This window comes from Kitasatospora sp. NPDC048296, assembly GCF_043201815.1.
Lineage (GTDB): Bacteria > Actinomycetota > Actinomycetes > Streptomycetales > Streptomycetaceae > Kitasatospora.
Genome location: NZ_JBICZB010000029.1, coordinates 1 through 56,268 on the forward strand (window position 1 = coordinate 1; position 56,268 = coordinate 56,268).

The 56,268-nt window shown below is 72.2% G+C and carries 50 protein-coding genes (1 of these 50 only partly in view); 16 read left to right on the forward strand and 34 right to left on the reverse strand.

Going from position 1 to position 56,268, the window contains the following annotated elements:
* Positions 1 to 117: 117 nt before the first annotated feature.
* The 7 genes from ACGF12_RS18925 to ACGF12_RS18955 all read right to left on the reverse strand — a co-directional run bounded on the left by ACGF12_RS18925 (position 118) and on the right by ACGF12_RS18955 (position 4,672).
* Entirely contained in the window at positions 118 to 444 is a 327-nt protein-coding gene (locus ACGF12_RS18925) for a transposase (RefSeq protein WP_393030910.1), read from the reverse strand.
* A gap of 20 nt (positions 445 to 464) precedes the next feature.
* A complete protein-coding gene (locus tag ACGF12_RS18930) occupies positions 465 to 794 on the reverse strand; it encodes a hypothetical protein (RefSeq protein WP_393030913.1) in 330 nt (109 codons plus the stop codon).
* Positions 795 to 911: 117 nt separating this feature from the next.
* The gene (locus tag ACGF12_RS18935; RefSeq protein WP_393030915.1) at positions 912 to 1,778 is read right to left on the reverse strand and encodes a hypothetical protein; all 867 of its coding nucleotides are present in this window, start codon (positions 1,776 to 1,778) and stop codon (positions 912 to 914) included.
* Entirely contained in the window at positions 1,762 to 2,658 is an 897-nt protein-coding gene (locus tag ACGF12_RS18940) for an aldo/keto reductase (RefSeq protein WP_393030918.1), read from the reverse strand. The genes ACGF12_RS18935 and ACGF12_RS18940 overlap by 17 nt, the downstream gene beginning before the upstream one ends.
* Entirely contained in the window at positions 2,655 to 3,842 is a 1,188-nt protein-coding gene (locus ACGF12_RS18945) for a cupin domain-containing protein (protein WP_393030921.1), read from the reverse strand. The genes ACGF12_RS18940 and ACGF12_RS18945 overlap by 4 nt, the downstream gene beginning before the upstream one ends.
* 13 nt (positions 3,843 to 3,855) lie before the next feature.
* On the reverse strand, positions 3,856 to 3,996 hold the full coding sequence (locus tag ACGF12_RS18950) for a hypothetical protein (RefSeq protein ID WP_393030924.1): 141 nt from the start codon (positions 3,994 to 3,996) through the stop codon (positions 3,856 to 3,858).
* Between the two features lie 181 nt (positions 3,997 to 4,177).
* Entirely contained in the window at positions 4,178 to 4,672 is a 495-nt protein-coding gene (locus ACGF12_RS18955; protein WP_393030927.1) for an ATP-binding protein, read from the reverse strand.
* Positions 4,673 to 4,875: 203 nt separating this feature from the next.
* On the opposite strand from ACGF12_RS18955, the gene ACGF12_RS18960 reads away from it, so the two are divergent.
* Together ACGF12_RS18960 and ACGF12_RS18965 are read left to right on the forward strand one after the other, a co-directional pair.
* On the forward strand, positions 4,876 to 6,189 hold the full coding sequence (locus tag ACGF12_RS18960; RefSeq protein ID WP_393030930.1) for a helix-turn-helix transcriptional regulator: 1,314 nt from the start codon (positions 4,876 to 4,878) through the stop codon (positions 6,187 to 6,189).
* Positions 6,186 to 7,004, forward strand: a complete 819-nt coding sequence (locus tag ACGF12_RS18965) for a class I SAM-dependent methyltransferase (RefSeq protein ID WP_393030933.1) — start codon at positions 6,186 to 6,188, stop codon at positions 7,002 to 7,004. The genes ACGF12_RS18960 and ACGF12_RS18965 overlap by 4 nt, the downstream gene beginning before the upstream one ends.
* A 33-nt stretch (positions 7,005 to 7,037) precedes the next feature.
* Here ACGF12_RS18965 and ACGF12_RS18970 read toward each other — a convergent pair whose 3' ends face one another.
* The 6 genes from ACGF12_RS18970 to ACGF12_RS18995 all read right to left on the reverse strand — a co-directional run bounded on the left by ACGF12_RS18970 (position 7,038) and on the right by ACGF12_RS18995 (position 12,601).
* Positions 7,038 to 7,880, reverse strand: a complete 843-nt coding sequence (locus ACGF12_RS18970; protein ID WP_393030936.1) for a DUF4365 domain-containing protein — start codon at positions 7,878 to 7,880, stop codon at positions 7,038 to 7,040.
* Between the two features lie 361 nt (positions 7,881 to 8,241).
* Complete coding sequence (locus ACGF12_RS18975) at positions 8,242 to 9,447, reverse strand: sensor histidine kinase (RefSeq protein ID WP_393030939.1); 1,206 nt, start codon at positions 9,445 to 9,447, stop codon at positions 8,242 to 8,244.
* Positions 9,444 to 10,247, reverse strand: a complete 804-nt coding sequence (locus ACGF12_RS18980) for a response regulator (protein WP_393030942.1) — start codon at positions 10,245 to 10,247, stop codon at positions 9,444 to 9,446. The genes ACGF12_RS18975 and ACGF12_RS18980 overlap by 4 nt, the downstream gene beginning before the upstream one ends.
* Entirely contained in the window at positions 10,244 to 11,104 is an 861-nt protein-coding gene (locus ACGF12_RS18985) for a hypothetical protein (RefSeq protein WP_393030945.1), read from the reverse strand. Before ACGF12_RS18985 ends, ACGF12_RS18980 begins: the two co-directional genes overlap by 4 nt.
* 182 nt (positions 11,105 to 11,286) lie before the next feature.
* Positions 11,287 to 12,087, reverse strand: coding sequence for a class F sortase (locus tag ACGF12_RS18990; RefSeq protein WP_393030948.1), 801 nt, complete (start codon positions 12,085 to 12,087; stop codon positions 11,287 to 11,289).
* Positions 12,074 to 12,601 carry a hypothetical protein gene (locus tag ACGF12_RS18995; protein ID WP_393030951.1) on the reverse strand — a complete coding sequence of 176 codons (528 nt, stop codon included), beginning with the start codon at positions 12,599 to 12,601 and terminating at the stop codon, positions 12,074 to 12,076. The genes ACGF12_RS18990 and ACGF12_RS18995 overlap by 14 nt, the downstream gene beginning before the upstream one ends.
* A gap of 531 nt (positions 12,602 to 13,132) precedes the next feature.
* Here ACGF12_RS18995 and ACGF12_RS19000 point away from each other — a divergent pair.
* On the forward strand, positions 13,133 to 14,749 hold the full coding sequence (locus ACGF12_RS19000; protein WP_393030954.1) for an ABC transporter ATP-binding protein: 1,617 nt from the start codon (positions 13,133 to 13,135) through the stop codon (positions 14,747 to 14,749).
* A 217-nt stretch (positions 14,750 to 14,966) separates the two neighbouring features.
* Here ACGF12_RS19000 and ACGF12_RS19005 read toward each other — a convergent pair whose 3' ends face one another.
* Complete coding sequence (locus ACGF12_RS19005; RefSeq protein WP_393030957.1) at positions 14,967 to 15,782, reverse strand: hypothetical protein; 816 nt, start codon at positions 15,780 to 15,782, stop codon at positions 14,967 to 14,969.
* 202 nt (positions 15,783 to 15,984) lie between these two features.
* Between ACGF12_RS19005 and ACGF12_RS19010 the strand changes: the two genes are divergently transcribed.
* The 5 genes from ACGF12_RS19010 (at position 15,985) to ACGF12_RS19030 (ending at position 21,251) form a co-directional block, all read left to right on the forward strand.
* Positions 15,985 to 17,253, forward strand: a complete 1,269-nt coding sequence (locus ACGF12_RS19010; RefSeq protein ID WP_393030960.1) for an MFS transporter — start codon at positions 15,985 to 15,987, stop codon at positions 17,251 to 17,253.
* 179 nt (positions 17,254 to 17,432) lie between these two features.
* Entirely contained in the window at positions 17,433 to 17,666 is a 234-nt protein-coding gene (locus tag ACGF12_RS19015) for a hypothetical protein (protein ID WP_393030963.1), read from the forward strand.
* Positions 17,667 to 17,780: 114 nt separating this feature from the next.
* On the forward strand, positions 17,781 to 18,326 hold the full coding sequence (locus ACGF12_RS19020) for a methylated-DNA--[protein]-cysteine S-methyltransferase (RefSeq protein ID WP_393030966.1): 546 nt from the start codon (positions 17,781 to 17,783) through the stop codon (positions 18,324 to 18,326).
* A gap of 274 nt (positions 18,327 to 18,600) precedes the next feature.
* Positions 18,601 to 20,022 (forward strand): family 2B encapsulin nanocompartment shell protein, encoded by a 1,422-nt coding sequence (locus tag ACGF12_RS19025; RefSeq protein ID WP_393030968.1) that lies wholly within the window; start codon positions 18,601 to 18,603, stop codon positions 20,020 to 20,022.
* A gap of 179 nt (positions 20,023 to 20,201) precedes the next feature.
* Positions 20,202 to 21,251, forward strand: a complete 1,050-nt coding sequence (locus ACGF12_RS19030) for a family 2 encapsulin nanocompartment cargo protein polyprenyl transferase (protein ID WP_393030971.1) — start codon at positions 20,202 to 20,204, stop codon at positions 21,249 to 21,251.
* Between the two features lie 48 nt (positions 21,252 to 21,299).
* Here ACGF12_RS19030 and ACGF12_RS19035 read toward each other — a convergent pair whose 3' ends face one another.
* A complete protein-coding gene (locus tag ACGF12_RS19035; protein ID WP_393030974.1) occupies positions 21,300 to 22,340 on the reverse strand; it encodes an NAD-dependent epimerase/dehydratase family protein in 1,041 nt (346 codons plus the stop codon).
* A 230-nt stretch (positions 22,341 to 22,570) separates the two neighbouring features.
* Here ACGF12_RS19035 and ACGF12_RS19040 point away from each other — a divergent pair, with 230 nt between their 5' ends.
* Both ACGF12_RS19040 and ACGF12_RS19045 read left to right on the forward strand, forming a co-directional pair.
* Positions 22,571 to 23,926 carry a DUF1254 domain-containing protein gene (locus ACGF12_RS19040; protein WP_393030977.1) on the forward strand — a complete coding sequence of 452 codons (1,356 nt, stop codon included), beginning with the start codon at positions 22,571 to 22,573 and terminating at the stop codon, positions 23,924 to 23,926.
* Between the two features lie 48 nt (positions 23,927 to 23,974).
* A complete protein-coding gene (locus ACGF12_RS19045) occupies positions 23,975 to 25,339 on the forward strand; it encodes a DUF1254 domain-containing protein (RefSeq protein WP_393030980.1) in 1,365 nt (454 codons plus the stop codon).
* Positions 25,340 to 25,613: 274 nt separating this feature from the next.
* On the opposite strand, the gene ACGF12_RS19050 is transcribed toward ACGF12_RS19045, so the two are convergent.
* Positions 25,614 to 27,512, reverse strand: coding sequence for a sigma-70 family RNA polymerase sigma factor (locus ACGF12_RS19050; protein WP_393030982.1), 1,899 nt, complete (start codon positions 27,510 to 27,512; stop codon positions 25,614 to 25,616).
* Positions 27,513 to 27,653: 141 nt separating this feature from the next.
* On the opposite strand from ACGF12_RS19050, the gene radA reads away from it, so the two are divergent.
* Both radA and disA read left to right on the forward strand, forming a co-directional pair.
* Positions 27,654 to 29,165 carry a DNA repair protein RadA gene (radA, locus tag ACGF12_RS19055; protein ID WP_393030985.1) on the forward strand — a complete coding sequence of 504 codons (1,512 nt, stop codon included), beginning with the start codon at positions 27,654 to 27,656 and terminating at the stop codon, positions 29,163 to 29,165.
* Between the two features lie 202 nt (positions 29,166 to 29,367).
* Positions 29,368 to 30,426: a DNA integrity scanning diadenylate cyclase DisA gene (gene disA / locus ACGF12_RS19060; protein WP_270151163.1), complete on the forward strand. Its 1,059-nt coding sequence runs from the start codon at positions 29,368 to 29,370 to the stop codon at positions 30,424 to 30,426.
* 130 nt (positions 30,427 to 30,556) lie between these two features.
* Here disA and ACGF12_RS19065 read toward each other — a convergent pair whose 3' ends face one another.
* Positions 30,557 to 31,435 (reverse strand): hypothetical protein, encoded by an 879-nt coding sequence (locus ACGF12_RS19065; protein WP_393030988.1) that lies wholly within the window; start codon positions 31,433 to 31,435, stop codon positions 30,557 to 30,559.
* A gap of 191 nt (positions 31,436 to 31,626) precedes the next feature.
* Here ACGF12_RS19065 and ACGF12_RS19070 point away from each other — a divergent pair, with 191 nt between their 5' ends.
* Positions 31,627 to 32,547, forward strand: coding sequence for an A/G-specific adenine glycosylase (locus tag ACGF12_RS19070; protein WP_393030990.1), 921 nt, complete (start codon positions 31,627 to 31,629; stop codon positions 32,545 to 32,547).
* A gap of 112 nt (positions 32,548 to 32,659) precedes the next feature.
* Here ACGF12_RS19070 and ACGF12_RS19075 read toward each other — a convergent pair whose 3' ends face one another.
* Positions 32,660 to 34,255, reverse strand: a complete 1,596-nt coding sequence (locus tag ACGF12_RS19075; RefSeq protein WP_393030992.1) for an MDR family MFS transporter — start codon at positions 34,253 to 34,255, stop codon at positions 32,660 to 32,662.
* 221 nt (positions 34,256 to 34,476) lie between these two features.
* Between ACGF12_RS19075 and ACGF12_RS19080 the strand changes: the two genes are divergently transcribed.
* Entirely contained in the window at positions 34,477 to 35,103 is a 627-nt protein-coding gene (locus tag ACGF12_RS19080; RefSeq protein WP_393030995.1) for a TetR/AcrR family transcriptional regulator, read from the forward strand.
* Between the two features lie 10 nt (positions 35,104 to 35,113).
* Here ACGF12_RS19080 and ACGF12_RS19085 read toward each other — a convergent pair whose 3' ends face one another.
* The 8 genes from ACGF12_RS19085 to ACGF12_RS19120 all read right to left on the reverse strand — a co-directional run bounded on the left by ACGF12_RS19085 (position 35,114) and on the right by ACGF12_RS19120 (position 46,324).
* Positions 35,114 to 35,926 (reverse strand): M23 family metallopeptidase, encoded by an 813-nt coding sequence (locus tag ACGF12_RS19085; RefSeq protein ID WP_393030997.1) that lies wholly within the window; start codon positions 35,924 to 35,926, stop codon positions 35,114 to 35,116.
* 375 nt (positions 35,927 to 36,301) lie between these two features.
* A complete protein-coding gene (locus tag ACGF12_RS19090; RefSeq protein WP_393031000.1) occupies positions 36,302 to 38,656 on the reverse strand; it encodes an immune inhibitor A domain-containing protein in 2,355 nt (784 codons plus the stop codon).
* 342 nt (positions 38,657 to 38,998) lie between these two features.
* A complete protein-coding gene (locus ACGF12_RS19095; protein ID WP_387618510.1) occupies positions 38,999 to 41,518 on the reverse strand; it encodes an ATP-dependent Clp protease ATP-binding subunit in 2,520 nt (839 codons plus the stop codon).
* Between the two features lie 654 nt (positions 41,519 to 42,172).
* Complete coding sequence (locus ACGF12_RS19100; protein WP_380608459.1) at positions 42,173 to 42,523, reverse strand: Lsr2 family protein; 351 nt, start codon at positions 42,521 to 42,523, stop codon at positions 42,173 to 42,175.
* A gap of 91 nt (positions 42,524 to 42,614) precedes the next feature.
* Positions 42,615 to 43,151: an amino-acid N-acetyltransferase gene (locus ACGF12_RS19105; protein ID WP_387618514.1), complete on the reverse strand. Its 537-nt coding sequence runs from the start codon at positions 43,149 to 43,151 to the stop codon at positions 42,615 to 42,617.
* A 9-nt stretch (positions 43,152 to 43,160) separates the two neighbouring features.
* A complete protein-coding gene (locus tag ACGF12_RS19110; protein ID WP_393031005.1) occupies positions 43,161 to 43,613 on the reverse strand; it encodes a BlaI/MecI/CopY family transcriptional regulator in 453 nt (150 codons plus the stop codon).
* Between the two features lie 321 nt (positions 43,614 to 43,934).
* Positions 43,935 to 45,491 (reverse strand): bifunctional lysylphosphatidylglycerol synthetase/lysine--tRNA ligase LysX, encoded by a 1,557-nt coding sequence (gene lysX, locus ACGF12_RS19115; RefSeq protein ID WP_393031007.1) that lies wholly within the window; start codon positions 45,489 to 45,491, stop codon positions 43,935 to 43,937.
* 92 nt (positions 45,492 to 45,583) lie between these two features.
* The gene (locus ACGF12_RS19120; protein WP_393031010.1) at positions 45,584 to 46,324 is read right to left on the reverse strand and encodes a hypothetical protein; all 741 of its coding nucleotides are present in this window, start codon (positions 46,322 to 46,324) and stop codon (positions 45,584 to 45,586) included.
* Positions 46,325 to 46,757: 433 nt separating this feature from the next.
* Between ACGF12_RS19120 and ACGF12_RS19125 the strand changes: the two genes are divergently transcribed.
* Positions 46,758 to 47,426, forward strand: a complete 669-nt coding sequence (locus tag ACGF12_RS19125) for a hypothetical protein (RefSeq protein WP_393031013.1) — start codon at positions 46,758 to 46,760, stop codon at positions 47,424 to 47,426.
* Between the two features lie 7 nt (positions 47,427 to 47,433).
* Here the strand turns inward: ACGF12_RS19125 and ACGF12_RS19130 are convergent, their stop codons facing one another.
* From ACGF12_RS19130 to ACGF12_RS19165, 8 genes are all read right to left on the reverse strand, one after another.
* Positions 47,434 to 48,222 carry a type III pantothenate kinase gene (locus ACGF12_RS19130; RefSeq protein ID WP_393031016.1) on the reverse strand — a complete coding sequence of 263 codons (789 nt, stop codon included), beginning with the start codon at positions 48,220 to 48,222 and terminating at the stop codon, positions 47,434 to 47,436.
* A 58-nt stretch (positions 48,223 to 48,280) separates the two neighbouring features.
* A complete protein-coding gene (gene nadC / locus ACGF12_RS19135; RefSeq protein ID WP_393031019.1) occupies positions 48,281 to 49,252 on the reverse strand; it encodes a carboxylating nicotinate-nucleotide diphosphorylase in 972 nt (323 codons plus the stop codon).
* A gap of 4 nt (positions 49,253 to 49,256) precedes the next feature.
* Positions 49,257 to 50,930: an L-aspartate oxidase gene (locus ACGF12_RS19140; protein WP_393031022.1), complete on the reverse strand. Its 1,674-nt coding sequence runs from the start codon at positions 50,928 to 50,930 to the stop codon at positions 49,257 to 49,259.
* A 15-nt stretch (positions 50,931 to 50,945) separates the two neighbouring features.
* Positions 50,946 to 51,392 (reverse strand): aspartate 1-decarboxylase, encoded by a 447-nt coding sequence (panD, locus tag ACGF12_RS19145; protein ID WP_387618528.1) that lies wholly within the window; start codon positions 51,390 to 51,392, stop codon positions 50,946 to 50,948.
* 56 nt (positions 51,393 to 51,448) lie between these two features.
* Positions 51,449 to 52,354, reverse strand: a complete 906-nt coding sequence (panC, locus tag ACGF12_RS19150; RefSeq protein WP_393031026.1) for a pantoate--beta-alanine ligase — start codon at positions 52,352 to 52,354, stop codon at positions 51,449 to 51,451.
* Positions 52,341 to 53,279: a Rossmann-like and DUF2520 domain-containing protein gene (locus ACGF12_RS19155; protein WP_393031028.1), complete on the reverse strand. Its 939-nt coding sequence runs from the start codon at positions 53,277 to 53,279 to the stop codon at positions 52,341 to 52,343. Before ACGF12_RS19155 ends, panC begins: the two co-directional genes overlap by 14 nt.
* A gap of 90 nt (positions 53,280 to 53,369) precedes the next feature.
* Positions 53,370 to 54,059: a response regulator gene (locus ACGF12_RS19160; RefSeq protein ID WP_393031031.1), complete on the reverse strand. Its 690-nt coding sequence runs from the start codon at positions 54,057 to 54,059 to the stop codon at positions 53,370 to 53,372.
* A gap of 25 nt (positions 54,060 to 54,084) precedes the next feature.
* Positions 54,085 to 55,275: a sensor histidine kinase gene (locus tag ACGF12_RS19165; protein ID WP_393031128.1), complete on the reverse strand. Its 1,191-nt coding sequence runs from the start codon at positions 55,273 to 55,275 to the stop codon at positions 54,085 to 54,087.
* Positions 55,276 to 55,440: 165 nt separating this feature from the next.
* On the opposite strand from ACGF12_RS19165, the gene ACGF12_RS19170 reads away from it, so the two are divergent.
* Positions 55,441 to 56,268, forward strand: partial view of an SAM-dependent methyltransferase gene (locus tag ACGF12_RS19170; RefSeq protein ID WP_393031034.1) — the 5' portion only. Its footprint extends 189 nt past the window's final position; 828 of the gene's 1,017 nt are visible here — the first part of the coding sequence; it begins with the start codon at positions 55,441 to 55,443; its stop codon lies off the right edge, out of view.

The following is a 56,268-nucleotide window of genomic DNA, read 5'->3' on the forward strand; positions in this document are numbered from 1 at the left end:
GCCGCTCGCACGGCTCCCGCTCGGCCCGCCGCCACCGGTAATAGGTGGAGGAGGCGATACCGAGTTCCCGGAGTACGCACTCGACCCCCAGGTGAGGATGCTCATCGATGAGCGCCGTCACCTGGTCCGGGTCGGGTCGAGTTGCGCCGCGAAAAACGCCGACGCCGTCCGCAGGACCTCGTTCGCCCGCTTGAGCTGGGCGTTCTCCCTGCGCAGGGCGACGAGTTCCTCCCGCTCCGCGGTGGTGAGCCGGTCGTCGCGCTCGCCGGCGTCCGCCTCGGCCTGGCGGATCCAGTTGCGCAGGGCCTCGGGGTGAACGCCGAGATCCTCGGCCATCCGTCGGATCACCGGCTTCGGGTCGGCGGCGCGGTACATCCGCACCGCGCGCTCACGCAATTCCTGCGGGTACTTCTTCGGGGCGGCCATGGCCTCGGGTCCTCTCATGAGACCCATCTGAACCGCTGTCACCATCCTCCGCATCCCGGGGGAACCTCATCCCAGTCCACCGTGGCCAGTTCGGCCCAGCTGATCCAGGACGGGCTGTGCCCATCGGGGTCCCATTCCTGATACGCCTGTCGGGTCCGGGACGACACGTCGGCGGGAATGCCTCGATCTCCGGCCAGCGGGCGGAAGCCAGCATGGTTCCGGACGCCGAACAGGCAGCCGAAGGCGTCGTAGCTTCGACCGCCGTACAGCAGGTCCAGGTCTATCGCCGCATGCCAGCGCGCCTTGTCTTCGTCGAGCGTTCCGTAAGTGGCCCGGCACTCGACGAACCCATGTATGTCGGCTCCCAAACGACCGGATTCTCCGGGCCGGACGGGCAGACTGCCAGGAGTTTTCACGGCGTACGACGAACGTGGCCGTTGCTGTGCCCCGGGCGGGGGGAGTTGTCGTGTTGGATACCCCAAGGGCTACTCGGCGCGGTTCCCCCGACCGGAGGGCCGGGCGTTGGTGAGCTCGGAGAGCCGCTCCCGCAGGGGCTCCTCCAGGTCGAGGTTGTCGCCCCGGGTGGTGGTCTGCAGGAGTTCGGTGATGACCACAAGTTCGGCGAACCTTCCTGCGGGCGTGTCGAGGATGTGCCCGAGCCGCCGCCGGATTTCGGCAGCGGTGTCGGGGACCAGGAGGCTGTAGGAGAACAGCAGGGCTGCGTCGTATCCGGCGGGCGCGGCGCCCCAGCCCTCCCAGTCGAGGACCGTGAGGGCCGGGCCGGTGAGGTTGGCCCAGTGCAGGTCACCGTGAGCCGTCGACCAGGCAGGCGCCGTCGTGTCGATCGGGATGCCCAGGTACTCGGGCATGGCGCGGTCGAGGTATTCCTGCCGGACCGCCACCCGGCCGCTGGGGACGGCGGCGATGCCATCGAGGGCGGTGCTGAGTTCGTCCCACCAGGCGTTGTCCAGGTCGGGCGCTTTCCGAAGAATCGGCTCGTGGGTGGTGATGGTGGAGGCGGTGATCTTGTCGTACAGCTCCGCCAGGTAACCGTGCTCGCCCTCGGTCCAGGTACGCCGCTCCCGCAGGCGCGGCCTGGGTACCGCAGGAGGCATGAGTCGTTCTGCCTCCTGCGGCCCCTCCCAGAGCTTTCCGCCGGCCTTGTCGGCCGGGGCGGACACCAGGCGGAGCCAGCCCTCGCCGGATGCGGTGGCGACCGGACGGCTGAGGGTACGTCCGCGCCAGCCCCACGCTTCGCGGGAGCCGGTAGGCGTCGCGTCGAGCGCCGTTGCTGCTGTGGCGTGCATCCCGCGCATCCGCCTGGCGGTGTCCGGCTCAGGTGCCGAGTACATCAACAACCCTTCGAAGTACGTCCGGAGACAGCGACGGTCGGCCGACGGCTTCGGCGGCCTGCCCCCAGTGTTCCGGGTTCCCCGTCGACAGGAGCACGCGCTTCACTCCGGGGGCTGAGGCAACGACGGCGAGGGCGGCCTCGGCAGGGGTCTTGCCAGGGCTGATCAGCTCGGACAGTTCCGGGGTCACCATGTCGGGGATCTCGCCACCGTGGAGCGGGGCGGAGGCGAACACCTCCAAGCCCGCAGCCAGGGCATCGGCCAACGGGCCGTGTCCGTCGAGAGCCTGGGCGACGGGCGCAAGGTGGACGAGGGAGATTGGGAGCTGGATGGCCCACAGATGGTGGTTCGGCCCGCCGGCCTTGGCCGCGAGTTCGCTCAGCGTGGGTACGGCGAAGAGGCCGCTGCTGAAGCCGCGCCAGGTCGCCACTCCATAGGCCCTGATGACCTGTTGGCTGCACGCCTCCTCCAGGGCCAGGAAGGCGTTGAAGAGTCGATCGGCGATCTTGCCGTCCGCGCAGTCGTGTTCGGGGTTGTGCACGAACACCAGATCGGGCACCCGGTCGAGCATGAGCCTGCTGCGCGCGAGCTGCCAGGCGATGTAGTCCGGGGCGAGGCAATGCCCGCGTTCGGCGTCCGCTGCGGACAGGGCACCAGCTCGCACACCGATGTGCCTGGCGCTGGCCGGGACGAAGCCCACCTTCGTGGAGACGCGCAGATCCGGGTGGGCGGCCAGAACCATGGCGAGCGAGGTCTCCGCCTGGCCCTGTTCGTAGTTGGGCGCGGTGTCCACCCAGTCGGTACCTCGGGAGGCGGCCATCAGCGCGGCCTCGGCCACATCGAGGCAGCGGTAGGTGCCGAGGCCCAGCCGGGCCGTCATCGCGCACCTCCGATCGCGGCGGCCTGGCCGTCGACCAGCTCCGTCACGACGCCGGCCGCCTGCCCGAGAGTGATGCCTGCGGCCTGCGCGAGATCGGCCAGCCGGTGAGGTTCCCCGTCGGCGAGGAGCGCGAGCATCGGCTCGGCCTTGGCGGTGAACGTCCACTCCTCGCCGCCAGCGGTCAGCCGGACGGTGGCGTCGGACACGGCCGTGAGCGAGGGCCGCGTGGTGACCAGGCGCACCTGGAGGTCGGCGTCCGGCGGAGCCGCCGTGATGTGGGGCAGCGACGGTGCGAGCCTGGCTCGCTCGGTGGCGTCACGCGCGGAGGAGAAGCGGGCGATCAGGTCGTCGCTTTCCAACTCGGCCGCGAGGAGCTTGCCGATCGTGTTGAGGAAGGCGTGCTGCTCCTCGACGGTCCCGAAGCGCGGGAGGTCCGCCCGGACCGCCTCGTGGGCGCGCAACGTCTCCGACAGCCAGGTGATCAGATCGGCGCCCGTCGTGCTCTGCAGCCCGCACGTGACGTGCAGCGAGTGCTGGCCCTCGGAGGCGGCGACGGCGTGCCACCAGCCCCGGGGCAGATAGAGCACATCGCCGGCGGTGAGAACCAGATCGGCGACGGGCTCCTCGGGCGGCGGTTCGGGCGTCTCGACGTCGCGGTGCATCGGCACCGTGCGGGTGGGGCCGTAGATGCGCCAGCGTTTCGCGCCGTCGAGCTGGACGACAACCACGTCGTGATCGTCCCAGTGGACACCGAAGCCTTCGATGCCGGTCCAGGAGCCGTACAGGTTGACCTGCACGCCGGTTCGCAGCCAGCGCTCAAGTTGGCCGGCCAGAGCACCGATTCCGGGGTGCAGCTCGTCAACGGCGTCCAGCACCAGCGTGGCGCCCTCAGCCAGACGCCGGTGCAACTCGGAGGGCTGGAGCTGGTGCCAGACGGTGCTCCGCCGGGTGACGATCGGCCGGGAATACGTGTGCGCGGGCAGCTGCTCCCCGTTGGTGGCGAGTCGGAAGCGAGGGGGTTCGAACCGGTGGTGGGTCAGGATGGCGTTGAGGTCATCCCAGCTCATGAGTCCGGCGAGTGACGCGGCTTCACCGCGTGCGACCTTGAAGCTGCGGCCGAGCGTCTGGGCGAGGAAGTCATCCCCGCCCAGACGCTCAACCACCGAGAAGTGCTCGGCGGTCATTGTGGTGCAGCCGTCAGTCGTTGGTGTCGGTTCGGCCGGTGGAGCCGCCGTCCGACGGCTGCTCGCCACGCGAGCGGGCCGCGGCGACCTTCGCGCGGGCGACCAGCAGGCCGTCGCCCTCCAGCTCGGTGTTGTTCGTCAGGTTCTCGGGCATGAAGCACTCCTTCGGAATGATGGGGCGGGCCGACTGCCCAGCCTCGTCGTGGGTGCAGCGATGGATCCGTTGCCGGGGCAAGCCGCCGGCGAGGAACCGCAGGTGTTTATGCCGCGTGGCTGTTGACCAACGCGGGCACCTGTATCCCCCCAAGCCCGCGTCGGGGCGGGAGGAAGTCTTGTCAGACGCTGGTCGGCACGACGTTCCGTGCCTTCGGGGCAGCGGCCCTCACCAGCGTGGTGAGTCGCTCGTCGCCCGAAACGGCAGCGGTGGTGCCGACCTCGAACCAGATCCGCTTGCCAGTGGGGTCCGGCTCGGTGCCCCAGTCCGTCGCGAGCGCTGCCACCAGGAACAGCCCTCGCCCGTCGGTGGCGTCGAGATCGATCCCGCCTGCAGCCGGCAGTTCGTGGCCGACATCCGTCACCTCGACGCGCAGCCGCTCACCGTCCCAGGACACGCACACGGCGCACGGGGCGTCCGTGTGGCACACGGCGTTGGTGATCAGCTCGCTGGACAGCAACTCGACATCGCGGAGCGCGTCCTCCGCCAGCGGCAAGCCCCAACCGCGCACGGCCCGTATCACCCGCCGCCGGGCGTCCGGCACGGCCTCGGCACTGGGCAGCACGCGAAAGCCGAACGGGGCGGGGGCAGTGGCTTGGCGGGTGGCGACGGACATGAGCGCGGACCTTTCACCGGGACGAGGTCGGCAGCGGGCCGATTCGCGCCGGGATTCACCCGGCAGGTATCTACAGAACCGCCTCCAACGCCGGTGAACCAGAGCAGAATTGAAGCGGCAATGAGGCATCCGTGCTGCAAACCTGGGCATGACCTGGCCTGTTATGGCTACAGGCGAACTGACGTACCTCTGGAGGACGCGGGATGGCATCCAGGAGGTCCCGGCTGATCCAGCGCAGGGAGGCTGTCGGCCACACCCAGGAATCCCTGGCTGAAGCCCTCGATGTGGACCGCACGACTGTGGGGCGATGGGAGAGCGGTAGGGGTGCCCCACAGCCGTGGATGCGGCCGAAGCTCGCCCGCGCCCTGGGACTCTCGGTCGATCAGTTGGCCGACCTGCTGGCAGCACCCCCTGCAGTCGCCGAAGCAGTTCCACCGCCCAGCCGCGTTGGCGACGCCTCGTCTCCTGCGCGTACCCGGCGCACGGACCACGACAACGATCTCGTGGTGGCCGTGACAGCCGACTCGGCAGAGTCCGCGCTCTTCCTTCGTTTCGCGAGTGCGTCCAACGTGGACGACACGCTGCTCGAACAGATCGACGCGGACATTGCGAGGCTGGCAGGGGACTACGTGAGCAAGCCGGTGTCCGAGCTCTTCCACGACATCGGAACCCTCCGGCGAGGAGTGTTCGACTTACTCCAAGGCCGCCAACACCCTTACCAGACAAGCCATCTCTACCTGCAGGCCGGACGCCTCTGCGGCCTGGCCACCCATGTCGCCCTCGACCTCGGTCAGTACACAGCTGCGGCTACGCATTCGCGAACGGCCTGGCGCTGCGCGGAGTCGGCCGGCCACAACGGTCTCCGGGCCTGGATCCGATCCGTCCAGTCCCTGATCGCCTACTGGCAGCAGGACCACCGCCAGGCCGCCGAGCTGGCCCGAGCCGGACTGCCGTACGCGGACAGCGGGACGATCGCCGCCCGTCTGCTCAGCCTCGAAGCACGGGCCACTGCCGCGCTCGGCGACAGCGCGAGCGCGCTACGAGCCGTGGCAGCGGCCGAGGCGGCGCGAGGCACTGTGGCCGCCATGGATCTCCCCGGCGTATTCACGTTCCCCGAGGCCAAGCAGTGGACCTATGCCGGCACCGCCCTCCTTGCCCTGGACAGCCAGGCTCACGTGAACCGCGCCATCGAGGCGTCCTCCAGGGCCATCGCCCTGTACGAGTCCGCACCACAGCAGGAACAGTCTTCCGGAGACCTGCTGGCCGCCTGTCTTGACCTCGCCAACGCCCATCTCGCCTATGGAGACCTTGACGGCGTGCAGGAGAAACTCTCGGTGGTGCTGGACGCCGGACCGGACCGGCGAACAGCGAGCATCTCCACCCGCCTCCGGGCGCTGAGCACTCGTCTCGCCCAGCCCGCCTACGCAGGCTCCCCGATCGTCCTGAGTCTCCGTGAGAATGTCAGAGAAGCCTGCTCTCGACCCGCACTCACGATCCCTCCGGAGCTGCCCCAGTGACGAGCAACACCGCACAGCAGGACGCCGCAGTCGCCGACAAAGCGATCCTCGCGAACAGCGCCTACGCCGATGGACGCCACCTGGCCGCCCGCCAGTCCATCTACCGGTGGCAGCAGCCGCAGAACGACCTGCCCGGGATCGTTGTTGAAGAGCTGGCCGGCACCAGCGGTACTGTCCTCGACGTCGGCTGTGGCAACGGCAAGTTCGTCAACCGCCTACACAAGGACCGCCCAGACTTGCAGGTCGTTGGAATGGACATCTCGGCGGGCATCCTCTCCGACGTCGAGAAGCCGGTGCTGGTGGCCGACGCCCAGGCACTGCCCTTCGCCGACGACAGCGCGGACGCAGTCCTCGCCCTGCACATGCTGTACCACGTCAGCGACATCGCGGCCACGATCAAGGAACTCGCCCGCGTCCTCCGCCCTGGAGGCGTGCTCATCGCCTCAACCAACAGCGACACCGACAAGCGGGAGCTGGACCAGCTCTGGGTCAGGGCCGCAGGAGACGTCCTCGGGATTCCCGAGGGGCCGGCACGGGTCTCCCTCAGCTCCCGCTTCTCCTTGGAGAAGGCCCCCAACTACCTCGGAAGGGCGTTCAAGAACATCCGGGTGCGGGAACTGCCCGGCACCATCGAGATCACCGACCCTGCGCCGATCGTTGCCCACCTAGCCTCCTACGAGGCGTGGGCCGACCAAAGCGGCGTCCCGTTCCACGAGACCGTTAGCCGGGCAGCCGAGGTCGCTGCCGCCACCATATTGGCCGAAGGCGCGTTCAGGATTAGGTGTCTCGGCGGAGTTCTCGTGTGTCGGCCGTAGGTTTCAAGGTTCTTCACGGCTTGTGCGGCCGAGCTAAAATCGTGCCCATTCCAGCGCTTTCTCGATTGCATCCCGGAGGGGTTTATCCCCGCTGACGGCGCTCCAATGGGCAATGAAAGGCGGTGGCGATATTGGCATGACTTTCGGAAGCTCTGCCGTGTCGGTGACAACTACTACCGGGGAAATTCTAAGCGGGTGACTGTACCGGTCCAGCAAGTCACTAAAGTGAGTGAAATTGGCATCGTGTATGACTATCTCAACGAGTGAGCTGCCCATGCGGAACGCCATACTTGTGACGGGCGTGTGATCCCTATCCGAGTGAGAGATTGCCGATCCGGGGAACATTCTGAGCAGGCGGTCGCAAAGGCGGTGCCGATACGCTTCAGTCCCAGCCGGTTCAAATTCACCCTCTGCTGCGGCACGCGCGAGAGGGCGCAGAGCGTGCGGGGAGTCGGCTCCAAGTTGCTGACTCGCGGGGACGAGGATCTTCCAGTTCTTACCCGTGGACACGGCCGTGCGCTCGTTGACATGCTGCCAATACGCGCACTTTGTCTCGGGGTTGAACAGAATGACGATGACTGGCAGGGAGTGGCCGAGCCAATACGACACATGGCTGGCGTCGCAGGCATGCCACCATCCGTCATCGGCGGGCTTGCTGAAGTAGCTAATCCCGGACTTGATTTGTGCCGCAAGTAACAAACCGGTCGCCTCCGCTGACTCAGCCGGTGACTGGCTCTCGACGACCTCCAGGTGTGCGTCGACTCCGAAATCACCGTCCTGCTGCTCCCTGAACAGCCAACCCAGCCTGTCGCTCACCAAATACTGGATCCAGGCAACACCGGTTCGCTCTACCTGCTGAGTCTGTCGAACTCGCATCGCCGCCTGCTCCTTACCGGTGGCTCCAGCAAATTTCGCGGGCTGTGAACGACCGCTCGCCTATCGTACGATCTGAGGCCGACAGCACACCGATCAAAGGCGAGTTGGGCAATGTGCGTGAGCAATGCGTGAGCGGACGGGGTGGCAGGAGCCGTCCGGTGCTGGACCACGAAACCGGCCGCGTGGCGCTGACCTGTAGGTTCAGCGCCACGCGGCATCAGACGTCACACGCCGTCATGATCCGGGTTCGTCTTGTAAAGCGGGGGTCGTCGGTTCGAACCCGACAGGGGGCTCCGCGCGTGTGAAGGGCCGGCTCGATTCCGATCGAGCCGGCCCTTCGTCGTCGGTGGGGGTGGGGCGGTCAGTCGGGCGGGAGGGTGAGGGTGGCGAGGGCGCCGCCGGCGGGGTGGTTGGTGAAGGTGAGGGTGGCGCCGATGACGCGGGCGTGGCCGGTGGCGATGGTGAGGCCGAGGCCGTGGCCGCGGCCGCGTTCCGGGGCGTTGGTGCGGAAGCGCTGGGGCCCGTGGTGGAGGAGGTCGTCGGGGTAGCCGGGGCCGTGGTCGCGGACGGTGATGCGGCGGCCGTCGACGTGGAGTTCGACCGGGCCGGCGCCGTGGCGGTGGGCGTTGAGGATCAGGTTGCCGAGGATGCGGTCCAGGCGGCGCAGGTCGGTGCGGACCTCGCGGTCGGCGGTGATCCCGACGGAGACGTCGAGGCCGGTGAGGTTGACGGTGCGGCGCACCGCGCGTTCCAGCGGGACGGCGGAGAGGTCGGGGGACTCGGCGTCGGCGTCCAGGCGGGAGACCTCCAGGAGGTCCTCGACCAGGCCGCGCAGGGCCTGGACCCGGTTCTGCACCAGCTGGGTGGGGCGGCCGGGCGGCAGCAGTTCGGCGGCGGTGACCAGGCCGGTGAGCGGGGTGCGCAGTTCGTGGGCGACGTCGGCGGTGAAGCGCTGCTCGTCCTCCAGTCGACGGTGCAGGGTGCGGGACATCAGGTCCACGGCGGCGGCGAGGTCGGCCACCTCGTCCCGGCCGTCGACGAGTTCGCCGATCCGGGTGTCCGTGCCGCCGGCCGCGATGCCCCGGGCGGCGGTGGCCGCGGTGCGCAGTCGGCGGCTGATCCGGTCCGCGACCAGTACGCCGGCCAGCACGGTGGTGAAGACCGCGGCGACGACGGTGATCAGGATGATCCGGTCGAGGTCGGCGATCGACTGGCGGTCCTGGGTGAAGTCGACCCGGGCGGAGAGCACCCCGCTCTGGACCGGGGCGGCCGCCCACATCGACTCGCCCTGGTCGCCGGTGGCGAGCAGCGAGCCCTGTCGGCCGCCGGCGGCGAGGGCGCGTAGCCGGGTGGGCAGGGCCGGATCGTCCAGGGTGACGCCGCGGCCGGCCACCTCGCCGCTGCGGCCGTAGTCGGCCAGGGCCGAGTCGAGCGCGGTGAGGGCGGAGGAGCGGGCCTGGTCGACGTGCTGACGGATCATCGCCTGGTGGACCAGCAGGCCGACGGCCACCGCGACCAGGACGGAGATGGCGGCGACGGCGGTGGCGATCTGGCGACGCAGGGTCATGCCGGGCGCCGCAGCTTGTAGCCGAACCCGCGGACGGTCTCGATCCGGCCGGAGCCGATCTTGGCGCGCAGCCGCTGCACGTGGACGTCCACCACCCGGGTGTCGGCGCCCCACTCGTAGTCCCAGACGCGTTCGAGCAGGGTGGAGCGCTCCAGGACGATGCCGGGCGCGGCGGTGAACTCCAGGAGCAGCCGCAGTTCGGTGGGGGTGAGCGGGACGAGCCGGCCGTCCACCCGCACCTCCATGCTGTCGGTGTCCACCTGCAGGCCGTCGAAGCTGCGGAGCGCGGTGGGGGTGACGGGGACCTCGACGGCGGGGGACCCGACGGCGGGGGCGTCGACCGGGACGGGGGAGCCGACCGGGACGGGGGAGCCGACCGGAGCGGGGGCGTCCTCGGCGGCGGCCGTCGGCGCCACCCGGATCCGGCGCAGCACCGTACGGATCCGGGCGACCAGGACGGCGCTCTCGAAGGGCTTGACCACGTAGTCGTCCGCGCCCGCCTCCAGCCCGGACACCACGTCCACCGGGTCGGTGCGCGCCGACATCATCAGGATCGGCAGCTGGCTCTCCTCGCGGATCCGGCGGCACAGGCCGACCCCGTCGAGCAGCGGGAGCATGACGTCCAGCAGCAGCAGGTCGGGGCGGACGGCGTGGAAGGCCTCCAGCCCCTCCAGGCCGTCGGCGGCGGTGGTGACCGGGAAGCCGTAGCGCTCCAGGGCCATCCGGGTTGCCTCCCGGATCACCTCGTCGTCCTCGACGAGCAGGATGTGCGGCTGGGCGGGGGTGGCTGCGGGGGTCATCGCTTCGCTTCCGGGAGCACGGCGGGGGCGGAGGGCTGGGGGGTCGGGCGGACGGGGCGTGCGGACGGGGCGACCGCGCCCGTGCCGGGGGCCGGTTGCGGCCCGGTGGAGGGGTGCTTCGGAACGGGCACGCGTTCGGAGCCGCCGCCGGCCCCGGTGGCGGGCGGCGGGTCGGTGCCCGGGTCGGTGGGCTGGAGCAGGCCGATGCCGTCCACCCGCTTCTCGAACAGGGCGAGCCTGACCCCGTTCCACTGGTAGTGGCTGGTGGTCCGGGTGGTGACGGTGGTCGGCTCGTACAGCCACAGGTCGGAGCCGATCGTCGCGGCGCTGAACTCCTGCTGGACCTGCACCCGCAGGATCGGCAGGACGCGGTCGCCGGCGAGGGTGTAGACGTGCAGCACGACCGGCCCGGGAGTGGTGACGGCGGCGATCAGCTCGGGCAGCCCGTCGCCGGTGAGGTCGCGGAACTCGGGGGCCCGCACCGCGCATTCGGCGCAGGAGTCGAGCGCGCGCCGCTCCTCCCCGCCCACCGCCGGGTCCTTGGCCAGGAGGGTGCGGACGTCGACCGCTGTGAGGTCGTGCCCGGGGACGGTCAGGTCGGGTACGGGCTGGGGCGGTGCCTGGGTGGCGGACCCGCTCGCGGTCGTGGCCGGCGGCGGTGCGGTGGCCAGTCCGGGCCAGAGCGGCCTGGCCGACGCCGACGGGGTGACGGCCGGGTGCGGGCCCTCGTCCCGGAGGCCGCCGGGGTCGGGTCGGCCGAAGGCCAGGGCGGCGAGGGCGGTCAGGACGGCCAGGGCGACGAGGGCGACCGCGGGGGCGGCGCCGGGGCGGCGGCGGAGCGGAGTCGTCGGTGCCACGGTCGGTGCTCGTCCTCCTGGTTCGCGGTGCGGTGCCGGGTCGTCGTCCCTCTGGCCGTCCTGCCCTCGTCGCGGTTCTGGTTGCGGTTCAGGTTCAGGTTCCGGTGGTAGGTCGCGCGGACGGTGATCGACGGTTCCGCCCCGGTACGGGGGACCGGGTCGGGCTGGTGCGGCCGACCGGGTCAGGCCGGGTCCGCGAGGACGATGATGTTGTCCGTCCAGTGACCGTCCGAGCCGATCCGCCCGCCGCAGGTGATCAGCCGGAGCGTGGGCGCGGGGGTGTCGCCGTAGACGGTCTCGGTGGGGAAGTGGTCCTTGGCGGCCTGGAGCAGGGTGCGGACCTTGAAGTCCACGGTGCCGCCGTCGGCGCGCCGGATGCGGATCAGTTCGCCCGGGCGCAGTTCCGGCAGCCGTTGGAAGACCGCCGGGCCGTGCTTGGTGTCGAGGTGCCCGATCAGGACGGCGGGGCCGGTCTCGCCGGGGGTGGGGCCGTTGCGGTACCAGCCGACCTCGTCGGCCCGGTCCGCCGACGGCACCTGGACCGTGCCGTCGGCGTTCAGGCCGAGGTCGGTCACCGGGGCGTCCACGCTGAGCGAGGGGATCAGCAGGCGGGTCGGCGGTGAGGCGGCGAGGGGCTGATCACCGGCGGTCGGCGCGCCGACGGGTGCGGTGGGCGCGGTGGGAGTGGTGGGCGCGGTGGCCGCCGGGTCGTGGCCGGAGGCCTCGATCCGCACCACCGGAGTGTCCCGGCCGGACAGCGCGATCGAGGTGCCGAGCGCCAGGCAGAGCAGGCCGGCCGTGCCGAAGACGGTCCGGCTCAGGAAGCTCGGGCCGGGCCGGGCCGCGCGACGCCGCCCGCGGCCCCCCGTCCTGCTGGTCCCCGCCGCCGGGGGCGCCCCGGCGCCGCTTCCCCGCCCGGCCGGGTGCGGAGGAAGGGCGCCGGGGTGCCCGGCGGACTCGGGACCGGTGTCAGCCGCGCGCACCGGAGCGGCGGCGCAGGAGGGCGAAGCCCAGGGCGCCGGCGCCGACGGCGGCCACGCCGCCGCCGCCCGCCAGCAGCAGGCCGTTGCCGTCGGTCGCGGCGGAGCCGTCCCCGGCCTGGGCGGCGCCCTTCGGCACCTCGCGGACCTGCGGCTGAGCGGGCCTGGCGGGGGCGGCGCCGACCGGGGCGGCGCCGGGGGAGCGCTGCGGGGCGGGCGCGGAGGTGACCTCGGCGCCCGGGGCCTTCGGGGCCGGCGTGGCGGGGCCGCCGCCCGCTGCGGCGCCCTGCGGGGCCGGCCGGGCGGGCTTGGCCGGGACGGCGCCGACCGGAGCCCCGCCCGTCGCCGCGCCCGCCGGTGCCCCGTCGGCGGGGGCGGCGACGGTGGGGGCCGGCTGCGGGGTCCCGTCGGCCCAGGCCTGCCCGCCGGTGACGGCGGCCATCAGCGCGGCCCCGGTGAGGGCGCAGACCGCCAGCATGCGACGGGCGGGCGAGCGGTCGATGCGGGTCCTGCTCATATGGTGGTTCTCCTTCGTCTCTCTCGCGAGCGCGGTGTCGCGCGGACGCCCCCGGCCGGTGCGGCCAGTGCGTCGCCAGTGACGGTAGGAGTGCCGTGTCGCGGTCCCCGCCCGGCCGCGTCACGGCCGTCCATCGGCTGGGTAACGGTCTCCGCGATACCCGGCACACGGGCTGATACACGCGCTGACACGCGCTGATACACGCGCTGGTAACCGCCCTGGACCCGCCCTGGAACACGGGGTGAAGCACGGGATGGAACACCCGGGAGGCACCTCGGAACTGACGTACCCGACTCGCCCTGAGCACCCCCGCCCGTCCGTATTTCCCGGTGGGGGAGCAACCGAGAGAAAGGTGGCGGTGATGAGCATCCTCGCCAACCTCCTGCCGGCGATGCGGGGTTCGCGCAACGAGCGCGGAAACGACCGCGGGAACGACAGGGAGGACAGGGACTTCCACGACAGGACCGGCCACGGCCGTCGTCGGCGCCGCAACACCAGGCATGGGCGGCACTGACGGCTGACGGACCGGTCATGACCCCGGGTCAGGACGAGCACGTGTGGTCGCTGCGGCGGCTGATGGCCGTGGACACGGGTGACGGCGACGGCCGGACCGATCCGGTCGTCGCCCCGGCCCCGGCCGTGTCGCTGCGGCGGATCTTCGTCCGGTTCTGGCCCTGCACCCGCGGGGGACGGCGCTGGCTGGCCCTGCTGCTGGGGTTCGTCCTGCTCGGCCCGGTGGTCGACGCGGCCGCGATCTGGCTCTTCAAGGTCGTCGTCGACGAGGTGCTGGTGCCGCGCAGGCTCGGGCTGTTCCTGCCGGTCGCGCTCGGGTACGCCGGGCTGACCCTGCTGGCAGGCGGCTTGGGCTTCGCCGACGAGACGACCTCGGCCTGGGTCGGCGAGCGCTTCCTCCTCGCCCTGCGCACGGACGTGTTCCGCCATCTGCAGGGCCTGCCGCTGGGTTTCTTCGAGCGGCGGCGGCTCGGCGACGTACTGTCGCGACTGACCGCGGATGTCGAGGAGGTCGAGACCTTCCTGCTCTCGGGCGTCCTCGACGCGGTCGCGTACGTCGCCGAACTGGCTGTCTTCCTGGGGGTGCTGTTCTACCTGCGCTGGGACCTCGCGCTGGCCGCGCTGGTGGTCGCGCCGCTGTTCTGGATCACCGCGCGGCGCCTCTCGACGCGGGTGAGGGCGGCGTCCCGGGAACGGCGCCGCCGCAGCGGCTCGGTCAGCGCCCTCGCCGAGGAGACCCTGGGCAACATCGCGCTGGTGCAGGCGTACAACCGGCAGGACTGGGAGCAGGAACGGTTCCGCCGGGAGAACCTCGCGCGGTTCCGGGTGACCATGGCGGCGACCCGGCTGCGCGCCCTGTTCGCGCCGATCGGGGATCTGCTGGAGCTGGTCGGCGCGCTGATCGTGCTCGGGCTGGGCGCCTGGGAGCTGGTCCGCGGCCGCCTCACCCTCGGCGAACTCCTCGTCTTCGTCGCCCTGTTGAGCCGCCTCTACAGCCCGATCCAGGGGGTCGGTCGGCTCAGCAACGGCGCCTGCTCGGCCGCGGCCGCCGCCGAGCGGATCATCGAACTGCTCGACCAGCAGCCGCAGGTGGCCGATCCGCCGACACCGCTGCGCCCCGCCCGGGTGCGCGGCGCGGTGGCCTTCGACGGGGTGTGGTTCCGCTACCCGGGCACCACCCGGGTGGCGCTGTACGACGTCTCCTTCCGCGTCGAGCCGGGCGAGACGGTGGCGCTGGTCGGGGCGAGCGGGGCGGGCAAGACGACGGTCGCCAAGCTGCTGCTGCGCTTCTACGACCCGGAGCGCGGCGCCCTCCGGCTGGACGGCATCGACCTGCGCGAACTGGCGCTGACGGATCTGCGCGAGCACATCGCGGTGCTGCTGCTCGACGAGCCGACCACCGGGCTGGACCCGGAGTCCGGGCGGCGGATCCTGGAGCCGCTGGGGCGGCTGATGAACGGGCGGACCACGATCATCATCTCGCACGACCTGCTCACCGTACGGAACGCCGATCGGATCGTCCTGCTGCGCGAGGGCCGCGTCGCCGCCTGCGGCAGCCACGCGGACCTGCTCGCCCACGACGACGGCTACGCCCGGCTCGACCGGGCCGCGACCCAGGCCAAGGGCACCCGATGAGCACCGAAGGCCCTGCTCGGCCCGCACCTCTGCTCGGCCTGCACCTCTGTTCGGCCTGAACCTCTGCTCGGCGATGCGCCACCTGCACGGCAAGAACCTGCTGCACCTCGACCTCAAGCCCGCCAGCATCGTGATCGACTGCCGCCGCGCCAAGGTCCTGGACCTGGGCATCGCCGCCGTCGTCCGTGGAGTGAGCGGGACCGGCCCCGTGCCGCCCCTACCGCCCCGGTCGCAGCTGCCGGAGCGTCCACCCCGTGCCCGGCGGCTCGGCGAGAGCCCGGGTGTGGGCGGTGAAGAGCTCGGCGGCGCGGCGGTAGGAGAGGCGGGCACGGCCGGTGTGCGGGCAGCGGTCGGCGGCGGGGGTGTCGGCCGGGGCCCGGCGGTCGGTGAGGAAGAGCGGGCCGCCGGTGCGGCCGGCGATCAGCAGCGGGAGCAACCGGGCGCTGCCGGACTGCCAGCGGACGGGGGCTTGGCCCGGTCGGGGACGGCTGCGGCGGCGGGGCAGGTCGAGCTGGTCGGCGTTCAGGGCCAGCACGGTCTCGATCGCGGCGCCGGACTCGTGCAGGAGGTGCCAGAGCGCCTGCTCGCGCAGCGGCGCGCGCAGGGCGAACAGGGCGCGCAGCTGCTCCTCGGCCAACGGGGCGGCGGCCTCGGCCGGTGCGGGCAGCGGCACGGGGCGCAGGTCGGTGGTCGGGTCGCCGTCGATCCAGCCCCGGGCGCGCCACCAGGCCACCGCCGCGCGCAGGGTGGAGAGCTCGCGGTTGAGCGTGCGCGGGTCGGTGCCGGCGCCGCGCCCGGCCGCTGCGGCGCGCAGCCGCTCGGCGGCGTCCGGGTGGTCGAGCAGTGCGAGCGGGAGCACGGGCGGCCGGGCGCGCCGCCGCTCGGGGCCGGTGGGGGCGGGCCGGTCGGCGAGCGCCCAGGCCCAGGTGTTCAGTGCGATCCGGTAGATCCGCCGGGATCCCTCGGCGAGTCCGGAGGCGGCCAGGTAGCGCTCGACGGCGAGGCCGTACTCGACCGGGGGAAGCTCTGTCACGATCGCCTTCTTCCGCAGTAAATCACTGAATCCGATGCACTCGCAGAATATCCAGAAAGCGCAGTAAACGGCAGGTGGGAGGCCACCTGTTGAGCAATTTACTGCGGCAGTCAAGCGTGTCGCCAACATTGATACCAAAAGGCTCAAGTTTTTCCCGGCAAACCCTTGATCCGTGCTCCCGGTCGCTCGCAGACTGCTGCCCATGGCAGTGGACACAGAACGGATCCCGGCCCGCCCGCGGCGCCTGGGAGACCGTCTCGCCGTGCTGGGCGAGCGCGAATTCACCCGCTTCTTCATCGGGTACACGACCTCTCTCCTCGGCTCCTCGATGGCGCCGGTCGCGGTCGCCTTCTCGGTGCTCGACAGCGGTGGCACCGGCACCGACCTCGGCTGGGTGATGGCCGCCCGGATCCTCCCGGTGGTGCTGGTGCTGCTGGCCGGCGGGGTGATCGCCGACCGGTTCGGCAGCCGCCGCCTGATGCTGGGCTCGGACGTCCTGCGCGGCCTCGTGCAGGCGCTGTTCGCCGGGCTGCTGGCGGCCGGGCACGCGCCGGTCCGGGCGATGGTCGCCCTGGTGGCGGTGTGGGGGATCGGCGAGGGGCTGTTCATGCCCGCCTTCGGCGCGATCCTGCCCGACCTGGTGCGCCGCAAGGAGCTGCTGGCGGACGGCAACACCCTGCTGGGCCTGTCACGTTCGGTGTCCACGGTGGCCGGCCCCGCGCTGGCCGGCCTGGTCACGGCGGCCCGGGGCCCGGCGGCGGTGCTGCTGGTCGACGCGGTGACGTACGGTGTCGGCGCCCTCGCGCTGGCCGGCCTCCGCCTGCCCGACCGCCCGGGGACGGACGACGGGACCTCGATGCTCCGGGAGCTGCGGGCCGGCTGGTCGGAGTTCGCCGCCCGCCCGTGGCTGTGGATCACCACGGCCCAGATGGGGCTGTTCAACCTGCTGGTCTGGGCGCCGTTCCTGGTGCTCGGCCCGCTCACCGCGCAGCGGGAGCTCGGCGGCGCCCGGGCCTGGGGCCTGGTGATGGGCGTGTACGGCGCCGGCGCGGTGCTGGGCGGTCTCTGGATGCTCGGCCGGCGCCCCGGGCGCCCGCTCGCGGTGGCCACCGTGGCCGGTCTGGCCTGGGCGCTGCCCTCCGCCGCGCTGGCGGCCGGGGCGTCGTTGGTCTGGGTGGTCGCGGGAGCGCTGGTGGCGGGGGTGGGTTCGGCGGTCTGCGGGACGCTGTTCTCCACCACGACGCAGCGCTGGGTCCCGGTGGAGTTGCTCGGCCGGCTGACCTCCTTCGGCTCGCTCGGCGCCTTCGTCCTCGGCCCGCTCGGGCTGGCGGCGGCCGGCCCGCTGGCCGCCCGGCTCGGAACCGGGGAGGTGCTGCTGCTCGGGGTGGTCTGGCAAGTTGCGGCCGGGGTCGTAGTGTTGGGCGTGCCGGCCGTACGGAATCGTCGCTGGGAGGAGGGCCCGGACAACTGACTCACCCCTCGGACGGCTCCGGGGCGCACCCCCGGCCACCGGTGCGGCCCACCGCGCACCGTTTTCGGCCGGCCCCGGAGCGCAGCCGGTCGCTCCGCCCACGCGTGTGTGCCTCCGCGGCGGGCGGGGTGGCCGGGCCGGTCGTACCGTGGACCGTGGGGGTACGGAGGAGGATGACCATGCCCGGTTCGCTCACCATCAGCCACCACCACGCCGCGGCCACCCTGGACCACGTGGACGCGGAGCGGCTGGCCACCCTACTGGCCGACCTGGCGTACCTGCTGGAGATCCCGGGGTCGGACCGGATCGCCGACGCCCAGCTCGCCGCGCTGTGCGAGGGCCGCGCGCCGGACCGTGCCGAGCTGGCGCACTTCTGCGCGTCGACCGCCCGTGCCTTGAAGGGGCAGCTCTGACCGGACCGACCGAGCGCCCGCCCCGCCCGCCGTACGATGGCGGACGGGGCGAGCCCGCCCCCCCGGTTGCCGGGATGGCCGGCCGCCGGCCCGGTGGAGGGTGGGGGCCCGAGCGTGCCGCAGTCCCGGTCGTTGTCCTGGCTGACCGTGCCGACTCCGCTGCCCAGCGGCCCGATGCACATCGCGGTGACGCCGCACGGCGTGGCGGCGGCCGGCTACGGCGGGCGGGACGGCGAGGCGCCGCCCTGCACCGACCCGGCGAAGACCGCCGCCGTCACCGAGCGGATCGGCGCCTACCTGGCCGGCCGTACCAGCGAGTTGGGCCTGCCGATCGACTGGAGCCTCAGCTCCGGGCCGCACCGTGCGGTGCTCCAGACGCTCTGGCGCGAGGTGCCGTACGGCCGGACCATCACCTACGGCGAACTGGCCGCCCGCAGCGGGGTGTTCGAGGACGTCGCCGAGCCGGGCCTGGCCGCCCGGACGGTCGGGCAGATGATGGCCGCCAACCCCGTCGCCCTGCTGGTGCCCTGCCACCGGGTGGTGGCGGCGGACGGGATCGGCGGCTTCGGTGGCGGCCGGGTCGGGATCGAGGTGAAGCGCTGGCTGCTCACCCTGGAGGGGGTGCTGGAGCCGACGCTGGACTGGAACGGCCCGCTGTAGCCGGCCGATCGGCGCCCTGGGTAGCCGTGTGCGGGAGGTGTCGCATTCTGGCGCGGGCGGGGCGGTCGATGGGGGAAGATGGGGCGCGGCCGGTCGATGGGTTCGAATGGACGGTCGAACACATATCGATCAGGTGATCGAGTCGTACTATTTGTTCGGTTATTCCGAACCACTCGAATGAGTGATTGCGGTCTGCGTCCGAACGGGCCCACCATGAAGTTGCAACAAGCATGTGCAAGGCGACACTTCATCGGGTTCGTGAAGGGCTCCCCATATGTCGACCGAAACCAATGCCGGTATTCCTGCGCCCGGCGCGCAGCCGGAGATCCGGCAGCAGCAGTCACTGAGCACGGCGGGTGCGCGGAACCTCGCCACCACCACCAAGTCCGCGCCGCAGATGCAGGGCATCAGCCCGCGCTGGCTGCTCAGGAGGCTGCCCTGGGTGCAGGTGTCCGGCGGTACCTACCGGGTCAACCGCCGCCTGCGCTACAAGGTCGGCCGCGGCCGGGTGAGTTTCGCCAAGACCGGTTCCGAGGTCCGGGTCATCCCGCAGAGCCTGGCCGAGGTGCCGGTGCTGCGCGGTTACCAGGACGAGGCCGTGCTGGAGGAGCTGGCCGGGCGCTTCACCCAGCGCCAGTTCGACGCGGGCGACGTCCTGGTCGCCGCCGGTTCGCCGATCAGCGAGGTCTTCCTGATCGCGCACGGCAAGCTGGACCGGCTCGGCACCGGCAAGTACGGCGAGGAGACGGTGGTCGGCACCCTCGCCGACGGCGACCACCTGGGTGACGAAGCGCTCCAGGAGGAGGACGGCACCTGGCCGTACACCGTCCGCGCCGCGACCTCCGGCACGGTGATGGTGCTCTCCTGGCCGTCCTTCCAGGAGCTGCACGACCGCTCCGAGTCGCTCCAGCTGCAGATCATGGAGTACCTGAACGGCTTCCAGCAGGCGCAGAACAAGCACGGTGAGGCCGCGATCGACCTCGCGGCCGGCCGCCAGGGCGAGTACGACCTGCCCGACGCCTTCGTGGACTACGAGCTCAAGCCCCGCGAGTACGAGCTCAGCGTCGCGCAGACCATCCTCAAGGTGCACAGCCGCGTCGCCGACCTCTACAACCAGCCGATGAACCAGACCGAGCACCAGCTCCGGCTGACCATCGAGGCCCTGCGCGAGCGCCAGGAGCACGAGCTCATCAACAATCCCGAGTTCGGCCTGCTGGAGAACGCCGACTACGACCAGCGGATCCAGACCCACTCCGGCCCGCCCACCCCGGACGACATGGACGAGCTGCTCAGCCGCCGCCGCAGCACCAAGATGTTCCTCGCCCACCCCAAGGCCATCGCCGCCTTCGGCCGGGAGTGCAGCAAGCGCGGCCTCAACCCGGGCACCGTCGAGGTCGAGGGCAAGCACGTCAACGCCTGGCGTGGGGTGCCGATCTTCCCGTGCAACAAGATCCCGATCGTCGGCGGTAGCACCAGCTCGATCATCGCGATGCGTGTCGGCGAGGACAACCAGGGTGTCATCGGCCTGCACCAGACCGGAATTCCGGACGAATACCAGCCGAGCCTTTCGGTGCGGTTCATGGGAATCGACGAGAAGGCCATCATTTCCTACCTGGTGAGCGCCTATTACTCGGCCGCGATCCTGGTGCCGGACGCGATCGGCGTGCTGGAGAACGTGGACATCGCCCAGCGCTGACGCCGGCTCCCATTCGAGTCCGATATCCGGGTCCGATACCCGACTCGGATATCCGAGTCCGATATCCGTGCCGCCCGCGCCGCCCGACCAGGGAGATCCACCCCGGCCGGGCGGCGCGCCGCGGCGCGTACGGCACGGCAGGCCATCCCAGGACAGGCGCCCTACAGGGGGAGAAACCCATGACGAGCTCCACGCTGGAGCGGGACCACAAAGAGGGCCACGAGGCGGCGGACATCCTCGCCCGGGCCCGTGGGCTGGTCGACCCGGTCCTGCGGGCCGCCGTCGACTCGCTGCCCGGCACGATGCGCAAGGTCGCCGGCTACCACTTCGGCTGGTGGGAGGCGGACGGCACGCCCACCGAGGCCTCCTCCGGCAAGGCGATCCGCCCGGCCCTGGTCCTCGCCGCCACCCAGGCCCTCGGCGGCACCCCCGGCACGGCCGTCGCCGCGGCCGCCGCGGTGGAGCTGGTCCACAACTTCACCCTGCTCCACGACGACGTCATCGACCGTGACGACACCCGCCGCCACCGGCCCACCGCCTGGCGGGTGTTCGGCACCACCGAGGCCATCCTGGCCGGCGACGCCATGCACTCCCTCGCGCTGCGCCTGCTCGCCGAGGACGCCCACCCGGCCGCCCGGGGCTCGATCCGCCGGCTCGCCGACTGCGTGGTCGAGCTCTGCGAGGGCCAGCAGATCGACTGCGCCTTCGAGCAGCGCAACGACGTCTCGCTCACCGAGTGCCTGGCGATGGCCGAGGCCAAGACCGGCGCCCTGCTCGGCGCCGCCTGCGCGATGGGCGCGCTGTACGGCGGCGGGTCCGAGGAGGCCGCGCAGGCGATGGACGGCTTCGGCCGCGAGATCGGTCTGGCCTTCCAGCTGATCGACGACCTGATCGGCATCTGGGGGGACCCTGCGGTCACCGGCAAGCCGGTCGGCGCGGACCTGGTCGCCCGCAAGAAGTCGCTGCCGGTGGTCAGGGCGCTGGGCTCCGGAACTCCCGAAGGCGCCCGGCTCGCCGAGCTGTACACGCTCGAACGCCCGCTGACCCCCGAGGAGTTGGCCCAGTGCGCGGCCGCCGTCGACGAGGCCGGGGGGCGTGGCTGGGCGCAGGGCGAGTCCTGCGAGCGGATGGCCGCGGCGATGGCGCAGCTGGCCGTGGCCGTCCCGGAGCCGTCCGCGGCCGACGAACTGCTGGCACTCGCCGAGCTGGTGACCCGCCGCTCCCATTGACCGGCGCGGAGTGGGAAGTCGGCCGGTCCGACCTCCCACTCCGTCGTGTCATCCGAAGGCGGCCAACAGCCGCTGCTCCTTGGCCGGTTCGATGCCCTGTCGGAACGCCGTCCCCGGCACCCACTTGCGCCCCTCGGCGTCGGTGTCGGCCGCGGGCCCGCGCCCGCGCAGCCACGTCCAGGTGTCCCGCGCGGTCTCGGCGAACGGGCGGCAGCTCAGCCCGGCCGCCCGGGCGCGACCACTGTCGACCTGCCAGATGTACCTCCACTCCGGCAGATCCGGCGCCCAGAAGGGGAGTTCGAGCCAGGGTTCGACCTTGTCCGGCCCCTCGGCGAGCAGCCGCTCGTCCGCGACCCAGACCAGCTCGGTGTCCGCCGCGCCCGCGACCTCCCGGCAGGTCTCCAGCCACTGCCCGAAGGTGAGCTGCCCGGGCGGCGCCGTGGTGAGGAAACGGCCCGCCGTCCCGGCCTCCAGGCGGTCGAGTCCGAAGGCGGCGAAGTCCCGGACGTCGATCACCTGCATGGTCCGCCCGGGAGCGCCCGGCGCGAGCACCCGCCCGCCGCGCGCCATCCGCTCCAGCCACCAGGGCAGCCGGCCGCCGAGCTCGTGCGGCCCGATCAGCAGGCCGCTGCCGAGGACCAGCGAGCGCTCGGCGCCGAAGCCCTCCAGCACCGCGCGCTCGCAGCCGGCCTTCAGCTCGCGGCCGAAGGGCTGGTCGGGCGGGGTGTCGGCGGGGCAGGGGAGGAGGGCGGAGTCCTCGTCGATCACCCGGGTGGCCCAGTCGGCGTAGGCGTGCACCGAGGAGACGACGGTGTAGTGGTCGGCCCGCTCGCTCAGCAGCCGTGCCGTGAGCGCGGCCTGGGCGGGCTGCCGGGCCGAGGTGTCGACGACGGCGTCCCAGCCGCAGCCCTCGACCAGCCCGGCGACGTCCTCGGTGCTGTCGCGGTCGCCCCGGACGGTCTCGACCCCGGGCAGGTCGGCGGCGCTGCGGCCGCGGTTGAAGGTGGTGACCTGGTGGCCGCGGGCGAGGGCCTCGGCGGCATAGGCGCGTCCGAGAAAGGACGAGCCCCCGAGCAGCAGGATCTTCATGCCGGCCAGCCTCTCCCGGCCGCCCCGCCCGTACGCCCGGATTCGCGCTGGGCAGAGCGCCGGGCAAGCGCCGAGCGAATCCCGTCGGCCCCGCCGGCCCCACCGGTCCCGTCGGCCTTGCCGGAGCGGCGGAGCAGCCGACATGCCGCCCCACCCCACCCGACTTAGCATCCCAGGTGTACCGATATGTCCTGATTCGGTACCGGATACGGCACTGGGAGCTCGACAGCATGGTCAACCCGGCACTCGTGGACCCGGCCACCGTCCGCGCCACCGCCGCCGAGGCCTGGATCCGCGGCTACCCGATCCTGCGGAACTACCGCACCCTCTACTCCCAGGCCCTGGACGAGGCGGACCCGGGGTACGTCGGCGGCTTCGGCGTCTTCCGCCACCACGCGCAGCCCTTCACCCCCGTCGACACCGACGTCGTCTCCCCCGACAACGACACCCCGCACTCCTGGGCCTGGCTCGACCTGCGCGCCGAACCCTGGGTGGTCTCCGTCCCGGCCGAGGACCGCTACTACGTCCTCCCGGTGCACGAACTCGACACCGTCCACGCCGGGTCCGTCGGCGCCCGGACCACCGGCCGGCAGGCCGGCGACTACCTGGTGGCCGGCCCCGACTGGCAGGGCGAGCCCCCGCCCGGCATCAAGGGCGTCATCCGCACCGCGACCCGGCTGGTCGGCATCGTCGGCCGCACCCACCTCGCCGGGACCACCCCCGCCGACATCGCCGAACTGAAGGCCGTCCAGGAGCAGTACCTGCTGCGCCCGCTGCACCGCTACGCCGACACCCCCGCGCCCGCCCCCGCCCCGGAGCCGGTCTGGCCGGTCTGGCGCGACGAGGTGATGGACACCGTCGAGTTCCTCTGCTTCCTCGACTTCCTGCTCGGCTTCTTCCCGCTGACCGGCCCGCGGCCGGGCGCCGCCCCGCTCCCGCCCGCCGAGGTCGACCTGCGCGGCCGCCTCGCCGACCTCGGCGTCGACGGCCGAGGCGAGTTCGAGCCCGCCACTCTCCCGCTGGACGTCCGCGCCGAGATCGAACGCGGCATCGCCGACGGCAGGGCCCGGCTGGAGCGTGCCGCCGCCGAACTCCACGACACGACCGCCCTGTTCGGCACCCGCGAGCGGATCGGTGCCGACTTCCTGCGCCAGGCGCTCGGCGCGAAGCTCGGCCGCTCCGGGCTGCCCGCCGAAGAGGTCTGGTCCGGCAGCTGGACCGCCGACGCCGCCGGCCACCGCCCGCCCAACGCCAGCGACCGCGACCACGTGATCCGCTTCGGCCCGCACGACCTGCCCCCGGCCCGCTTCTTCTGGTCCACCACGATGTACGCCCTGCCCGGGCGCCACCTGGTCGACAACACCCTGGACCGCTACTCGATCGGCGACCGCACCCCGGACCTGGTCCGTGACCCGGACGGCGGACTCACCCTCTACGTCCAGCACAAGCGCCCCGCCGACGCCCAGCACTCCGCCAACTGGCTGCCCGCCCCCGACGGCCCGTTCACCGTGGTGATCCGGCTCTACGGCCCCGACCCGTCCGTCCTGGACGGCCGCTGGCGGCTCCCGCCGCTCGACCCGCGCTGACCACCCCGCCCCCGGACCGTCCCCGACCGACCGTACGAAGGACCACCGATGAACCAGCCCGAGCTGGAGGCCCTGGCCGCCGACGCCTACGTCTACGGCTACCCGCTCGTCGCCGCCCTCACCATGGTCGAGCGCTTCGCCAAGGGCGGGTTGGGCACCCTCCCGGCGGAGCAGTTCAACCACTTCAGCCACGCGACCCGGCTGGCCCGCCCGGGCGACCAGTTCGTCTCGGTCAACAACGACACGATCTACTCGATCGCCCAACTCGACCTCTCCGAAGGCCCGTTGGTCCTGCACGTCCCGGACACCGCCGGCGCCTACTACGTGCTCCAGTTCATCGACGCCTGGACGGACAACGTCGCCTACCTCGGACGCCGCGCCACCGGCACCGACGCCCAGACCTGGCTGATCGTCCCGCCCGACTGGCACGGCACCCCGTCCGACCCGAGCCGGGTGATCGAGCTGCCGACCACCGTCGGCACCGTCGTCGGCCGCTTCGCCTGCGCCGGACCGGGCGACCTGCCCCGGGTCAAGGCCCTGCAGGCCGGGCTGGTCCTGGAACCGCTGGAGCCCGGCGGCCTGGTCGCCGGACTGCCCGAGCCCGGCGGCCTGGTCGCCGGACTGCCCGAGCCCGACCCGGACGTCCCCGAGCGGCTGGCCTTCTTCGAACGCCTGCGGGTGTGGATGCAGGCCTTCCCGCCCGCCACCCCCGACATCGAGTACCAGCGCCGCTTCGCCCCGCTCGGCCTGCTGGACGACGGCGCCTCGCCCTACCGCGCGGCCGCCGCCGATTGGACCCTCGCACTCGCCAAGGGCCTGGCCGCCGGACGCGAACGGGTCGAGGACGCCACCCGCCCGCCCGAGGACCACCCGCCCGGCGAATGGCGCTCCGCGCTCCACCTCTTCGACTACAACCTCGACCACCTGGGCCCCGGCACCCTCCACGACCCCGAGTGGCGCATCCCCGACCGCCGCGCCGCCTACCTCAGCCGGGCCGCCGCCGCCCGTGCCGGTCTCTGGGGCAACCACGCCTACGAGGCCTCGTACGCGACGACCTACGACGACTCCGACGGCCGCCCGCTCACCGGCGCCAACAGCTACACCCTCCGCTTCGACCAGCCCCCGCCCGCCGAGGCCTTCTGGTCCGTCACCATGTACTCCGTCCCCGACTACTACCTGGTCGAGAACCCCGTCGACCGCTACTCCATCGGCGACCGAACCCCCGGCCTGGTCTACGGCGACGACGGCTCCCTCACCCTCACCCTCCAACACGACCAACCCGAGGACCCCACGACCGCCGCCAACTGGCTCCCCACCCCCCACGGCGAGTTCCGCCCGATCATCCGCCTCTACCAACCCAAGCCGACCGTCCTGGACGGCACCTACCAGATCCCCCCGATCCACCGCACCTGACCCGCGCGCCCCCGGCCGCAGGTGGACGGCACCTCTCCCGGATTCACCGGGCGAGGCCGGCCGGCCGTCTCCCGGTCCGGCGGGTGGTTGCTTTCGTGCTCGTGCCCGCGGAGTCGGGCGGGTGGTGTCGGGCCCGTCTCAAGCCGGCCCCGCCCCTTCGAACGGGGACAGCTCCGACCTCGCGGGGACGGGCGGGGCGGACGCCTTCGCGTCCGCCCCGCATCCGTCCGCGAGTCCGCTCAACCGCCTCGCCGACCGTTGGAGCCGGCCCCCGTCAGTGCCCTGACGGCGAAGCCGTCGCCGTGCCGGTCGGGTGCGGGGAGGCGCTGCCGGTCGGGGTCGCCGACGGCCTCGGCGTGCCGGTCGGCGGCCCGGAGGGCGAGGGCTGCGTCGTCGGAGAGCTGGAGCCCGACGGTGAGGGTGCCCCTGTCCGGCTCGGCGATGCCGATGCCGATGCCGATCCCGTGGCCGTTGCCGTCGCGGTGCCCGTGGGCGACGCCGTACCGCTCGGTGTCGACGGCGGCTCCGCCGAGGAGGACGCCGACCCGCCCCGGTTCTGCGGGCCGCCTTCCAGGGTGACCACCGCCTGGGAGGGCGGTAGGGCGATCCGGGCGGTCCAGGGGGTGGTGGGCGCGAGGTCCTCGTCCACGGTGACGATCACGGTGATCCGCTGCCCCGGCGCCAGCGTCCCCGAGTCGCGGCTGAGCCGGAGCCAGGCAGCGTCCGTCACGGCGTGCCAACGGATCTCCGTGGTGCCGGAGTTGGTGAGGGTGAGCACCGTGCGGCTGCCGTACTCGCCGGCCTCGACGGTGAGCAGTCCGGCGGGGGCCCGGCCGGCCGGGCCCGTCCCCGGGGCGGCGACCTGTTCGACCGAGGGGGCCGGGGCGGCGACCAGGGCCGGGCTGCTGAGGGGGGTCGCGCCCCGGCCCGGGACCGGGACCAGCGGGCCCTGGAAGCTGAGCCGCGGAAAGCCCGGCAGCAACGTTTCTGCACCACCCGAACCGGCCGAACCACCGGGCCCCACCCCCGCGCCCGCGAGCTCCAGCCCCGGCATCCCCGCTCCCTCGGTGCCACCGGCGGCCCCCGCCGACCACGGCTGCGGCCGCTGCCCGGCCTCCCGTCCGGCCTCGTCCACCCGCACCGCCGAGACCGAGGCCGCCGACCCCGACCCGCCGCCCCGGTGCCCGGCCCAGAGCGCGACCACCGGCGCCGCCAGCACCGCCGCCACCACCCCGGTGGTCACCACCCGCCGCCGGACCGCCAGGCCGCGGCCCGCGTCCGGCGCCCGGTGCCGGGGGAAGCCGCCGTGGTCGAACCGCAGTCCGGGCTCGGCGACCGCCGGGCCCCGCCGCCCCGCCGCACCGGCCGCACCCGCCGACGGCAGGTACCCCACCCCGTCCGCCGAGGAAACCGAGGACACCGCGGACACCGAGGACACCGACGAACCCGGAGCAGGCGCACTCAGCAGCGGCAGCCCCGACAGTCCCGCCGCGCCCTCCGCCGCCTCCCCGGCCGCCACCCGCTCCGCCGTCCCCCGGCAGGTCGGGCAGTCCACCACGTGCTGCACCAGCTCCCGCCGCAGCGCCGGCCCGAGCACCCAGTCCCGCCAGGACTCCGCCCCGGCCCCGCCGAGCCGGTCCAGTTCCGGGCAGCTGCCCACCCCGAGCACCAGCAGCGCCGCCCTGGTCCGGGCGACCTCGGTCTCGGCGGCGGCGAGCAGCTCCCGGGTCCGGTCGAACGGCAGACCCAGCACCGCCGCCACCTCCAGCGGGGTGAGCCGGTGGCGGACGGACAGCTCCAGCGCCTCGCGCTGCTCCGGGTTCGTTCCGGCCGCCTCCGGCCAGGCGAGCGAGGCCAGCTCGCGGCGCCGCCGGGCGGCCTCGGCCTCGCCGGGCTCCGGCCCGGGCTCCCGGGCGCCGCCGTCGGCCAGTCGCCGCAGGCAGCAGTAGCGGGCGAGCGAGAACAGCCAGGCCCGGACCAGCCCGGGTTCGGCCAGTCGGCCGCCGTGCCGCCGGGCCAGTTCGCCGACCTCGCGCAGGGCGTCGGCGGCCGCGTCGTGCTCGCACAGCACCGAGAGGCAGTAGGTGAACAGGCCGTCCGTCTGCCGGTCGTACGCCGCGAGGACGGCGGCGGCCTGCGACCCGGGTCCGGCCCCAACAGTTCGCGTTGTCACCCGTCCGACGGTAGGGACACCGGACCGCCAGGCCCCGCCATTCACCGGGTATGTACTTCTTTCGGGTAACGGCATCGCCCATCTGTGTGGGTCCCGCAGCGAGGACCGGCGTTGTCGTACCCAGGCGCTACGGTGGGCCGCATGCCTCCGCGTTCCAAGACCACCGCCAAGCCGCGCCCGGCCTACCGCTGCACCGAGTGCGGCAACCAGCTGCCCAAGTGGGTCGGCCGCTGCCCGGAGTGCAACGCCTGGGGCACGGTCGAGGAGTACGGCGCGGTGCCGATCCGCACCACGGCGGCGGGCCCGGTCAGCGCGCCCGCCCGTCCGATCGCCCAGGTGGACGGCCAGGTCGCGACGGCCCGTTCGACGGGTGTGCCGGAGCTGGACCGGGTGCTCGGCGGCGGCCTGGTCCCCGGCGCGGTGGTCCTGCTGGCCGGTGAGCCCGGCGTCGGCAAGTCCACCCTGCTGCTGGACGTCGCGGCCAAGGCGGCCACCGCCCAGCACCGCACGCTCTACGTCACCGGCGAGGAGTCGGCCGGCCAGGTGCGGCTGCGGGCGGACCGGATCAACGCCCTCTCCGAGCACCTCTACCTCGCCGCCGAGTCCGACCTCGGCGCGGTGCTCGGGCACATCGAGGCGGTCAACCCCGGCCTGCTGATCCTGGACTCGGTGCAGACCATCGCCTCGGCCGAGCTGGACGGCGCCCCCGGCGGCCCGGCCCAGGTCCGTGAGGTGGCGGGCGCGCTGATCCGGACGTCCAAGGAGCGCGGCATGGCGACCCTCCTGGTCGGCCACGTCACCAAGGACGGCCAGATCGCCGGCCCGCGCCTGCTGGAGCACCTGGTGGACGTGGTGCTGAGCTTCGAGGGCGACCGGCACGCCCGGCTGCGGCTGATCCGCGGGGTCAAGAACCGCTACGGCGCCACCGACGAGGTGGGCTGCTTCGAGCTGCACGACGAGGGCATCGTCGGCCTGGCCGACCCCTCCGGCCTCTTCCTGACCAGGCGTGACAAGCCCGTCCCGGGCACCTGCCTCACCGTCACCCTGGAGGGCAAGCGCCCGCTGGTGGCCGAGGTGCAGGCGCTGATGGTGGATTCGCAGATCCCGTCCCCGCGCCGGACGACCTCGGGCCTGGAGTCGCCCCGGATCGCGATGATCCTGGCCGTGGTCGAGCGGCACGGCGGGGTGAAGCTCGGCAAGCAGGACATCTACACCGCGACGGTCGGCGGGGTGAAGCTGACCGAGCCGTCCGCGGACCTCGCGGTCGCGCTCGCGGTGGCCAGCTCCTCCACGGACACCCCGCTGCCCAGCAACCTGGTGGCGATCGGCGAGGTCGGCCTGGCGGGCGAGGTGCGGCGGGTGACGGGTGTCCAGCGGCGGCTCGCCGAGGCGCACCGGCTGGGCTTCACCCACGCCCTGGTCCCGCCGGACCCGGGCAAGGTGCCGCCGGGCATGAAGGTGGTCGAGGTGGCCGACATCGGCGAGGCGCTGCGGGCCATCCCGGGCCGCCACCGGGCCGCCGCCAAGCCGCGCGGCGAGGGGCGTGGTGAGGCCCCGTCGGCGCCGCCGGCGCCCCGCGCGGCGAAGGTCCCGGCCTACCCGGAGGAGCTGATGGACGGCTGGGAGCCGCTCGACTCCGACGAACTGCGCTGACCCAAGCCCTGCCGAAGCCGCACGCAGTTAGACTCTCCCCAGTCTCATTGGCCAGAAGGCAGTACCGGAGCGGTACTGAGCGACAGAGCAACAGACCGCGGACCGGCGCACGGCGCGAGGCGCGCGGCACGGGGTCGACCGGAGGAGTCACGTGGCAGCCAGCGACCGGGGGGCGGACAGGGCCTCCCGTGAGGAGGCCCTGCTGCGGGCCTCCCTCACCGCCATCGCGCCCGGTACCGCGCTTCGTGACGGCCTGGAGCGGGTCCTGCGGGCCAACACCGGTGGCCTGATCGTGCTGGGTTTCGACAAGACCGTCGAGTCGCTGTGCACCGGCGGCTTCGTCCTGGACGTCGAGTTCAGCGCCACCCGGCTGCGCGAGCTGTGCAAGCTCGACGGCGCCGTGGTGCTCGACAAGGACATCACCAAGATCGTCCGGGCCGGCGTGCACCTGATGCCGGACTCGACCATCCCCACCGACGAGACCGGCACCCGCCACCGCACCGCCGAGCGGGTCAACCGGCAGACCGGCTACCCGGTGGTCGCGGTCTCGCACTCGATGCGGCTGATCGCGATGTACGTCAACGGCACCCGCCGGGTCCTGGAGGACTCGACCACGGTCCTGTCCCGCGCCAACCAGGCGCTGGCCACCCTGGAGCGCTACAAGCTGCGCCTGGACGAGGTGGCCGGCACGCTCTCCGCGCTGGAGATCGAGGACCTGGTGACGGTCCGGGACGTCACGGCCGTGGCCCAGCGACTGGAGATGGTCCGGCTGATCGCCACCGAGATCGCCGGCTACGTGCTGGAGCTCGGCATCGACGGCCGGCTGCTCTCGCTCCAGCTGGACGAGCTGATCGCGGGCGTGGAGCCGGAGCGCGAACTGGTCGCCCGGGACTACTTCCCGGAGCGGGCCGCCAAGAAGGGCCGGACGGTCACCGAGGTGCTGGCCGACCTGGAGGCGCTCACCCACGCCGAGCTGCTGGACCTGCAGACGGTCGCCAAGGCGCTCGGCTACTCCGGCTCGCCGGAGTCCCTGGACGCCGCCGTCTCCCCGCGCGGCTACCGCCTGCTGGCGAAGATCCCGCGCCTGCCGAACACGGTGATAGAGCGCCTGGTCGAGCACTTCGGCGGCCTGCAGAAGCTGCTCGCCGCCAGCATCGACGACCTGCAGACGGTCGAGGGCGTCGGCGAGACCCGCGCCCGCTCGGTCCGCGAGGGCCTGTCCCGCCTTGCCGAATCGTCCATCCTGGAGCGCTACGTCTGACCGGCGCGCAATCGGCGAACGGCCCCGGGAGAAACGCTTCCCCTGGGGCCGTTCCGCGTTTCCGGGGCCCGGGAACGCCGGAGCCCCGGTCGCACCTGCGACCGGGGCTCCGAAGCGAGTTGACTGATTCTCAGCCGTCCAGTCGGATCGACGTCCGCGCCGACACCTTGTCCCCCGAGAGCCCGGTGAGCTCCGCGAGCACCACGTAGGTCCCGTTCGGCGGCGCCGTCTGGTCGGCGGTCGCGCACTGCGGCTTGCTGCGGCTGCGGTCCCAGGTGAAGGTCTCGGTCTGGTTGCTGTTCGCCGGGATCTGCACCCAGATGCTGCCCTTGTCGGGCGGGCAGTCCCCGGAGGACCAGACCCGGTCGTTGTTGTTGCCGCTGACCGTGAGAACGGAGGTGGTGCGGCCCAGGTCCACCCGGCAGTTGGCGCCGGAGTTCTTGACCGTCAGGGCCAGCTTCGGCTTGTCCTTGGGCTGGTAGGGGTTCTGGCTGGGGCTCAGTTCCAGGGCCACCTGCGAAGAGGTGCAGATCGGGAGGGCCATCACCTCGGGCGTGTTCACCGCCGGAGCCCCACCGCCCGACCCGCCGGACGCCCCGCCGTTCCCGGACCCGCCGGAACCGCTGGAACCACCGGACCCGCCCGCGGCACCGGAGCCGCCCGCCGGCGCCGGGTTGGCACCGCCGCCGGAGCCGCCGCTGAGGCCGACCTCGCTGCCGCCGCCGCTGGCCGGGCCGCCGGTTCCCCCGGTGCCGCCGCCCGGGCGTGCCGCGGGGCCGCTCGGGGAGGCGCCTGGCGTGATCGCCTGCGCGGGGGACTGGCTCTGGGACTGGGGTGGTACGGCCTGTGCGGCCTTGTTCGGTGAGCCGCCGTCACCGCCCCCGCCCTGATCGGTCATCAGCCAGGCGATCAGGGCGATGACCGCCGCGACGGCGGCGAGCACGACGATGCGCCGACGCCAGTAGATCGAGGCCGGCAGCGGTCCCACGGGTTGACGCAGAGAGGGCACGATCAAACTCTACGAGACTGTGTGTGGCTAGTGCTCCACCAACACCGCACAGTCGTCCCTTCCTTCACATGATCCGCCGTTTGAGCCGTTCGAGGGAGCCCCCGGACCGGCTTTCCGGGCGATTTCCGGCCCGTCCGGAGCCGAATCCTCCACTTCGGTCGCGTTCCCCGGCATGGGAGGATCGAAGGGCCATGACTGCCGACACCACCGCCGCCGTCCCCGCCCCCCGGCTGCCGATGCCCCTGCCGCTGCTGCACTCGACCGTCCTCGACTGGTACGAGGCCAGCAAGCGCGACCTGCCCTGGCGGACCCCCGACGCGACGCCCTGGGCGGTCATGGTGAGCGAGTTCATGCTCCAGCAGACCCCGGTGAAGCGGGTGCTGCCCGCCTGGCAGGCCTGGATGACCCGCTGGCCCACCCCGGCCGACCTCGCCGCCGAGGCGTCCGGCGAGGCGGTCAGGATGTGGGGCCGGCTGGGCTACCCCCGACGCGCGCTGCGGCTGCACGCGGCCGCCGTGGCGATCACCGAGGAGCACGGCGGCGAGGTCCCGGACGACCACGCCACCCTGCTCTCGCTGCCCGGGGTGGGGGAGTACACCGCCGCCGCGGTCGCCTCCTTCGCCTTCCGCCAGCGGCACGTGGTGCTGGACACCAACGTCCGCCGGGTCTTCGCCCGCGCGGTGACCGGCGTCGAGTACCCGGCCCAGGCCACCACCGCCGCCGAGCGCCGTACCGCGACCGCCCTGCTGCCCGACGACGCCGAGACCGCCGCCACCTGGGCGGTCGGCGTGATGGAGCTGGGCGCGCTGGTCTGCACCGCCCGAGGCCCGGAGTGCGGGGACTGCCCGCTGTTCGCCGGCTGCGCCTGGCAGCGGGCCGGCCGCCCCGCGTACGAGGGCCCGGCCCGGCGCGGCCAGTCCTACGAGGGGACGGACCGCCAGGTGCGCGGCAAACTGCTCGCGGTGCTGCGCGAGGCGCACGGCTCGGTTCCCCAGGCCCGCCTGGACGTCGTCTGGCCGGACGCCGTGCAGCGGGCCCGGGCCCTGGACGGCCTGGTCGCGGACGGCCTGGTCGAGCCGGTCGAACAGGGTGTCTACCGGCTCCCGCAGTAGCGAACAGCGGTAGGTAACAGCGGTAGGTGACAGCGGCAGGCAACAGCGGCAGGCAACAGAACGGCGCCCCCGGGAGGAGAACCTCCCGGGGGCGCCGTTCGAAGCGGGACCGTCAGACGGCCGCCGCCTCCAGCGAGGACTCGGCCGGCTTCTCGTCCTTGCCGGCACCGCGCAGCGGCACCTCGCGCAGGAACACCGCGGCGGCGATGGCGATCACGGCCACCCCGGCGCCGCACAGGAAGACGGTGTGCATGCCGTTGGACACCGCGTGGTGGTAGGCGTCCTGGACGGCCTCGGGCAGCTTGCGCAGTGCGGCCGGGCTCATCTGGCCCGGGTCCTTCACGCCGCCGCCCGACGAGGCGTGCTCGCCGAGCCGCTCCTTCATGGTGTCGGTCACCCGGTTGTTGAACAGCGCGCCGAACAGCGCGACACCGAAGGAACCGCCGATGGTGCGGAACAGGGTGGCGGTGGAGCTGGCCACGCCCATGTCCTTGAGCTCGACGCTGTTCTGCGAGACCAGCATGGTGATCTGCATCAGGAAGCCCATGCCGGCGCCGAGCACGATCATCCAGCAGGCCGAGGTGAACCTGCTGGTCTCGGTGCCCATGGTGGAGAGCAGGATCAGGCCGCCGGTCATCACGATGGTGCCGATGATCGGGAAGATCCGGTACTTGCCGGTCTTGGTGACGGTCTGACCGACCACCAGCGAGACGACCAGCATGCCGAACATCATCGGCATCAGCAGCAGGCCGGAGTTGGTCGCCGAGGCGCCCTGGACGATCTGCTGGTAGAGCGGCAGGAAGACGGTCGAGCCGAACATCACGAAGCCGACGATGAAGCCGATGATCGAGACCAGGGTGAAGTTCAGGTTCTTGAACAGGCTCAGCGGCAGCATCGGCTCGTCGACCCGCTGCTCGACGTAGCAGAAGGTGATCAGCGAGGCGGCGGAGAGCGCGGCCAGGCCGAGGATCTCCTTGGAGCCCCAGGCGTACTGCTGGCCGCCCCAGGTGGTGATCAGCACGAGCGAGGTGATGCCGACGGTGAGCAGGATCGCGCCGAGGTAGTCGATCCGGGCGTTGTTGCGGACCTTCGGCAGCTTCAGGGTGACGACGACGACGGCGAGGGCTATCACGCCGAGCGGCAGGTTGATGTAGAAGGTCCAGTGCCAGCTCAGGTGGTCGGTGATGAAGCCGCCGACCAGCGGGCCGCCGATGGTGGCCAGCGCCATCACCGCGGCGAACATGCCCTGGTACTTGCCGCGGTCGCGCGGCGGGACGAGCGCGCCCATGATCGACATGACGCCGACCATCAGACCGCCGGCGCCGAGGCCCTGCAGGGCGCGGAAGCCGATCAGCTCGTTCATGTTCTGCGACAGGCCGGACAGCGCCGAGCCCACCAGGAAGATCACGATCGAGGTGAGGAAGATGCCCTTGCGGCCGTAGAGGTCGCCGAGCTTGCCCCAGATCGGCGTGGAGGCGGCGGTGGCCAGGGTGTAGGCGGTGACCACCCAGGACAGGTGCTCGGCGCCGCCGAGGTCACCGACGATGGTCGGCATCGCGGTGCCGACGATCAGGTTGTCGAGCATGGCCAGCAGCATCGTGACGACCAAGCCGACCATCACGAGGCGGATCTCGCGGGGTGACCGCGGCTGCTCCTCCTCGGCCGTCTTGTCCTCCGGTGCCGGGCCGGCGGTCTTGGACTGTGACATGGGGTGGGGTCTCCCGGAGGGGTGTTTCGGACGTTCGTCGCGCCGTGCGGCGATCACTTACTTGTCGCCCGGCTAGTTTATCGATCGTCGGTACGGTAAGTTGTTTCCTAGCCGGTCGTCAAGCCAGTTTTCCGATCGGCCATCTGGGCAGGGAGAATGAGCCCGGGGCGGATGCCATCCCGGGGTCCGCAGCAGTCACCGACGCAGTCATGAGGCAGGCCATGGGCACTCCGCACAGCCCCCGCAGCGACACCCGGGCTCGCATCATCGAGGTGTCGCTGGAGCTCTTCTCCGAGCAGGGCTACGAGCAGACCTCACTGCGCGAGATCGCCGACCGCCTGGGCGTCACCAAGGCCGCGCTCTACTACCACTTCAAGACCAAGGACGACATCGTCCTGGGCATCGTCGAGCGGATGGCCGCGCCGATCGACGAGACCATCGAGTGGGGCCGGAAGCAGACCTGGAGCCCGGAGATGCGCGACGAGCTGATCCGCCGTTACGCGGACGGGATGCCTGAGCGGGCGCCGCTGCTGCGCTTCTTCCACGAGAACCAGCCCGCGCTGCGCGACTCCCCGGCCGGGGTGGCCTTCCGGGACCGCGTGATCACCATGATGCAGCTGGTGCACGGGCCGGACGCGGACTTCCACGAGCGGCTGCGGGCCGCGATGGCGCTGTTCAGCGTCCACTCGGCGTTCTTCCTGCTCAAGCAGGACGCCACGGACTGCGACCGCACCGAGAACGTGTGGGGCGAGAAGCTGCCCTCGGCCAGCCTGGACGAGGCGCTCGAGGCGGCCCGGGACATCGCACTGGAGATCGGCGGCCGGATCCACCCCCGCGTCACCGGCTGAGCGCCACGCCTCAGAACGCCGTGACGCCGTGTCCGGAGAGGTAGGCGATCGGGTTGATCACCGCACCGTAGCGGTTGCTGGTGCGGATCTCGAAGTGCAGGTGCGGCCCGGTCGAGTTGCCGGTGCTCCCGGACAGCCCGACCCGCTCGCCCGCCGGCACGTGGTCGCCCCGCGAGACCGACAGCGCCGACAGGTGGGCGTACTGCGCGAAGTGCCCGTCGGTGAGCCGCAGCACGACCTCCTTGCCGTACGCGCCGTCCCAGCGGGCCGAGACCACGGTCGCGTCGCCGACCGCCAGCACCGGGGTGCCCGGGTCGACCGCGAAGTCCACCCCGGTGTGGTACCCGGCGGCGTACTCGGAATCGGCCACCCCGTACGGATTGCTGGTCGGCGCGTCCGGCACCGGGGCCGACCAGCCGGGTACGGGAGCGGGGGCCGGTGTGGGCTCCGGCTCCGGCTCCGGCACTGGCTCCGGGGTGGCGGCGGGTGCCGCGGCCGGCAGCAGGTTGGGCGCCACCGCCACGAACGCCTGCGCCGAGGCGGCGTCGTCGGGCAGCTTGTACGGGCTGGGGCCGGCCACCTGGACCAGGCCCGGGTTGGGTACCGCCGCCTGTGGAGCCGTGAAGGCCGAACTGCCCGGCGTGGTCGGCCGCACGGTCTGCGCCGAGGCGCTGCCCGGCGCGGCCAGCAGCACCGAGCTCGCCAGCAGGACCGCGGCCGCCCCGGCGGAGAGCACCGTGTGGTCGCGCTCGGCCCGCTGCCGGCTGCCGGACAGGGTGGCGTGCCGGGGCCGGGCCGGCCCCGCGGGCGGGAGGGTGGACATCGCCTGACGTACCTCACGGTCGTGCGGAGGGCAGCACGAGGCGCCCGGTCGGGCGCGTGCTGAGCGGGGGAGCACTCAGCTTCAACCGTCACCGAGCGGAGTCCCAAACGCGGTGACGTACTACGGCGTGTAGTCAGCACGGCGCCGGAGATTCAAGCCGACGGAGTAACGATCATGAGATCGGATCGTCGGCGACAGACCCGATCCACCCGGATCCGCCCCGACGGACCGCCGCCCGGCCCCGGGGTCCGAAGGGGCGCCAGACGCGCCGCAAGGGCGGCGCAAAGGAAATCCGGCCCGCCCCCGCGCGCTTGCGGGACGGGCCGGACATGGAGACTTCAGCGCCGTCTGATCACGGCCTGACCGTCAGGACGATCAGTTGTCGACCGGGCGGACCCGGATCCAGGTCTCCAGGTAGTTCGCGGACTCGTTCTCGACCTCGATGCTGGTGCCGGTCTTCGGGACGTCAACACCGCTGTACGGGTTGTCCTTCGACCACCAGGACTTCAGGTCGTTGAACTCGTCGACGCCCTTGGACTTCGGGATGACCGTCTCGACGCCGTTCTTGTGCAGCGTCAGCGCCGGGACGCGACGCGAGCCGAAGGTGGAGTCGAAGCCCTGCATGCGCGGACGCATCAGGGTGCCGTCGGTCCACTTCAGCGGGGCCGGGTGCGAGTCGACCGGGAGGATCAGACCCTGGCCCGGGTGGGCGCTGACGTTGTTGTCGGTCTGCGACTCGTCCCAGTACCAGATCAGCAGACCGGGCTGGTACGCGTAGTGCTCGACCCAGCTCGGCTTGTCGGCGCCGAAGCCGAAGTTGTACGGGCCGGTCTTCAGGGTCTGGTCGAACGACACGTACTGCCGGTTCTCCGCGATGTAGTACTGCGCGTAGTCCTTGGTGTACGAGCCGCCGAAGCGGGTGAAGCCGTCGGTGGCCCAGCCGTTGTCACCCTTCTCGACGTCGTCGCTGAAGACGGTGGCGCCGTCGGCGGTCACCGAGATGTCGTCCACCGCCAGACCGCGGTAGTGCAGGCCGCCGTCGGTGGTGTTGTGGTAGCGGAACTTGATCTGCTTGCCGGCGTAGGCGTCCAGCGGGAAGGACAGGTCGCCCCAGGCGGCGGTCAGGCCGCTGAGGGCCGGGCGGCCGTTCTCCCTGGGCAGCGCGGCTCCGTTCCAGGTGCCGTCCACCACGGTCCAGGTCTTGCCGCCGTCGGCGGAGACCTCGCCGAAGGCGTAGTCGAAGTCCGGCTCCAGCTCGTACCAGGCCTTGGCGTTGATGCTGGCCTTGGTCTTGCCGGTCAGGTCGATGTCCCGGGTCAGCGTGACGTTGAGGTTGTCGGCGCTGCCGCTCCACCACTCGGTGTTGCCGCTGAACGGCTTGTTGATGTCGGTGGTGATGCTCTTCTTCGGCAGGTCGACGATCAGCGCCTGCGGGAGCTTGCTGTTGTACTCGACCGGGCCGATGTGGTGGGTCGACTCGGTGCCGGCCTTGGCGTGGTCCGCCTTCAGCCAGCCGAGCTTGTACTTGCTCCAGGCGTCCAGGTCGTCCGGCATGTCGCCGATGCTGTCCTTGCCCTCGCCGAGCCAGGAGCCGGAGGACATCAGCGACCAGAAGCCGACCGAGTTGTCGATGCCCTTGCCCGCGGTGTCGTAGAGGTCCGGCAGACCGAGGTCGTGGCCGTACTCGTGGGCGAAGACGCCGAGGCCGCCGTTCTCCGGCTGCATCGTGTAGTCGCCGATCCAGAAGCCGGAGTCACCGACCTGGACGCCGCCGAGCTTGTTGCCGTCGGGGCCGGCCTGGCCGTTCAGGTTGCCGTAGACGTACGAACGGTGCGCCCACAGGGCCTTGTTGCCCTGCTTGCCGCCACCGGCCGACTTGTCCTCACCGGCGTGCACGATCTGGAAGTGGTCGATGTACCCGTCGGGCTGGTTGAAGTTCCCGTCGTGGTGCGATCCGTAGCGGTCCCACTGGTCGTAGGAGGCCAGCGTCGCCTTGATCTGCTCCTTGGTCTGACCCTTCGCCAGCTGGTCCTTGTACCAGATGTCGACGGCGTCGCGGATCAGGTCCTGGGCGCTGGAGCAGACGTTGGAACCGCAGTAGTCCGAGCCGTACCGGGCCTCGTTCCACGGCACCCGGACCCAGTCCGAGACCACGCCGTCGACCGAGTAGCGGCCCGAGGACTGCTTCTCGTAGAAGGTCTTCAGCGAGGGCTTGTCCTTGGAGAAGTACAGGTCCTGGTAGTGCTGCTGGTTGTAGTCGGCCTGCCAGGCGGTCGAGTTGTTGGTGGCGCGGTCCGGCTGCGCGATCTCGTTGTGCTTCGGGCCGGGCTCGCCGCCGTACTTGACCTTGCCGTCGGGCGTCTTGGTGGTGTTGTCCACCTGGTCGCCGAAGTCGACCAGGATGGTGAAGATCTTGTCCGTGCGCTCGCGGGCGAGCTCGACGTACTTGTCCTTGCCGAGCTTCACGCTGGTGCTGCCGTTGTGCTGCTCGACCTGGGCGGTGCCGTCGAGCAGCTGCTCGGTGGCGGCCTTCTGCTCGGCCTCCACCTTCGCGGTCAGCGGACCAGGGATGTTGTGCTCGGTGTTGACGGACTGGACGGCGTCAGCGGGGTCCTTCGGCACCGGCGCCGCGCCGGCGGCGACGGCGGTGCCCGGGAACAGGCCCGCGCCGAGCGTGACTATGACCGCTGCGGCAGTCGTGACCGCAGCGGTTCTCCTGGTGGTTTTCAACGTTGTGACGCCCTCCCCGACCGAGCCGACTCTTGGCCAAGGCTCGGTAAACCAATATGAAAGACAGGTGGACGTCATTTGACCGAAGTGGGGGCAGAAAAGATAGGTCTTGACCCTGACATGGGCACGGCGCTATGCTCGCCGACTTCACATCAGCCGACGGGATGTCAACCGCATGCGGGTTAAACCTTGCTGAGAAGTGGGACGTGTCCGCACCAGCCGGCCGCGGAGCCACCCGTCCCGGCCCGCAGTGACGACGGGGTCCTCCGCCCCCGAACGCACCGAGCCCCCGGCGCGAACGCCGGGGGCTCGGTGCTGTGAAGTTGTCTGTTAAATGTTGCCTTACTTCGTCAGGTCCGGACCGGACGAGGCAACTGCGGCCGGGGTGTCCGCGACGGCCGACTTCTCCTCGCCGCGGAAGGTGAACTTGGCGTCCTTGCCCTCGCCGTCGACGTCGACGACGACGATGTGGCCGGCCCGCAGCTCGCCGAAGAGGATCTTCTCGGAGAGGTGGTCCTCGATCTCGCGCTGGATGGTGCGGCGCAGCGGACGGGCACCCAGGATCGGGTCGTAGCCGCGCTTGGCCAGCAGCTTCTTGGCCTCGACGCTGAGCTCCAGGCCCATGTCCTTGTCCTTGAGCCGCTCGTCCACCTTGGCGATCATCAGGTCGACGATCTGGATGATGTCGTCCTCGGACAGCTGGTGGAACACCACGATGTCGTCGACGCGGTTCAGGAACTCGGGGCGGAAGTGCTGCTTGAGCTCCTCGCCGACCTTCGCCTTCATCCGCTCGTACCCGGTCTGGGTGTCACCCGTGGCCGCGAAGCCCAGGTTGAAGCCCTTGGAGATGTCCCGGGTGCCGAGGTTGGTCGTCATGATGATGACGGTGTTCTTGAAGTCGACCACGCGGCCCTGGGAGTCGGTCAGTCGACCGTCCTCCAGGATCTGCAGCAGCGAGTTGAAGATGTCCGGGTGGGCCTTCTCGACCTCGTCGAAGAGGACGACCGAGAACGGCTTGCGGCGGACCTTCTCGGTCAGCTGGCCGCCCTCCTCGTAGCCCACGTATCCGGGCGGGGAGCCGAACAGCCGGGAGACGGTGTGCTTCTCGGAGAACTCGGACATGTCGAGCGCGATCAGCGCGTCCTCGTCGCCGAAGAGGAACTCGGCGAGCGTCTTGGACAGCTCGGTCTTACCGACGCCGGACGGGCCGGCGAAGATGAACGAACCGCCGGGGCGCTTCGGGTCCTTGAGGCCCGCACGGGTGCGCCGGATGGCCTGGGAGAGCGCCTTGATGGCGTCCTTCTGGCCGATGACGCGCTTGTGCAGCTCGTCCTCCATGCGCAGCAGGCGGGACGTCTCCTCCTCGGTCAGCTTGAAGACCGGGATGCCGGTGGCGGTGGCCAGGACCTCGGCGATGAGCTCCTCGTTGACCTCCGCGACGACGTCCATGTCGCCGGCCTTCCACTCCTTCTCGCGCTTGGCCTTGGCCTGCAGGAGCTGCTTCTCGTCGTCGCGCAGGGACGCGGCCTTCTCGAAGTCCTGCGCGTCGATCGCGCTCTCCTTCTCGCGGCGCACGTCGGCGATCTTCTCGTCGAACTCGCGCAGGTCCGGCGGCGCGGTCATCCGGCGGATGCGCATTCGGGAGCCGGCCTCGTCGATCAGGTCGATCGCCTTGTCCGGCAGGAAGCGGTCCGAGATGTACCGGTCGGCCAGGGTGGCGGCGGCGACCAGGGCGGCGTCCGTGATGGAGACCCGGTGGTGGGCCTCGTAGCGGTCGCGCAGACCCTTGAGGATCTCGATGGTGTGCGGCAGCGAGGGCTCCGCGACCTGGATCGGCTGGAAGCGGCGCTCCAGCGCGGCGTCCTTCTCCAGGTGCTTGCGGTACTCGTCCAGGGTGGTGGCACCGATGGTCTGCAGCTCGCCACGGGCCAGCATCGGCTTGAGGATGCTGGCGGCGTCGATGGCGCCCTCGGCGGCGCCCGCGCCGACCAGGGTGTGCAGCTCGTCGATGAACAGGATGATGTCGCCGCGGGTGCGGATCTCCTTGAGCACCTTCTTCAGGCGCTCCTCGAAGTCACCGCGATAGCGCGAGCCGGCCACCAGGGCGCCCAGGTCCAGCGTGTAGAGCTGCTTGTCCTTGAGCGTCTCCGGGACCTCGCCCTTGACGATCGCCTGCGCCAGGCCCTCGACCACGGCGGTCTTGCCGACGCCGGGCTCACCGATCAGGACCGGGTTGTTCTTGGTGCGGCGGGACAGCACCTGCATGACCCGCTCGATCTCCTTCTCGCGCCCGATGACCGGGTCGAGCTTGGCCTCGCGGGCGGCCTGGGTGAGGTTGCGGCCGAACTGGTCCAGGACTAGCGAGGTCGACGGGGTGCCCTCGGCGGGCCCGCCGGCCGTGGCCGACTCCTTGCCGCCGCTGGTCTGGTAACCGGAGAGCAGCTGGATGACCTGCTGGCGCACCCGGTTCAGGTCGGCGCCCAGCTTCACCAGGACCTGGGCGGCGACGCCCTCGCCCTCGCGGATCAGGCCGAGCAGGATGTGCTCGGTGCCGATGTAGTTGTGGCCGAGCTGCAGGGCCTCCCGGAGCGACAGCTCCAGGACCTTCTTCGCCCGGGGGGTGAAGGGAATGTGACCGGACGGGGCCTGCTGGCCCTGGCCGATGATCTCCTCGACCTGCTGGCGTACGGCCTCAAGAGAAATCCCGAGGCTCTCCAGGGCCTTGGCGGCGACGCCCTCGCCCTCGTGGATCAGACCCAGGAGGATGTGCTCGGTGCCGATGTAGTTGTGGTTGAGCATCCGGGCTTCTTCCTGAGCCAGGACGACAACCCGCCGCGCGCGGTCGGTGAACCTCTCGAACATCGTTTATCGCTCCTCAGAGCGGTCGGGCAGTTCGGGGTCCGTCCCCGCCCTGTCCTTCCGCATGCTAGTCCCGCTCAGCGGCGCGGCCCACGGATTCACTCCCCGGTAGAGGAGCGAGATGCAGCGCGACCAGCCGACACCAATCCCAACCTGATGCTGGGAATCGGTGTTCCCACAGGTGGGCCGGATGCACCGGAAACCGCTACGCCATCGGCGAACAAGAGCCGCCGGGGCGGAGCCGGACCATCTACGGCCGGTCGCACTTACTGCCCCTGGACGGGTCGAAGAACCCGGCCACCTGCATTCATACCCGGTATCGGGGCGGTTCTCGCGCAGTTTCCGCGGTGGCGGTGTTCGCCTGGCGAGAAGTCCGGCCGTGGTGACGGTGGTTCAACGGCGGTCGGGAGGTCCGGTACGCCGTCCCGGTGGAGTCCGTGTTACCGCTTCGCCTCTACAGCGTTGCACAGCTTGTGATTGTTCCGCCGCCCGAGCCCGAAGCCCCGGACGCCCCCGGTGCCGACGGCGCGGCGGCCGTGCGGACGTGCGCCGCGGGGCGCGGAGGAGCCTCCTCCGCGCCCCGCGCGTGTGTCGTCGGCGCCGTGCGCGGCCGCCGGGGCCCCGCACCCGCTCCGGTAGGCCGGGGCGGCGCCGGGGTCAGGCCGCGTTGGCCTTGTCGTAGGCCTCGCGGACCGTGCTCGGCACCCGGCCGCGGTCGTTGACCTCCATGCCCTGCTCCTTGGCCCACGCGCGGATCTTCGCGGTGTCGGGAGCGCTGCCGGACGGACGCGCCGCGGTGCCGCGGCCCGGACGCCGGGCGCCGGCGAGACGGCCGCTCTGCTTGCGGCCCTTCTCCACGTAGGGCGCCAGCAGACCGCGCAGCTTGTCCGCGTTGGCGCTCTTCAGGTCGATCTCGTAGGCAACGCCGTCCAGCGCGAACGTCACCGTCTCGTCCGCCGAACCGCCCTCGAGATCGTCTTCAAGAATGACCTGCACCCTCTGTGCCACGGGCTTCCCTTTCCGCTAAACGACCCATTGCCTAAGGAAAGGAAAGCGCCTTTCTCCGGAAAACACAAACCCTTGACCGGCACGGAGCCGCTCAGAGGTGCAGCAGCATGCGCGAGTTGCCCAACGTGTTGGGCTTCACCCGCTCCAGGTCAAGGAACTCCGCGACACCTTCATCGTACGAGCGGAGGAGTTCTTCATAGACATCCGTAGCGATCGCCGCCGGGTCTGTCGTACCATCATCGGTTTCCTGGAGCTCCCCGATCTCGACGAAACCGTGTTTCGCGAAGAACGGAACCTCGAACGTCAAGCAGAAAATCCGACGGACGCCGAGCCAGCGGGCCGTCTGCACCAGCTTCTCCAGCAGCAGATGCCCGATCCCGAAGCCCCGGCAGGACGGATCGACCGCGAGCGTGCGGACCTCGGCGAGGTCCTCCCACATCACGTGCAGGGCGCCGCAGGCCACCACCGCGCCGTTGTCGTCGCGTTCCGCGACCCAGAACTCCTGGACGGATTCGAACAGTGTGACAGTGGGCTTGTCCAGCAGAATGCCGTCGCGCGAGTAGGCGTCGATGAGCCCTCGTACGGCCCGTACGTCCGTGGTCCGCGCGCGGCGGATGGTGACCTCCATGGCGGGACGTTATCGCGTCGCCCCCGGCGCGGTCTCCCCGGTATCCGGTCCGGCACTATCCGGTGCGTCCTGCGCGGAATCCCCGGTGGGCGGATCGGACGGGAACGGAGCGGCCACCCGCAAGGCGTCCCGGAGTGCCTCGCGCTGCTCGGGCGACATCAGGCCGAAGAAGTGCACCAGGGCCGCCGCGGGATTGTCGCTGGTGGCCCACGCGTCGTTCATCAGAGCCGCCGTGTACGCCTCGCGCGAGGAGACCGGCTCATATCGATAGGCCCGGCCGGCCCTCTCGCGGCGCAGCCAGCCCTTTCTGTGCAGCTTGTCCAGGACGGTCATCACCGTGGTGTACGCGATTTCGCGTTCCGACTGCAGATCCAGGAGAACCTCGCGAACCGTCACCGGTCGGTTCCACCGCCACACCCGGGTCATGATGGCGTTCTCAAGTTCGCCGAGTTGCCGGACCATAGTGCCGCCAGGATAGGGAGCGAATGGGGCAAATCTTGTGAAGTGCGCCAAACCGGCGCGCCGCCACCCCCGGGAATCGGGAATGGCGGCGCGTGGGTCGTTCTCGGGCGGCTGACGGCGTCAGTCGCGGGTTCGCTCGCGGGGAAGGCCCCGGGACGTTCCCCCGAGGGCCCGGGAGGGCCCGGGCGCCCCGGGGCTCAGTCGATGTCTTCCTTGGCCTTCTGGGCCCCGCCCTGGCTGCGGATGATGGCCCGCACCAGGAAGCCGAAGCCGATCGCCATGACCAGCGGCGGCACGATCGCGCTGACGTAGTCCATCAGGTCACTCCTCCTCGGTCTTCTCCGCCGTCGCGGCGGAAGCCTTGGGCTCCGGCTTCACCAGCGGGAAGAGCACGGTCTCCCGGATGTTCTTGCCGGTCAGCAGCATGATCAGGCGGTCCACGCCGAGGCCGAGGCCACCGGTGGGGGGCATCGCGTACTCCAGGGCGCGCAGGAAGTCCTCGTCCAGCTGCATCGCCTCGACGTCGCCGCCGGCCGCCAGCAGGGACTGCGCGGTGAAGCGGGCGCGCTGCTCGACCGGGTCGATCAGCTCGGAGTAGGCGGTGCCGATCTCGGTGCCGAAGATCACCAGGTCCCACTTCTCGGCCACGCCCGCGATCGAGCGGTGCTGGCGGGTCAGCGGGGAGACCTCGGTCGGGTAGTCCTTGATGAAGGTCGGCCGGACGGCGTTCTCCTCCAGCAGGCGCTCGACCATCTCCAGCACGATCTGGCCGTGGCCCCAGTTCTTCTCGAACGGGATGTCGTGGTCGGTGGCGAGCTTGCGCAGCTCCTCGACGCCGGTCTCCGGGGTGACCTCGACGCCCAGGTGGGCGGAGATGCCCGGGTAGACGCTGACCTCCTCCCACGGCTCGGCCAGGTCGATCTCGTGCTCCACGCCGTGCGCGTCCACGCCCTTGATCACCGTGGTGCCCAGGGCGTCCCGGGCGGCGTTGACGATCGTCTCGCGGATCAGCTCGGCCTGGGTGTTGTAGTCGCCGTACGCCTCGTACGACTCCAGCGAGGTGAACTCCGGGTTGTGGGTGGCGTCCGCGCCCTCGTTGCGGAAGTTGCGGTTGATCTCGAAGACCTTCTCGGCGCCGCCGACCACCAGCCGCTTGAGGTACAGCTCGGGCGCGATGCGCATGTAGAGGTCGATGTCGTACGCGTTGATGTGCGTCTTGAACGGACGGGCGTTGGCGCCGCCGTGCACCGGCTGCAGCATCGGGGTCTCGACCTCGATGAAGCCGCGGTCCTCGTAGGTGCGGCGGATCGAGCGGACGACCTTGCTGCGCAGGTGCAGGATCTCGCGGGCCTCGGGGTTCACGATCAGGTCGACGTAGCGCTGGCGGACCCGGGCCTCCGGGTCGGTCAGGCCCTTGTGCTTGTCCGGCAGCGGGCGCAGGCACTTGGCGGTGAGCTCCCAGCGGTCCACCATCACCGACAGCTCGCCGCGCTTGGAGGTGATCACCTCGCCCTCGACGCCGACCTGGTCGCCGAGGTCGATGTCGGCCTTCCAGGCCGCCAGCCGCTCGGCGCCCAGCTTGTCCAGGGAGAACATCACCTGGAGGTCGCCGGTGCCGTCACGCAGGGTGGCGAAGCAGAGCTTGCCGCCGGTGCGGGAGAGGATCACCCGGCCGGTGATGCCGGCGCGCTCGCCGGTCGCGGTGTCGGGTTCGAGGTCCGGGTGCTTGGCACGGAGGTCCGCGATGGTGGTGGTGCGGGGGAATCCGACCGGGTACGGGTCGACACCGGCCGCCCGGAGCCGGTCCAGCTTCTCGCGCCGGACGCGCATCTGCTCGGGAAGGTCGTCGGTCGCGGGAAAAAGGCTCTGATCGCTCACCCCACAAGGGTAGCCAGCCGTACACCGTGCTCCGCCACCGGATAAGCGTGAGGGGAGACCGTGGCGACGGTCTCCCCTCGGCGTGCGGTGGCTCAGCCGGTGCCGGTGCGGAGTTCGATCTCCTCCGGGGTCTCGTCGGTCGGCGGGGCGGGATGGGCCGGCGGCTTGGGCCGGCGGCCGAAGAGCTCGGCCGGGGTGGGCATCCGGTGCGGGCGGGGCGGGGTCTTCGCGGCGGCGGGCTGCTCCGGGCCGGAGTCGGTGCTGCTCATCGTGGTCCGTCCTCCTACAGGGGTGGGGTGACTGCTCGGGGGTGCGGCGGGGTTCGGTACGGCCACCAGGTGGCGCGGCTGCCCGGTGGTGAGGGCGAGCCGTTCGCGGACCGCGGCCTCGGCCAGCGCGTGGCAGCGCCCGGCCAACCGGGAGCGGCGGGCCCGCTCGCCCTGGCCGCAGGGCTGGCGGGTCAGCCCGCGCAGTGCGGTGAGGTCCTCGGGGCCGGGCAGGTAGCCGTCGGTCACGGCCTCCTCCAGGCGCTCCAGGTAGCCGGGGGCGCTGCCCGGCAGGGCGGAGCGGTAGCGGCCGAGGTCGGCGAGCAGGAAGGCGCGCAGTCGGCCGCCCTCCTGGACGGCCTCGTCGATCGCCTCGGTCAGACGCAGGGCGTCCTGGACGTCCTCCGCCCACAGTTCGGCGCCCGGACCGGCGAACGCCGTCCGGTCGGGCACCTGGCGGTGGATGGGGACGGCAGGGTGCAGGGCTTGGGCGAGGGCTCGGCGCAGCACGCGGACTTCGTCGGCGCTGAAGGCCATGCCGCCGCGCGATCCGTGTGGCGTAGGCATGGGTTGACACTACGTGAGGAATATCCGATTTGTCGGTAACGTCGCGCCGAACACTCCACGTTCGGCCCGGCGAAGAAGCCTTTCGCCGTCACCTGTAACGCCGCCCGGGGTGCACCGGGTCATCCAGGTGTCAGGGGAGAACGAGCGAGGGGGCCGGGCAGGATGCGACCGGACGGTCAGGAGAAGGCGGCCCGGGGCGGGCGGCGGGACGAGGACTTCCAGGCCTTCGCGGCCGCCCGCGCCAGACCGCTCTACCGGTCGGCCTGTCTGCTCGCCGGCGGGGACACCCACCTCGCCGAGGACCTGGTGCAGGAGGCGTTCGGGCGGATCTACGCCCAGTGGCACCGCACGTCCTGGTTCGGGACCAAACGCCGGATCGACAACCCGGCCGGGTACGCGCACACCGTGCTGGTGCGGGTCTTCCTCTCGCACCGTGCCCGCCGCCGCGGTCTCGGGCCCGGAGTTCCAACAGATGCTCACCGAACTCCTGCCGTCCGGGACGGTGGCGGTGGGCGAGGCCAGGGGCACCGAGAGCGACACCCCGCAGCTGCGGCTGGTGCTGGACGACGGCCACGGCCCGGTGCAGTACCTGTTCTGGATCACGCGTTTCCCGGGCGGCAACGACACCGGCTGCCCGTCCGGGACGGCCGGGGGCGACGCCTGCACCGAGGCCACCCTCCCGGACGGCGGCCACCTGCGCCTCTACCGGGCCGGCACCCGGGACGGCGAGCCGGCCGGCTCGAAGACCTGGTCCGCCAAGCTGACCGTGGACGGGTACCAGCTGATGCTCCAGGAGTGGAACCGCAAGCCGTTGGAGCAGGGCGCGCCGATCACCCGCACCGACCCGCCGCTGACCATGGACCAGCTCGCCGCAGTGGTGAAGGACCCGCGCTGGCAGAAGGTCGCGGCGGCGTTGCCGAAGGACCCGGTGACGGGGAAGGACTTCACGCCCACCCCGCCGCCGGGAAAGACCCAGCTCACCGTCCCGCCGCCCGGTCTGACCACCCTGCCCGCCCTCCCGGCGTCCGGCTGGACCCCTCCGCCGGGCTTCCCGACGTCCGGCCCGTACAACCTGCCGGGCTTCCCGACGCCCGGCCGCTGAGCGCCGCTCAGCCGGTGGGCCGGTTGCGCTCCCACACCAGGCGCAGGCCGATCAGGGTCAGCCAGGGCTCGTGCACGTCGATGGTGGTGGCCTCGCCGAGGACCAGGGGGGCGAGGCCGCCGGTGGCGATCACCTGGACGTCGTCCGGGTCCTTGGCCAGCTCCCGGGCCATCCGCTCGACCAGGCCGTCGACCTGCCCGGCGAAGCCGTAGAGGATGCCGGACTGCATGCCCTCGACGGTGTTCTTGCCGATCACGTTGCGTGGGCGGGCCAGCTCGATCTTGCGCAGCTGGGCGCCCCGGACGCCGAGCGCCTCGACCGAGATCTCGATGCCGGGGGCGATCGCCCCGCCGACGTAGTCGCCGCGGGCGTTGACGGCGTCGAAGGTGGTCGCGGTGCCGAAGTCGACCACGATGCACGGACCGCCGTACAGGTGGTTGGCGGCCAGCGCGTTGACGATCCGGTCCGCGCCGACCTCCTTGGGGTTGTCCATCAGGACGTGCACCCCGGTCTTCACGCCGGGCTCCACGATCACCGCGGGGACGTCGCCGTAGTAACGGCGGGTCACCTCGCGGAGCTCGTGGAGCACGGCGGGAACGGAGGAGCAGATCGCCAGGCCCTCCACCACGGCCTCCCGGGCCGCGGTGTGGTTGCCCATCAACCCCTGCAGCAGCACCGCCAGTTCATCGGCCGTGCGGCGCGGATCGGTGGAGATCCGCCAGTGTTCCACCACGTCCTCGCCGTCGAACAGGCCGAGCGTGGTCTGGGTGTTGCCGACGTCGATGGTGAGGAGCATGGGGCGCTTTCTGCGAGTCGGGACGGGGTCGGGGCAGGGGCTGCTCTCGACCTGACGGTCAGGCGCGCAGGTCCAGGCCGATGTCCAGGATCGGCGAGGAGTGGGTCAGCGCGCCCACGGCCAGGTAGTCGACACCAGTCTGGGCGACCTCGCGCGCGCTGGCCAGGGTCAGTCCGCCGGAGGCCTCCAGCTTCGCCCGGCCGGCCACCAGCGTGACGGCCTCCTTCAGCTGCTCGACGGTGAAGTTGTCCAGCAGGATCAGGTCCGCACCGGCCTCCAGCACCGGCGGGATCTGCTCCAGGGTGTCCACCTCGACCTCGACCGGCAGCTCCGGGTACGCGGCCCGGACGGCCCGGAAGGCCTCGGCCACGCCGCCGGCGGCGACCACGTGGTTGTCCTTCACCAGGGCGGCGTCCGAGAGCGCCATCCGGTGGTTGGCGCCGCCGCCGCAGCGCACCGCGAACTTCTCCAGCGCGCGCAGGCCCGGGGTGGTCTTGCGGGTGTCCCGGACCACCGCGTCGGTGCCCTCCAGGGCGTCCGCCCAGGCCCGGGTCGCGGTGGCGATGCCGGACAGGTGGCAGAGCAGGTTGAGCGCGCTGCGCTCGGCGGTCAGCAGGTCGCGGGTACGGGAGCGGACCGACAGCAGCACCTGGCCGGCCTCGACCCGGTCGCCGTCCTGGACGTGCCGCTCGACCTCGAACTCCTCCTCGCAGATCAGCGAGACGACCGCCTCGGCGACCCGCAGACCGGCCACCACACCGGCCTGGCGGGCGGTGAAGTCGGCGGTCGCGACCGCGTCGGCGGGCACGGTGGCCACCGAGGTGACGTCCTCGCCGCCGGCCAGGTCCTCGGCCAGCGCCAGGGTGGCGATGTCCTCGACCTCGATCGGGTCCAGCCCGGCCTGCTCCAGCAGCTCGGCCAGCTGCGGGTCCAGGCCGGTCTCGTAGCCCTCGCCGTCCCCGCAGGCGCAGCCGTCGCCGCAGCCGCCGGCCTGGTCGGCCAGGGGGAGTTCCTCATGGGAGTGGGTCATGGTTCTACTGCTCCTCAGGGGTGCTGACGGGGTCGCCGGAGGCGGTCAGGGTGGTGATCAGGTGGCGCCGCCAGTGGGCGTCGTCGCGCTCGGGGAAGTCCTCGCGCCAGTGGCAGCCGCGGGTCTCCTCGCGCTGCCCGGCGGCCGCGACCAGGGCGGTGGCGACCAGCAGCAGGTTGGCGGCCTCCCAGGTCTCCACCCGGGGGTCGGCCGGCTTCTCCTCGGCCATGTGCGAGTGGGCCTGCTCGGCGAGCAGGGCCAGCCCGGCCGCGCTGCCGGCCATCGAGGCGGCCGAGCGCAGCACGCCCGCGCCGCGCGACATCAGCCGCTGGATCTCGGCCCGCGCCTCGGAGGGCGGCAGCGGCACCGGCCGCGCGGCCCGCGCGGCGGCGACGTCCACCGTGCGCTCGGGCAGCTCGCCGGCGCGGTGCCGCTCGGCCAGGTCCGCGGCGATCCGCTCGGCGAAGACCAGGCCCTCGAGCAGCGAGTTGGAGGCCAGCCGGTTGGCGCCGTGCACTCCGGTGCAGGCGACCTCGCCGCAGGCGTACAGGCCCGGGACGCTGGTGCGGCCGAGCCGGTCGGTGCGGACGCCGCCGGAGGCGTAGTGCGCGGCCGGGGCGACCGGGATCGGCGCGGTGACCGGGTCGATGCCGTGCGCGCGGCAGGACGCCAGGATGGTCGGGAAGCGGTGCTCCCACATCTCGGCGCCGAAGTGCCGCCCGTCGAGGAACATGTGCTCGGCGCCTTGCTCCTGCATGCGCCGGGTGATCGCCTTGGCGACGATGTCGCGCGGGGCCAGTTCGGCCAGCTCGTGCTGCCCGACCATGAAGCGGACGCCGTCCGCGTCCACCAGGTGGGCGCCCTCGCCGCGGACGGCCTCGGAGACCAGCGGCTGCTGGCCCTCGGCGTCCGGGCCGAGCCAGAGCACGGTCGGGTGGAACTGGACGAACTCCAGGTCGGTGACGGCGGCGCCGGCCCGCAGCGCGAGCGCCACGCCGTCGCCGGTGGAGACCGCCGGGTTGGTGGTGGCGGAGAAGACCTGGCCCATGCCGCCGGTGGCGAGCACCACCGCGCGGGCCCGGACGGCGCCGACGCCGTCGCGCTGGCCCTCGCCCATCACGTGCAGGGTCAGCCCGGCCGCGTGGCCCTCGGCGTCGGTCAGCAGATCGAGGACGAGCGCGTGCTCGATCAGCTCGATGCCGGGGTCGTCGCGGACGGCGGCGACCAGGGCGCGCGATATCTCGGCGCCGGTCGCGTCCCCGCCCGCGTGCGCGATCCGGCGGCGGTGGTGGCCGCCCTCGCGGGTCAGCAGGATCTCGCCGTCCTCGGCGCGGTCGAACAGGGCGCCGGTGGCGATCAGTCGGCGGACGGCGTCCGGGCCCTCGGTGACGAGGGTGCGGACGGCCTCCTCGTCGCAGAGCCCGGCGCCGGCCACCAGGGTGTCGTCCAGGTGCTGCTCGGGGGTGTCCCCCTCGCCCAGGGCGGCGGCGATGCCGCCCTGGGCCCAGCGGGTCGAACCCTCGTCCAGCATCGCCTTGGTGACCACCATGGCCCGCAGGCCGGCCTTGCGGACGTTGAGGGCGACGGTGAGACCGGCGACCCCGGAGCCGACCACGACCACGTCGGCGGTGGCGGTCCAGCCGGGGGCCGGGGCGGTGAGGCGATGCGTGACGGACATGGCTCAGCGGCTCCTTCAGCGCGTGGCCGCGGCGGCCGCGCCGTCGCCACCGTACGCCTGGTCACCGCGGAGCAGCCCGGTGCCCTCCTGGGCCTCGGCGGGGTCGCCGCCCAGGCCGGTGATCCGGTTCTGCTCGTCCACGAAGACGATCTTCGGCTCGTAGCCCTTGGCCTCGGCCGTGTCCATCTGCCCGTAGGCGATGAGTATGACCAGGTCGCCGGGGTGGACCAGGCGGGCGGCGGCGCCGTTGATGCCGATCACGCCGGTGCCGCGCGGGCCGGCGATGGTGTACGTCTCCAGGCGGGCGCCGTTGTTGATGTCGACGATGTGGACCAGCTCGCCGGGGAGCAGGTCGGCGGCGTCGAGCAGGTCCTCGTCCACCGTGACGGAGCCGACGTAGTGCAGGTCGGCCTGGGTCACGGTGGCCCGGTGGATCTTGGACTTGAGCATGGTGCGGAGCATGGGGTCACGCCTCCAGTGAGTGCATGCCTGAGGGGGATTGCGTACCGGTTACCTGATTAGCGAACGATGATGCGGACGTTGTCGATCAGGCGGGTGGAGCCCACCTTCGCGGCGACGGCCAGCACCGCCTCGCCCTGGAAGTCGTCCGCCGCCTCGGTGAAGTCGTGCGGGTCGATCAGGGCGAGGTAGTCAAGGGTGACACCTTCGGCGCCGTCCAGGACGGCCGAGGCGGCCTCGCGCACGGCCTTCGGGCCCTGCGCGGCGACGTCACGGCCGGCGAACAGGGCCTTGGACAGGGCGAGGGCGCGGGTGCGCTCCTCCTCGGAGAGGTAGCGGTTGCGCGAGGACAGCGCCAGGCCGTCCTCCTCGCGGACGGTCGGCACGCCGACGATCTCGACGTCGAAGTCCAGGTCGGCGACCATCCGCTGGATGACCGCGAGCTGCTGGGCGTCCTTCTCGCCGAAGAAGGCGAAGTCGGGGTCGGTGATGTGCAGCAGCTTGGCGACCACGGTCAGCACACCGTCGAAGTGGCCGGGCCGGGTGGCGCCCTCGAAGCGCTCGCCCATCGGGCCGGCCGCCAGGCGCACCTGCGGCTCGCCGTTCGGGTAGACCTCCTCGACGGAGGGCGCGAAGACCACGTCGGCGCCGTTGTCCTCGGCCAGCCGCACGTCGTCGTCGAGGGTGCGCGGGTAGCGCTCCAGGTCCTCGGACGGGCCGAACTGCAGCGGGTTGACGAAGACCGTCACCGCGACCCGGCCCTCCCGGCCGACCTGCTTGCGGGCGGCCCGGATCAGCGCGGCGTGGCCCTCGTGCAGTGCGCCCATGGTCATCACGACGGCGTTGTCCACCGGCTGCTCGTCCGGCCAGAACGCGGCCTCGAAGTCGTCCACGGTGCGGGTGACGACGGCCCGGTGGACCTTCGGCGTCCGCTGGGGCTTGTTCGACTGCTTACCGCGTGCCATCTGGCTTCTCCTCGTTCAGTACGTCCAGCAGCGCCGCCGCCGACGGTTCGTCGATCGTCCCGTTGGCGAGCGCCCGCTGCGCGGTGGCGCGGGCCATCGCCCGGTAGGCCGCCGGGATGTCCGGGGACACCGTACTGAGCTGCGCCAGATGGCGCCGCACGGTGCCCGCGTCGCCCCGGGCGACCGGGCCGGTGAGGGCCGCGTCGCCGGAGCGCAGGCTGTTGTCCAGGGCCGCGCCGAGCAGCGGGCCGAGCATTCGGCCGGGCTCGGCGACGCCGGCCGTGCGCAGCAGTTCCATCGCCTGGGCGACCAGGGTGACCAGGTGGTTCGCGCCGTGCGCGAGGGCGGTGTGGTAGAGCGGGCGGACCTCCTCGGGCACCCACTCGGGCTCGCCGCCCATCTCCACCACCAGCGCCTCGGCGACCGGCCGCAGCTCCTCGGGGGCGGTCACGCCGAACGGGCAGCCGGCCAGCCGGGCCAGGTCGACGGAGGTGCCGGTGAAGGTCATCGCCGGGTGCAGGGCCAGCGGCAGGGCCCCGGCCCGGGTGGCGGGCTCCAGGATGCCGACGCCGTGCGCGCCGGAGGTGTGCACCAGCAGCTGGCCGGGGCGGACGGCGCCGGTGGCGGCGAGGCCGGCCACCAGGTCGGCCAGCGCGTCGTCCGGGACGGTCAGCAGGACCAGGTCGGCGGCGGCCATGACCTGCGGCGGGGTGACGATCCGCACGCCCGGCAGCAGCGCGTCCGCGCGGCGGCGGGAGGCGGCGGAGACCCCGGAGGCGGCGACCACGGTGTGCCCGGCGAGCTGCAGCGCGGCGCCCAGCGCGGGGCCGACCCGGCCGGTGCCGACCACGCCGACGGCCAGGCGGGCCGGTCGGTTGCCGGGGTCGCTCGGGTCGCCGAAGTCGGCGAATTCGGACGAAGTCACGCGCCCACCCTTGTCCTGAATGACCGTTCCAGTCCACCTGCGGGTACCGGACGTACCGCCCCAGTGTACGGGCGGCCCCAGCGGGTGCCCCTAGTCCGCCGCCCCGGCCCGGATCAGCCCGGCCTCGTAGGCCAGCACCACGGCCTGGACCCGGTCGCGCAGCCCGAGCTTGGCCAGGATCCGGCCGACGTGGGTCTTCACGGTGGCCTCGGAGAGCACCAGCCGGGCCGCGACCTCGCTGTTCGACAGGCCCTGGGCGACCAGCAGGAACACCTCCCGCTCGCGCTCGGTCAGCGGGCCGAGGACGTCCGAGCCGGGCGCGCTCTGCGGGGTGGGCAGCACCTCGGCGAAGCGGTCGATCATCCGGCGGGTGGTGGTCGGGGCGACCACCGCGTCACCGCCGTGCACCGCGCGGATCGCGGCCACCAGCTCGGTCGGCGGGACGTCCTTGAGCAGGAAGCCGCTGGCCCCGGCCTTGAGCGCGGCGAAGGCGTACTCGTCCAGGTCGAAGGTGGTGAGGATGAGCACGTGCGGGGCGTTCGGCAGCGGGCTGCCGTCCTTGGCCAGGCAGATCCGGCGGGTCGCCTGCACCCCGTCCAGGCGTGGCATCCGCACGTCCATCAGGATCACGTCCACCGGCGTGTGCCGCAGCAGTTCCAGGGCCTGCGCGCCGTCGCCGGCCTCGGCGGCGATCTCGATGTCGCCCTGGGACTGGAGGATCATCCGGAAGCCGGTGCGCAGCAGTTCCTGGTCGTCGACGAGCATCACGCGGATGGTCAAGGTGGCTCCTAAAGAGGGCGGGGGGTCAGTGTGCGGCCTTGAGTGGGAGGACGGCGCGGATCCGGAAGCCGCCGCCGGGGCGGGGGCCCACGTCGAGGTGGCCGCTGACCATGCCGACCCGCTCGCGCATGCCGATCAGGCCGTGGCCCAGACCGTCCGCTCCGCCGGCGGCCAGCTGTTCGTCGGTGCTGCCGCGCCCGTCGTCCTCCACCAGGACGGCCAGCTCGCGTTCGCCGAAGTCGACCGCGACCCGGGCGTGCACGTCGGGGCCGCCGTGCTTGCGGACGTTGGTCAGCGCCTCCTGGACGATCCGGTAGACCGTCAGCTCGACGCCGCGCGGCAGTTCGCGCGGGTGCCCGGAGGTCGCGTAGTCCACCTGCAGCCCGGCCGTACGAACCTGCTCCAGCAGCTCCGGCAGCTCCTCGACGCCCGGCTGGGGGACGTACTCCTCGGCGGTGTCGGCGGTGCGCAGCACGCCCAGCAGGCGGCGCATCTCGACCAGCGCCTGCCGTCCGGTGGAGGCGATCGTGCCGAGCGCCTCCTTCGCCTGCTGGGGGGAGTTGTCGAGGACGTACGCGGCGCCGTCGGCCTGGACGATCATCACCGAGACGTTGTGCGCCACCACGTCGTGCAGTTCGCGGGCGATCCGGGCGCGCTCGGCGGCGACCGCCACCTTGGCCTGGGCGTCCCGCTCGCGCTCCAGCCGGGCCGCGCGGTCCTCCAGCTCGGTCAGGTAGGCGCGGCGCACCCTGGTCAGCCGGCCCCAGGCCCAGCAGAGGATGAACGGGGTGCTCATCAGCACCATGATCAGCACTGCTTCGGCGAGGTTGTACGGGCGGGTGTGCGCCTCGCCGGCCTGCACCGTCGTCCTCAGCGGGTTCATCTGCCAGAACGTCAGCGGCCCGGCGGCCAGTCCGGCGGCCAGGGCCAGCCGGGAGGTCCACTTCTGGCCGAAGGCGGCACCGGTGTAGGCGAAGACCAGGTAGGCGATGGCGGAGCCGCCCGGTTCGATGTCGGTCGTCACCTGGGCGAGGGCGACGCCGGTGGCGGCGGCGACGGTGAGGTCGGGGAAGCGTCGGCGGAAGACCATCAGCAGCGGCAGCAGCACCGCGACCAGGATCTCGGAGTCGAGGCGCCAGCCGCCGTCGGCGTAGTCGGCGTTCGGCAGCAGGCCGAGGAAGAGCACGATCGACGCCCAGGCGGCGTCGACCACCATGGGGTGACGGCGGAGCCAGGCGTTGAGTCGATGCACGTCTCAAGCCTAGGCAGTCGCGCGACGTGTCCAGGTCCGCCGGTAGGGCGATCCGTCCTACTCCGTAGGTCGGAGAAGCCCCGGCTCCGGTTGGGAGGGGCTCCCCGACGCCCGGTAGCGTCCCGCCCCATGACTTGGATGCGGTGGGCGCCCGCCATGGAACGGGCCCTGTACGACCCGGACGGCGGCTTCTACCGCAGGCCGGAGGGCCCGGCCGGGCACTTCCGCACCTCGGTGCACGCCTCGCCGAGATTCGCCCGTGCGGTGGCCCGGCTGCTGCTGGAGGTTGACGAGGCCCTCGGCCGTCCGGAGGAGCTGGCCCTGGTCGACGTCGGGGCCGGGCGGGGGGAACTGCTGACCGGCGTGCTGGCCGAGCTGCCCGGCGAGGTGCTGGCGCGGCTGCGCCCGTACGGCGTGGAGCTCGCGGAGCGTCCGGCCGGGCTGCCGTCCACAGTCCTGTGGACGGACGCGCTGCCACGCGGCCTGACCGGGCTGCTGTTCGCCAACGAGTGGCTGGACAACGTGCCGCTGGACGCCGGGGAGGTGGACGGGGACGGCGTGCTGCGCTACCGGGAAGTGGACACCGCCACCGGCGAGGAGCGCCTCGGCGAGCCGGTCTCGGCGGCGGACGCGGCCTGGGCCGAGCGCTGGTGGCCGGTCACCGAGCCCGGCGGGGTGGTGGAGTTCGGCGGCCCCCGGGACGCCGCCTGGGCGCGGGCCGTGGCCGGGCTGGAGCGCGGACTGGCCGTCGCCGTGGACTACGGGCACACCGCCGGTCGGCGGCCGCCGTTCGGGACGTACGCCGGTTTCCGGGACGGCCGGGAGGTCGCCCCGGTGCCGGACGGCTCCTGCGACGTCACCGCGCACGTCGCGCTGGACTCGATCGCGGCGCCCGGTCTCCACAGCCTGTGGACAACCCAGCGCGAGGCCCTGCGCGCGCTCGGGGTGAGCGGCGAA

What these genes read in the sequence shown, in the direction of transcription:
- ACGF12_RS19120 (WP_393031010.1), bottom strand. Translation starts at nt 46,324, where the DNA reads ATGCCTACGCCACACGGATCGCGCGGCGGCATGGCCTTCAGCGCCGAC.
- ACGF12_RS19025 (WP_393030968.1), top strand. Translation starts at nt 18,601, where the DNA reads ATGTCGACCGAAACCAATGCCGGTATTCCTGCGCCCGGCGCGCAGCCG.
- ACGF12_RS18960 (WP_393030930.1), top strand. Translation starts at nt 4,876, where the DNA reads ATGGCATCCAGGAGGTCCCGGCTGATCCAGCGCAGGGAGGCTGTCGGC.
- ACGF12_RS18935 (WP_393030915.1), bottom strand. Translation starts at nt 1,778, where the DNA reads ATGTACTCGGCACCTGAGCCGGACACCGCCAGGCGGATGCGCGGGATG.
- ACGF12_RS19000 (WP_393030954.1), top strand. Translation starts at nt 13,133, where the DNA reads ATGACCCCGGGTCAGGACGAGCACGTGTGGTCGCTGCGGCGGCTGATG.
- ACGF12_RS18955 (WP_393030927.1), bottom strand. Translation starts at nt 4,672, where the DNA reads ATGTCCGTCGCCACCCGCCAAGCCACTGCCCCCGCCCCGTTCGGCTTT.
- ACGF12_RS19105 (WP_387618514.1), bottom strand. Translation starts at nt 43,151, where the DNA reads ATGGAGGTCACCATCCGCCGCGCGCGGACCACGGACGTACGGGCCGTA.
- nadC (WP_393031019.1), bottom strand. Translation starts at nt 49,252, where the DNA reads ATGACCCACTCCCATGAGGAACTCCCCCTGGCCGACCAGGCCGGCGGC.
- ACGF12_RS18970 (WP_393030936.1), bottom strand. Translation starts at nt 7,880, where the DNA reads ATGCGAGTTCGACAGACTCAGCAGGTAGAGCGAACCGGTGTTGCCTGG.
- ACGF12_RS19130 (WP_393031016.1), bottom strand. Translation starts at nt 48,222, where the DNA reads ATGCTCCTCACCATCGACGTCGGCAACACCCAGACCACGCTCGGCCTG.
- ACGF12_RS19010 (WP_393030960.1), top strand. Translation starts at nt 15,985, where the DNA reads ATGGCAGTGGACACAGAACGGATCCCGGCCCGCCCGCGGCGCCTGGGA.
- ACGF12_RS18980 (WP_393030942.1), bottom strand. Translation starts at nt 10,247, where the DNA reads ATGACCCCCGCAGCCACCCCCGCCCAGCCGCACATCCTGCTCGTCGAG.
- ACGF12_RS19085 (WP_393030997.1), bottom strand. Translation starts at nt 35,926, where the DNA reads ATGTCCACCCTCCCGCCCGCGGGGCCGGCCCGGCCCCGGCACGCCACC.
- ACGF12_RS18925 (WP_393030910.1), bottom strand. Translation starts at nt 444, where the DNA reads ATGAGAGGACCCGAGGCCATGGCCGCCCCGAAGAAGTACCCGCAGGAA.
- ACGF12_RS18950 (WP_393030924.1), bottom strand. Translation starts at nt 3,996, where the DNA reads ATGCCCGAGAACCTGACGAACAACACCGAGCTGGAGGGCGACGGCCTG.
- panC (WP_393031026.1), bottom strand. Translation starts at nt 52,354, where the DNA reads ATGGCACGCGGTAAGCAGTCGAACAAGCCCCAGCGGACGCCGAAGGTC.
- ACGF12_RS19070 (WP_393030990.1), top strand. Translation starts at nt 31,627, where the DNA reads ATGACTGCCGACACCACCGCCGCCGTCCCCGCCCCCCGGCTGCCGATG.
- ACGF12_RS19095 (WP_387618510.1), bottom strand. Translation starts at nt 41,518, where the DNA reads ATGTTCGAGAGGTTCACCGACCGCGCGCGGCGGGTTGTCGTCCTGGCT.
- ACGF12_RS19110 (WP_393031005.1), bottom strand. Translation starts at nt 43,613, where the DNA reads ATGGTCCGGCAACTCGGCGAACTTGAGAACGCCATCATGACCCGGGTG.
- ACGF12_RS18975 (WP_393030939.1), bottom strand. Translation starts at nt 9,447, where the DNA reads ATGACCCTGCGTCGCCAGATCGCCACCGCCGTCGCCGCCATCTCCGTC.
- ACGF12_RS19080 (WP_393030995.1), top strand. Translation starts at nt 34,477, where the DNA reads ATGGGCACTCCGCACAGCCCCCGCAGCGACACCCGGGCTCGCATCATC.
- ACGF12_RS18945 (WP_393030921.1), bottom strand. Translation starts at nt 3,842, where the DNA reads ATGACCGCCGAGCACTTCTCGGTGGTTGAGCGTCTGGGCGGGGATGAC.
- ACGF12_RS18940 (WP_393030918.1), bottom strand. Translation starts at nt 2,658, where the DNA reads ATGACGGCCCGGCTGGGCCTCGGCACCTACCGCTGCCTCGATGTGGCC.
- ACGF12_RS19045 (WP_393030980.1), top strand. Translation starts at nt 23,975, where the DNA reads ATGAACCAGCCCGAGCTGGAGGCCCTGGCCGCCGACGCCTACGTCTAC.
- ACGF12_RS19075 (WP_393030992.1), bottom strand. Translation starts at nt 34,255, where the DNA reads ATGTCACAGTCCAAGACCGCCGGCCCGGCACCGGAGGACAAGACGGCC.
- ACGF12_RS19140 (WP_393031022.1), bottom strand. Translation starts at nt 50,930, where the DNA reads ATGTCCGTCACGCATCGCCTCACCGCCCCGGCCCCCGGCTGGACCGCC.
- ACGF12_RS18995 (WP_393030951.1), bottom strand. Translation starts at nt 12,601, where the DNA reads ATGAGCAGGACCCGCATCGACCGCTCGCCCGCCCGTCGCATGCTGGCG.
- ACGF12_RS19035 (WP_393030974.1), bottom strand. Translation starts at nt 22,340, where the DNA reads ATGAAGATCCTGCTGCTCGGGGGCTCGTCCTTTCTCGGACGCGCCTAT.
- ACGF12_RS19015 (WP_393030963.1), top strand. Translation starts at nt 17,433, where the DNA reads ATGCCCGGTTCGCTCACCATCAGCCACCACCACGCCGCGGCCACCCTG.
- panD (WP_387618528.1), bottom strand. Translation starts at nt 51,392, where the DNA reads ATGCTCCGCACCATGCTCAAGTCCAAGATCCACCGGGCCACCGTGACC.
- ACGF12_RS19165 (WP_393031128.1), bottom strand. Translation starts at nt 55,275, where the DNA reads ATGGTGGTCGACGCCGCCTGGGCGTCGATCGTGCTCTTCCTCGGCCTG.
- radA (WP_393030985.1), top strand. Translation starts at nt 27,654, where the DNA reads ATGCCTCCGCGTTCCAAGACCACCGCCAAGCCGCGCCCGGCCTACCGC.
- ACGF12_RS19030 (WP_393030971.1), top strand. Translation starts at nt 20,202, where the DNA reads ATGACGAGCTCCACGCTGGAGCGGGACCACAAAGAGGGCCACGAGGCG.
- ACGF12_RS19040 (WP_393030977.1), top strand. Translation starts at nt 22,571, where the DNA reads ATGGTCAACCCGGCACTCGTGGACCCGGCCACCGTCCGCGCCACCGCC.